The 57,671-nt window shown below is 39.2% G+C and carries 52 protein-coding genes, 1 pseudogene and 1 riboswitch (2 of these 54 only partly in view); of the genes and pseudogenes, 11 read left to right on the top strand and 42 right to left on the bottom strand.

Annotation, left to right across the window (positions count from 1 at the left end; genetic code table 11):
* From CPRO_RS05810 to aroF, 15 genes are all read right to left on the bottom strand, one after another.
* Positions 1-584 carry the beginning of a UDP-N-acetylmuramoyl-tripeptide--D-alanyl-D-alanine ligase gene (locus tag CPRO_RS05810; protein ID WP_066048975.1) on the bottom strand. It extends 802 nt beyond the left edge of the window, so only the first 584 of its 1,386 coding nucleotides appear in the window; it begins with the start codon at positions 582-584; the stop codon falls past the left edge of the window.
* Positions 581-2,035, bottom strand: a complete 1,455-nt coding sequence (locus CPRO_RS05805) for a UDP-N-acetylmuramoyl-L-alanyl-D-glutamate--2,6-diaminopimelate ligase (RefSeq protein WP_066048972.1) — start codon at positions 2,033-2,035, stop codon at positions 581-583. Before CPRO_RS05805 ends, CPRO_RS05810 begins: the two co-directional genes overlap by 4 nt.
* 476 nt (positions 2,036-2,511) lie before the next feature.
* Entirely contained in the window at positions 2,512-4,455 is a 1,944-nt protein-coding gene (locus CPRO_RS05800) for a penicillin-binding transpeptidase domain-containing protein (RefSeq protein ID WP_066048970.1), read from the bottom strand.
* A gap of 159 nt (positions 4,456-4,614) precedes the next feature.
* The gene (locus CPRO_RS05795) at positions 4,615-6,855 is read right to left on the bottom strand and encodes a penicillin-binding transpeptidase domain-containing protein (RefSeq protein ID WP_066048968.1); all 2,241 of its coding nucleotides are present in this window, start codon (positions 6,853-6,855) and stop codon (positions 4,615-4,617) included.
* 6 nt (positions 6,856-6,861) lie between these two features.
* Positions 6,862-7,419 (bottom strand): FtsB family cell division protein, encoded by a 558-nt coding sequence (locus CPRO_RS05790; RefSeq protein WP_066048965.1) that lies wholly within the window; start codon positions 7,417-7,419, stop codon positions 6,862-6,864.
* On the bottom strand, positions 7,420-8,358 hold the full coding sequence (gene rsmH / locus CPRO_RS05785) for a 16S rRNA (cytosine(1402)-N(4))-methyltransferase RsmH (RefSeq protein WP_066053744.1): 939 nt from the start codon (positions 8,356-8,358) through the stop codon (positions 7,420-7,422).
* A 174-nt stretch (positions 8,359-8,532) separates the two neighbouring features.
* Positions 8,533-8,964, bottom strand: coding sequence for a division/cell wall cluster transcriptional repressor MraZ (gene mraZ / locus CPRO_RS05780; RefSeq protein ID WP_066048962.1), 432 nt, complete (start codon positions 8,962-8,964; stop codon positions 8,533-8,535).
* Positions 8,965-9,318: 354 nt separating this feature from the next.
* Complete coding sequence (locus tag CPRO_RS05775; RefSeq protein WP_066048959.1) at positions 9,319-10,506, bottom strand: pyridoxal phosphate-dependent aminotransferase; 1,188 nt, start codon at positions 10,504-10,506, stop codon at positions 9,319-9,321.
* Positions 10,503-10,955 (bottom strand): type II 3-dehydroquinate dehydratase, encoded by a 453-nt coding sequence (gene aroQ, locus CPRO_RS05770; protein ID WP_066048956.1) that lies wholly within the window; start codon positions 10,953-10,955, stop codon positions 10,503-10,505. The genes CPRO_RS05775 and aroQ overlap by 4 nt, the downstream gene beginning before the upstream one ends.
* 11 nt (positions 10,956-10,966) lie before the next feature.
* Positions 10,967-12,106: a bifunctional chorismate mutase/prephenate dehydratase gene (locus tag CPRO_RS05765; RefSeq protein WP_066048953.1), complete on the bottom strand. Its 1,140-nt coding sequence runs from the start codon at positions 12,104-12,106 to the stop codon at positions 10,967-10,969.
* A 154-nt stretch (positions 12,107-12,260) separates the two neighbouring features.
* The gene (gene aroC / locus CPRO_RS05760) at positions 12,261-13,352 is read right to left on the bottom strand and encodes a chorismate synthase (protein ID WP_066048950.1); all 1,092 of its coding nucleotides are present in this window, start codon (positions 13,350-13,352) and stop codon (positions 12,261-12,263) included.
* Positions 13,342-14,607, bottom strand: a complete 1,266-nt coding sequence (gene aroA / locus CPRO_RS05755) for a 3-phosphoshikimate 1-carboxyvinyltransferase (RefSeq protein ID WP_066048949.1) — start codon at positions 14,605-14,607, stop codon at positions 13,342-13,344. Before aroA ends, aroC begins: the two co-directional genes overlap by 11 nt.
* 5 nt (positions 14,608-14,612) lie before the next feature.
* Positions 14,613-15,674 carry a 3-dehydroquinate synthase gene (gene aroB, locus CPRO_RS05750; RefSeq protein ID WP_066048946.1) on the bottom strand — a complete coding sequence of 354 codons (1,062 nt, stop codon included), beginning with the start codon at positions 15,672-15,674 and terminating at the stop codon, positions 14,613-14,615.
* Positions 15,675-15,686: 12 nt separating this feature from the next.
* On the bottom strand, positions 15,687-16,535 hold the full coding sequence (locus CPRO_RS05745; RefSeq protein ID WP_066048942.1) for a prephenate dehydrogenase: 849 nt from the start codon (positions 16,533-16,535) through the stop codon (positions 15,687-15,689).
* Between the two features lie 85 nt (positions 16,536-16,620).
* A complete protein-coding gene (gene aroF / locus CPRO_RS05740) occupies positions 16,621-17,634 on the bottom strand; it encodes a 3-deoxy-7-phosphoheptulonate synthase (protein ID WP_066048940.1) in 1,014 nt (337 codons plus the stop codon).
* Positions 17,635-18,463: 829 nt separating this feature from the next.
* Between aroF and CPRO_RS05735 the strand changes: the two genes are divergently transcribed.
* Positions 18,464-18,787 (top strand): DUF3892 domain-containing protein, encoded by a 324-nt coding sequence (locus CPRO_RS05735; protein ID WP_066048937.1) that lies wholly within the window; start codon positions 18,464-18,466, stop codon positions 18,785-18,787.
* A 170-nt stretch (positions 18,788-18,957) separates the two neighbouring features.
* Here CPRO_RS05735 and CPRO_RS05730 read toward each other — a convergent pair whose 3' ends face one another.
* Entirely contained in the window at positions 18,958-19,743 is a 786-nt protein-coding gene (locus CPRO_RS05730; protein ID WP_066048934.1) for a TrmH family RNA methyltransferase, read from the bottom strand.
* 195 nt (positions 19,744-19,938) lie between these two features.
* Between CPRO_RS05730 and CPRO_RS05725 the strand changes: the two genes are divergently transcribed.
* Both CPRO_RS05725 and CPRO_RS05720 read left to right on the top strand, forming a co-directional pair.
* Positions 19,939-20,577, top strand: a complete 639-nt coding sequence (locus CPRO_RS05725; RefSeq protein WP_082754241.1) for a lactate utilization protein — start codon at positions 19,939-19,941, stop codon at positions 20,575-20,577.
* Positions 20,578-20,685: 108 nt separating this feature from the next.
* Positions 20,686-21,129, top strand: coding sequence for a YaiI/YqxD family protein (locus CPRO_RS05720; protein WP_066048930.1), 444 nt, complete (start codon positions 20,686-20,688; stop codon positions 21,127-21,129).
* Positions 21,130-21,318: 189 nt separating this feature from the next.
* Here CPRO_RS05720 and CPRO_RS05715 read toward each other — a convergent pair whose 3' ends face one another.
* The 3 genes from CPRO_RS05715 to fumC form a co-directional block, all read right to left on the bottom strand.
* The gene (locus CPRO_RS05715; RefSeq protein WP_066048927.1) at positions 21,319-22,494 is read right to left on the bottom strand and encodes an NAD(P)-dependent malic enzyme; all 1,176 of its coding nucleotides are present in this window, start codon (positions 22,492-22,494) and stop codon (positions 21,319-21,321) included.
* A 227-nt stretch (positions 22,495-22,721) separates the two neighbouring features.
* Positions 22,722-25,172 carry an S-layer homology domain-containing protein gene (locus CPRO_RS05710; RefSeq protein ID WP_066048923.1) on the bottom strand — a complete coding sequence of 817 codons (2,451 nt, stop codon included), beginning with the start codon at positions 25,170-25,172 and terminating at the stop codon, positions 22,722-22,724.
* Between the two features lie 588 nt (positions 25,173-25,760).
* Complete coding sequence (gene fumC / locus CPRO_RS05705) at positions 25,761-27,125, bottom strand: class II fumarate hydratase (RefSeq protein ID WP_066048920.1); 1,365 nt, start codon at positions 27,123-27,125, stop codon at positions 25,761-25,763.
* Between the two features lie 160 nt (positions 27,126-27,285).
* Here fumC and CPRO_RS05700 point away from each other — a divergent pair, with 160 nt between their 5' ends.
* The 5 genes from CPRO_RS05700 to CPRO_RS05680 all read left to right on the top strand — a co-directional run bounded on the left by CPRO_RS05700 (position 27,286) and on the right by CPRO_RS05680 (position 29,382).
* Positions 27,286-27,579, top strand: a complete 294-nt coding sequence (locus tag CPRO_RS05700; protein ID WP_066048917.1) for a thiamine-binding protein — start codon at positions 27,286-27,288, stop codon at positions 27,577-27,579.
* Between the two features lie 13 nt (positions 27,580-27,592).
* Positions 27,593-28,225, top strand: coding sequence for an HAD family hydrolase (locus tag CPRO_RS05695; RefSeq protein WP_066048914.1), 633 nt, complete (start codon positions 27,593-27,595; stop codon positions 28,223-28,225).
* A 237-nt stretch (positions 28,226-28,462) separates the two neighbouring features.
* Positions 28,463-28,678, top strand: a complete 216-nt coding sequence (locus CPRO_RS05690) for a helix-turn-helix domain-containing protein (RefSeq protein WP_066048911.1) — start codon at positions 28,463-28,465, stop codon at positions 28,676-28,678.
* Positions 28,679-28,738: 60 nt separating this feature from the next.
* Positions 28,739-29,080, top strand: a complete 342-nt coding sequence (locus tag CPRO_RS05685; RefSeq protein ID WP_066048909.1) for a GIY-YIG nuclease family protein — start codon at positions 28,739-28,741, stop codon at positions 29,078-29,080.
* 2 nt (positions 29,081-29,082) lie between these two features.
* A complete protein-coding gene (locus CPRO_RS05680; protein WP_066048906.1) occupies positions 29,083-29,382 on the top strand; it encodes a DUF2087 domain-containing protein in 300 nt (99 codons plus the stop codon).
* Between the two features lie 331 nt (positions 29,383-29,713).
* On the opposite strand, the gene lpdA is transcribed toward CPRO_RS05680, so the two are convergent.
* From lpdA to CPRO_RS05595, 17 genes and pseudogenes are all read right to left on the bottom strand, one after another.
* Positions 29,714-31,120 carry a dihydrolipoyl dehydrogenase gene (lpdA, locus tag CPRO_RS05675; protein WP_066048904.1) on the bottom strand — a complete coding sequence of 469 codons (1,407 nt, stop codon included), beginning with the start codon at positions 31,118-31,120 and terminating at the stop codon, positions 29,714-29,716.
* A gap of 111 nt (positions 31,121-31,231) precedes the next feature.
* The gene (gene gcvPB / locus CPRO_RS05670; protein WP_066048901.1) at positions 31,232-32,680 is read right to left on the bottom strand and encodes an aminomethyl-transferring glycine dehydrogenase subunit GcvPB; all 1,449 of its coding nucleotides are present in this window, start codon (positions 32,678-32,680) and stop codon (positions 31,232-31,234) included.
* A 3-nt stretch (positions 32,681-32,683) separates the two neighbouring features.
* Positions 32,684-34,002: pseudogene (gcvPA, locus tag CPRO_RS16125) on the bottom strand (aminomethyl-transferring glycine dehydrogenase subunit GcvPA).
* Positions 34,003-34,016: 14 nt separating this feature from the next.
* Positions 34,017-34,403 (bottom strand): glycine cleavage system protein GcvH, encoded by a 387-nt coding sequence (gene gcvH, locus CPRO_RS05660; RefSeq protein WP_066048898.1) that lies wholly within the window; start codon positions 34,401-34,403, stop codon positions 34,017-34,019.
* A gap of 15 nt (positions 34,404-34,418) precedes the next feature.
* A complete protein-coding gene (gcvT, locus tag CPRO_RS05655; RefSeq protein ID WP_066048896.1) occupies positions 34,419-35,507 on the bottom strand; it encodes a glycine cleavage system aminomethyltransferase GcvT in 1,089 nt (362 codons plus the stop codon).
* Positions 35,508-35,716: 209 nt separating this feature from the next.
* A riboswitch (glycine riboswitch) is annotated at positions 35,717-35,791 on the bottom strand.
* Between the two features lie 120 nt (positions 35,792-35,911).
* Positions 35,912-36,649 carry an SAM-dependent methyltransferase gene (locus CPRO_RS05650; RefSeq protein ID WP_066048893.1) on the bottom strand — a complete coding sequence of 246 codons (738 nt, stop codon included), beginning with the start codon at positions 36,647-36,649 and terminating at the stop codon, positions 35,912-35,914.
* A gap of 137 nt (positions 36,650-36,786) precedes the next feature.
* Entirely contained in the window at positions 36,787-37,062 is a 276-nt protein-coding gene (locus tag CPRO_RS05645) for a CD3324 family protein (RefSeq protein WP_066048890.1), read from the bottom strand.
* 429 nt (positions 37,063-37,491) lie between these two features.
* The gene (locus CPRO_RS05640; protein ID WP_066048887.1) at positions 37,492-38,214 is read right to left on the bottom strand and encodes a M15 family metallopeptidase; all 723 of its coding nucleotides are present in this window, start codon (positions 38,212-38,214) and stop codon (positions 37,492-37,494) included.
* A 138-nt stretch (positions 38,215-38,352) separates the two neighbouring features.
* Positions 38,353-39,462: a sensor histidine kinase gene (locus CPRO_RS05635; RefSeq protein WP_082754404.1), complete on the bottom strand. Its 1,110-nt coding sequence runs from the start codon at positions 39,460-39,462 to the stop codon at positions 38,353-38,355.
* Entirely contained in the window at positions 39,449-40,153 is a 705-nt protein-coding gene (gene vanR / locus CPRO_RS05630; RefSeq protein WP_066048883.1) for a VanR-ABDEGLN family response regulator transcription factor, read from the bottom strand. The genes CPRO_RS05635 and vanR overlap by 14 nt, the downstream gene beginning before the upstream one ends.
* Positions 40,154-40,501: 348 nt before the next feature.
* Positions 40,502-42,478, bottom strand: a complete 1,977-nt coding sequence (locus CPRO_RS05625) for an FtsX-like permease family protein (RefSeq protein ID WP_066048880.1) — start codon at positions 42,476-42,478, stop codon at positions 40,502-40,504.
* The gene (locus CPRO_RS05620; RefSeq protein WP_066053742.1) at positions 42,471-43,241 is read right to left on the bottom strand and encodes an ABC transporter ATP-binding protein; all 771 of its coding nucleotides are present in this window, start codon (positions 43,239-43,241) and stop codon (positions 42,471-42,473) included. The genes CPRO_RS05625 and CPRO_RS05620 overlap by 8 nt, the downstream gene beginning before the upstream one ends.
* 137 nt (positions 43,242-43,378) lie before the next feature.
* Positions 43,379-44,464, bottom strand: coding sequence for a sensor histidine kinase (locus CPRO_RS05615; RefSeq protein WP_066048878.1), 1,086 nt, complete (start codon positions 44,462-44,464; stop codon positions 43,379-43,381).
* A 5-nt stretch (positions 44,465-44,469) separates the two neighbouring features.
* Positions 44,470-45,147, bottom strand: a complete 678-nt coding sequence (locus CPRO_RS05610) for a response regulator transcription factor (RefSeq protein WP_066048876.1) — start codon at positions 45,145-45,147, stop codon at positions 44,470-44,472.
* 373 nt (positions 45,148-45,520) lie between these two features.
* Positions 45,521-47,215, bottom strand: a complete 1,695-nt coding sequence (locus tag CPRO_RS05605; RefSeq protein WP_066048872.1) for a DUF2207 family protein — start codon at positions 47,213-47,215, stop codon at positions 45,521-45,523.
* Between the two features lie 8 nt (positions 47,216-47,223).
* On the bottom strand, positions 47,224-47,778 hold the full coding sequence (locus CPRO_RS05600) for a LemA family protein (protein ID WP_066048870.1): 555 nt from the start codon (positions 47,776-47,778) through the stop codon (positions 47,224-47,226).
* Positions 47,779-47,858: 80 nt separating this feature from the next.
* Positions 47,859-48,242, bottom strand: coding sequence for a hypothetical protein (locus CPRO_RS05595; RefSeq protein ID WP_159430709.1), 384 nt, complete (start codon positions 48,240-48,242; stop codon positions 47,859-47,861).
* Positions 48,243-48,451: 209 nt separating this feature from the next.
* On the opposite strand from CPRO_RS05595, the gene CPRO_RS05590 reads away from it, so the two are divergent.
* The 3 genes from CPRO_RS05590 (at position 48,452) to CPRO_RS05580 (ending at position 50,810) form a co-directional block, all read left to right on the top strand.
* The gene (locus CPRO_RS05590; protein WP_066048865.1) at positions 48,452-49,177 is read left to right on the top strand and encodes a LytR/AlgR family response regulator transcription factor; all 726 of its coding nucleotides are present in this window, start codon (positions 48,452-48,454) and stop codon (positions 49,175-49,177) included.
* Positions 49,178-49,201: 24 nt separating this feature from the next.
* Positions 49,202-50,473, top strand: coding sequence for a sensor histidine kinase (locus CPRO_RS05585; RefSeq protein ID WP_066048862.1), 1,272 nt, complete (start codon positions 49,202-49,204; stop codon positions 50,471-50,473).
* A gap of 145 nt (positions 50,474-50,618) precedes the next feature.
* Entirely contained in the window at positions 50,619-50,810 is a 192-nt protein-coding gene (locus CPRO_RS05580) for a hypothetical protein (protein WP_066048860.1), read from the top strand.
* A gap of 326 nt (positions 50,811-51,136) precedes the next feature.
* On the opposite strand, the gene CPRO_RS05575 is transcribed toward CPRO_RS05580, so the two are convergent.
* From CPRO_RS05575 to CPRO_RS05550, 6 genes are all read right to left on the bottom strand, one after another.
* Positions 51,137-52,972: an ABC transporter ATP-binding protein gene (locus CPRO_RS05575; protein ID WP_236782392.1), complete on the bottom strand. Its 1,836-nt coding sequence runs from the start codon at positions 52,970-52,972 to the stop codon at positions 51,137-51,139.
* The gene (locus CPRO_RS05570) at positions 52,965-54,698 is read right to left on the bottom strand and encodes an ABC transporter ATP-binding protein (protein WP_066048857.1); all 1,734 of its coding nucleotides are present in this window, start codon (positions 54,696-54,698) and stop codon (positions 52,965-52,967) included. The genes CPRO_RS05575 and CPRO_RS05570 overlap by 8 nt, the downstream gene beginning before the upstream one ends.
* Before the next feature lie 2 nt (positions 54,699-54,700).
* The gene (locus tag CPRO_RS05565) at positions 54,701-55,381 is read right to left on the bottom strand and encodes a MarR family winged helix-turn-helix transcriptional regulator (protein WP_096348688.1); all 681 of its coding nucleotides are present in this window, start codon (positions 55,379-55,381) and stop codon (positions 54,701-54,703) included.
* Between the two features lie 331 nt (positions 55,382-55,712).
* Positions 55,713-56,078 (bottom strand): hypothetical protein, encoded by a 366-nt coding sequence (locus CPRO_RS05560; RefSeq protein WP_066048856.1) that lies wholly within the window; start codon positions 56,076-56,078, stop codon positions 55,713-55,715.
* 55 nt (positions 56,079-56,133) lie between these two features.
* A complete protein-coding gene (locus tag CPRO_RS05555) occupies positions 56,134-56,661 on the bottom strand; it encodes a putative immunity protein (RefSeq protein ID WP_066048853.1) in 528 nt (175 codons plus the stop codon).
* A gap of 408 nt (positions 56,662-57,069) precedes the next feature.
* A protein-coding gene (locus tag CPRO_RS05550; protein WP_066048851.1) for an AraC family transcriptional regulator crosses the window boundary here: on the bottom strand, positions 57,070-57,671 show its 3' portion. The gene runs 283 nt beyond the window's last position; only the last 602 of its 885 coding nucleotides appear in the window; its start codon lies beyond the right edge, outside the window; the stop codon is at positions 57,070-57,072.

The following is a 57,671-nucleotide window of genomic DNA, read 5'->3' as shown; positions in this document are numbered from 1 at the left end:
ACACCAACATTTGAAATCAATCCTAACTGTGGTCGCACAACTTCCGCCAATGCATGAATTTCTCCGAAATGGTTCATACCCATTTCAATCACTGCTATTTCATGATGATCCTCCAAGCGGAATAATGTTAAAGGAACACCAATATCATTGTTATAATTCCCTTGTGTCCAGAGAACATCGTGTTTTTGACTTAAAACAGAAGCCACCATATCCTTTGTTGTGGTTTTTCCTACGCTTCCTGTAATTCCAATAAAAGGAATATTAAATTTATTTCTATAATGTGCCGCCAATTTCAGCAAAGCCTTTTTTACGTCGGGAACCAAAAGCAAAACGCCGCCTTTTTTGGGCGCAATTACCTTACAGGACAAACAAGCGGCAATCCCCTTTTCAAAGCATTCCTCAATAAACTGATGTCCATCCACACGCTCTCCCTGTACTGCAAAGAATAAGCTGTCCTTTGTTACTTCCTTAGAATTCTGTGTAATATGAGAAATGGTTTTATTTAAAACTTCATCCAGACCGTCCACTGCAATTACCTGTGCGTTCGTTGCCTCAATGATTTCTCCAATGGTCATTTTTTTCATAAGCAATCTTCACCAAAAGCCTTTCGTATCTCTTCCATATCGTCAAAATGAATGGTACAGTCTTTAAAAATCTGATAGGTTTCATGTCCCTTCCCAGCAATGATAATCACATCGCCGGCCTTTGCCATTTTTGCACCTTTTAAAATCGCCTCTCCTCTGTCAGCAACTTTTTCATAGGGACAAGGTGTTTTTTTCATCCCTACTTCCACCTCATTTAAGATGGTTAGAGGGTCTTCCGTTCTGGGATTATCTGAGGTAATAATACAAAAGTCAGAGCCATTGCCTGCAATTTCACCCATGATTGGCCGTTTTGTTTTATCTCTGTCACCACCACAGCCAAAAATGGTAATAATACGTCCTTTGGCAAATTCACGAGCAGTTTTCAAAATATTATCCAGCCCATCCGGCGTATGGGCATAATCCACAACGGCTTGGTATCCTTTTTTGCTGCGAACAGCCTGAAAACGACCAGTTACCCCATGATTTTCTTGAAGCCCTGTAATAATATCTTCCATGGGAATTTCCAAAAGCAAGCATGCTCCAATGGCACCCAAGGCATTATAAACACTGAATCTGCCAGGTGTACTCAAATGGACATGATATTCTTTTTCATCCCAAAACAAAGAAAAATCCGTACCCTCAGCAGTAATTTCAATATCTTTTGCCTGTAAATCAGCGGCGTTATCAACAGCAAAGCTCAATACCTGACCAGTCGCTTTATCCTTCATAAAACTACCAGCGGCATCGTCCATATTGATTACACTTTTTTTTGCACGTTGAAATAGCTTTGATTTTGCCTCTTTATAATTCTCCATGGTTTTATGGTAATCCAAATGGTCTTGAGTTAAATTTGTAAAAATTCCAATTTCATATGAAATACCATCTACTCTATGCAAATCTAAGGAATGGGAGGATACCTCCATAACCACATGGCTGACATCCTCTTTCACCATAGTGTCCAATAATTCCTGAAGTTCTTTGGATTCAGGGGTAGTACGCTCTGTATGGAGTATTTTATCCCCAATACGATTCTCAATGGTTCCTATAACACCAACTTTTTTTCCGATATGGTCTAAAACGGACTTGATTAAATATGTGGTAGTGGTTTTTCCGTTTGTTCCGGTAACACCAACTACATGCATTTTTTCAGAAGGCCTATTATAATAATTCACCGCCATAAAGGCCAAGGCCTCACGGGCATTCTCCACCTGTACAACTGGAACTTTCCCGTCGATACCCTCAGGCATATGCTCACAAATCAAGGCAACTACACCGTTTTCCACTGCTTTCGCCCCAAACTTATGTCCATCCACCTGAAAACCGGTAACACACACAAAAACATCTCCCGCAAGAACCTTTCGGGAGTCATACTCAATTTTTTCCACTTCAATGGATAGATTTCCTTGTAATACTTTATAGGAAACCCCTTCTAACAGCTTTTGCAATTCCATGGCTGTTTCCTCCTTTGGTTAAACGATTGCCAGCCTTCGGCATATGTGAGGAAAGCTTTTGTCGTCAGTAAAAACATTTATGTAAAATCACTTCATCATTTTAATTACAATGAGCGGTAATTACAATACTTTTTCGTGTTTCATCGAATATTTTTTTCATAAATACAGCTTAGCCTATTTAATAAGATGCAAGAAGTAGTTTCTTGCTTCTTCACCTCTAAAACGATACTTTTTCAAACGAGCAAAAGATAATTCGTAAATGCGGTACCTTTTCTTAAAAATATGAAAATGAATTTTGCTTTTCATAAACAATTTAGATACAAAATTTGAAAATTGTCTATGAGAAGAAAGCACATTGGGAAAAGTATACCACATTTACGCTATTCTACCAATTATTTTTGCCATTTCTGAACTTTTCTTTCATCTGCAAAAAAAGATTTCTTTTTATTAGAATACGTCTTCTAAGTTCTTTCTAATCACTCTAAATAAACAATTACTTGCGTTCCTTTATTTATCGTTTCTCCAGAAGGGGGCAGTTGCCTTTGAACAGTTTCTCCCTCTCCACGCACACTAACGGATAACCCTTCTTTTTGTAACGAATTTTTTGCTTCCTGATAAGTCATTCCGATCACATCAGGCATAGTAGCTTGCTCCTTCGCCGCCTCCTTGGCCTCCTTTTCGCTATAAACCGGTTCAATCCCTATGTATGGTAAGGTATTTTTCATTAATTCCTGCATAACAGGACCTGCTACGGTACCTCCGTAGTAAACACCCTTGGGCTCATCAATTAAAACCAATGCCATTATTTGAGGATTCTCTGCCGGTGCAAAGGCCATAAACGACGCAATATATTTACCGCTTCTACGAGGCAGCTTTTCGGACGTAGCTGTTTTTCCACCAATACGATATCCCGGTATATAGGTCTTGCTACCGGTTCCTTGTGAAACAACACTTTCCAATATCATTTTCATCGTTTCCGAAGTTTCCTTTGAAATGACCTGTTCCCCTTTTTCATATTGAAATTCCTCAATCATATTACCGTCTTCATCGGCAATCCCCTTAGCAAAATGGGGGGTCACAAGGTTGCCGCCATTCACAATAGATGACGCTGCTCTTAGAAGCTGTAACGGTGTAATTTGAAAAGACTGGCCAAAGCTCATGGTCGCAAGCTCTACAGGACCAATGTTCTCAAGCTTGTGAATAATGCCTACCGCCTCACCGGCAAGGTCAACGCCTGTTTTTTGGTCAAAACCAAATTTTTTCATATAATTCAAAAACTTCTCTGCCCCTACCCGTTCAGCAACCTGCATAAAAACGGGGTTACAGGAGTTTTGTACACCCTGAATAAAAGTCTCCGAACCATGGGTACGAGGAAAACGCCAGCATTTAATACGTCTATCGCCAACTACATAAAATCCGTTGCAATGAAAGGTACTCTCCGGAGTTACTACACCCTCTTCTAACCCCGCCGCCGAGGTTACAATTTTAAAGGTACTACCGGGCTCATAGGTATCATTAATGGCAGTATTTCGCCACATTGCATTCAAATAATCATTTTTCTCCTTTTCCGATAGGGTGCTCCAAACTTGTGCCAGAGCATCGTCATTAATGGTAAAAGGATCATTCAAGTCAAAAAATGGATAGTTTGCCATTGCATAAATCTCACCGTTTTGCGGATTTAAGACAATGATTAGGCCATGATCTGCCCCTTTCGTCTCCACCGCTTTTGCAATCGTTTGCTCTGCATATTGTTGCAGCACCACGTCAATGGTAGTCACAAGATTTTTTCCATCCTCAGGAGGAATTCGTTCCTGTTGACTGTCAACTTCATTTCCTCTGGAATCAGTAAGGGTTAAAATCTTCCCTTGCTTTCCCTCTAAAATATCATCATATTTAGCCTCAAGGCCTAAAATACCCTGATTGTCCTTACCTACAAATCCAATTACTTGGGCGCCCATTTCGGAAAAGGGATATACCCGCTTTACATCCTCGTCCACCATGACACCGGGGATTTCTGCCTTTCGGATCTCCGCCGCCAGCTCACTGTCAACCTTGGTTTTTATCCTAACCAAAGCCACTTTCTCCTGAACCTTTTTTAAAACAGTCTCATAATCCAAACCTAACTTTTCTGCCAGATAAGAGGCGGTTTTTTCTTTATCTTTTACTTGCACTGGAATAACACTAACAGCATTTACCGTTTCAGTCAACGCAATTCCCACACCATTCCTATCCAAAATACTGCCTCTTTTCGGCATAATCAGCCTATCTCTTGTTTGCTGTTCATAAGCCAGTTCCTGCCACTGCTGGGAACGGAACAGCTCAATATAAATAATTCTGCCGAGCAATAAAGTAAAACCAAACATTGCTCCAAACAAAAATACCAGCAGCTTTTTTTTAACCCCTATAGGTGGTCTTTCCATGAAAAACACCCCTGCCTTCTCCATTTATAAAAAATATATGGAAAAAACAGGGCGTGTATGCGTTTAATTCAGAAAGACATGTCTTAGGTTGTGAAAATACAGCGCAAACCGTATTCCCATGATTTAAAAATATTTCTGTTTTTGTAATGTGTACCCATATTATCCACCTTGAGACGGATTCTTTTTGTCCTCAGTCTTTTTTGTGAGCTGTATTTTGATTTCTGTGCCCTTCGCGGCTGATACACCATATTTAGGGTTTTGGGAAGAAACAACTCCGTCAGTTTCCCCCTCAAAAACCACTTCAAATCCGGCCTTTGTCAGAGCTGCCGTTGCATCTTCATAGGTTTTACCAACGACATTTGGCACAGACGCTGCCCCTGTATCCTTTTCAGATCTTTCCACATAGAGAATGATTTCACTACCCTTTTCCACTTGTGTACCACCCTTAGGTACCTGATTTGTAATGGTATTGCCTGTACCCACTACTTTGTAGGTTAATTCTTTTCCATCCAAATCAGACACAACATCATAAGCTGAACTGCCAACATAATCAGGGAGCTTCACGGTTGCCTTTGTTGTCAATGCTGAGGCATTTTGCGCTTTTTCCGTTGGTTCCAAATTTTTGTATTTAATAATTTTCTCCATCAAAGACTTTGTCATAGGGGCAGTGCTTTGCACTCCATCAACATATGCCTCAGGAAGGTGAATTACCGATAGGATAATATACTTTGGATTTTCAGCGGGGAAATACGCCATATGGGTCAATGTCCAAAGGTCATCTCTATCTCTGGAGCCCTGTTCCGCAGTACCAGTTTTACATCCAATGGAATACCCGGGAATCTGAATTTTTTTACCTGTCCCTTCTTCTACAGTTGCCTTGAGTGCAATGCGCAAATAGTCAGATGTTTCTTTGGAAATAACCTGACGAACAACCTCCGGTTTATTTTCATATGCAACATCACCATTGGGATCAATCACCTGAGAAACAACGTAGGGTTTCATAATGTTACCCCCGTTTATTAAAGCAGAAAATGCCGAAATAATTTGAATCGTGGTACAGTTAAATGTCTGGCCAAAGGAAATGGTAGCCAATTCTGTGGGGCCAATGCCTGATAAAGAGTGAAGCACTTTTGAAGCATCTTCTTCACCGGGCAAATCTATACCGGTTTTTTTACCAAAACCAAACTCCATTTGATAGCGATATACTTTCTCAGCCCCAAGCTTCTGGGCAATCTGAATGATACCTACGTTACAAGACTGTGCCAAAATATCTTTCACATTTACAGTGCCATGGCCGGTTCTTAAATGGCAGTGAATTGGCGTACCACTTACATCCATAGAGCCACCGCAATAAAAGGTTGTTTGTGGGGTAATCACCCCTTCCTCCAGAGCCGCCGCCGCCACCAAAGGCTTATAAATGGAACCTGGTTCATACGTACTGCTGATGCTAAAATTTTTCCACATGTTATTTAAATATTCCATCTGCTCCTTGCTACTCTTTGCTTCCCATGCAGTCTTAAATGCAGGGTCGGTTTCAGTCTGCAAAGGAGTTCCTGGCTGATTCAAATCGAATGGGTTGGATTCGGCCAAAGCAATGATTTCCCCTGTATTAGGATCCATCACAATAGAAGCAATATGATCAGCAGGCCATTTGGCAGCAGTCTCTGCCACAGCATCTTCGGCATACTGCTGAATGGTGTAGTCAATGGTGGTGATTACAGTATCACCATCTTTGGCAGGATAGTCCTGATAAGAAACCCCATCAGCACCATCGTAAAGAATAAAAGAGCGTCCCGGTGTGCCAACCATATAATCACCGTATTTTCCTTCAATGCCCCATTGGGCATCTCCTCGGATGAAACCCAACAAGTGACACCCTAACGTTTTCAGAGGATAAGAGCGTTTTGTTGTCTTCTCGTAATAAACACCCTTTAATTTTAAACCCTCCAGCTCCTCTTTTATGGAACGATCAACCTCTTTCACTAAGTATTTCCAGTGGTTTGGCAAGTTTATTTTTCCTGTCGTAGGATTTACGGTAATGTACCCTTTTAAAGTTGCATAGTCCAGTTCAGGAAATTTCTGGCATAATGTCGTTAACGTCTTTTCTTGCTCGGCTTCTTTATTTTCTGCTAAAACCAAAGGGTCAAGAACCACATTATAAACCGCCGTTGAAATTGCCAGCACTTGCTCGTTTCGGTCGAGGATGCTCCCTCTGTTGGCAGCAATGACTGAATCATAACGGTTAATCTGCTGATTTTTTGCAGCTGCCTCATACTCTTCTCCATGAACTGCCTTCAGATAAACAATTCTGCCAAAAACAGTTGTAAATACTGCCATAAACACAAAAAGAATAAAAGCAAATTTACCGTTTGCCTTTATTCCTGATGTTGTTTTTTTCATCATGCATCAATCCTTTTTCAATCGACTTTTAAATTTTAAAAAACCAGAATTATTATCTTCATTTGTTGTGTCCGCCGCATATTGCACAGTATAACTCTGCTTGGGTACATCTATGTATATGATTTGGTAAGGCTGTGGTTCAGCCATACCTAGGCGTGTTGTAGCCTGCTCCTTAATATAGCCCAAGTCAATCTGCTCCGTTAGCTCAGCCTCTAAAATGGCGTTACTTGCTTTCAATTCAGCTAGTTGATTTTTTTCCTTCCGAAGCTCTACTCTCTCATTGGCAACTCTAACGTTCATCCCCATGAAAACAATGCTACCAGCAAAAAGAAGAATCATAATTATAATAAGCTTAAACGCAGTAATCCTACTTTCTCTGTTTTCTGCCTTTTGGGCTTTTTCCTCTGCAATACGATTTTTTTCATCTTCTTCGTCTGTATAATAAGGGGTATATTCCGGCTGCACGTCGTATGCGACGTTGCCGTAGGCATAGTAGGAAGAACCTTTAAAATTATTTCTATTTTTGTCATATTTCTTCGCTGCCATGCCCAATACCCCTTTCATTTAATTTTCTACTCCCTCCAATACGCGAAGCTTCGCGCTTCTGGCACGGGGATTCATCTCCAACTCTTCCTCACCAGATACAATGGGTTTTCTTGTGATTACCTTACCCATTCGCTTTTTTCCACACATACAAATAGGAAATTGAGGGGGGCAAATACAAGGATTTTCTTGCTTTCGAAATGCCTCTTTTACAATTCTGTCTTCCAGAGAATGAAAGGTAATAATACAAAGCCTTCCACCGGGATTCAGTCTATTTGCCACAGCATCAATGGCTTGCTGCAAGACATCCAACTCACCATTTACCTCAATGCGAATTGCCTGAAAGGTTCTCTTGGCAGGATGAGGGCCATCCTTTCTGGCACCCTTTGGCACTGCCTTTTTAATCACCTCAACCAATTCACCTGTTGTTTCGATGGGCTTATTTTGCCTTTCCTGTATGATGAACTGAGCAATTCTTCTTGCCCAACGTTCTTCACCATAGTTGAAAATTACACGATTTAGCTCGTCCTCATTATATTCATTAATGAGGGTATACGCCGAAAATGAATTGGTGGTATCCATTCTCATATCCAATGGTGCATCCTGCTGATAAGAAAAGCCTCTCTCCGCTTCATCCAACTGATGAGAAGAAACCCCTATGTCCAAAAGCATTCCATCAATTTTTTCAATACCCAATCCATCCAAAATACTGCCAATATTACCAAAATTATTGTGCACAAAGTTAATTTTATCTAAATGATCCTTTAATCTTTCCTTTGCCGCCTTATGGGCATTCAAATCCTGATCAATACAAATCAGTCTACCTGTTGTCAGTTTTTTTGCAATTTCTAAGGAATGACCGCCACCACCCATTGTTCCATCTACATAAACCCCATCAGGCTTAATCTTTAAATTTTCGATGCACTCCCATAGAAGTACGGAAACATGATGAAATTCCAAAATGGTCACCGTGGACAGCGCAATCTCGCCATCCCTATCCTTTCTGATTTACGTTAATTTTGAGTAATTCTCTTCCGTTATATATTTTTATCAAAGCAGTCAAATCTTCAATTTCAGTGAGAATTCGAAAACCACAATAAGCATTTTCATTGAAGGCCTGTCCCGCCGCCATAATTAAATTCCCAAATTCTCCATTTCAAAAGCCAATTCATTGCTGATGAAATTTTCTTCGTTGTTATATTCAGCCCAATCATCCTTATTCCAGATTTCCACACGATTGTTTACGCCAATAGAAACAACGTCCTTTTTTAATCCTGCGTATTCTCTGAGATTTGCAGGCAAATTTATTCTTCCCTGATTATCTAAATCACATTCGATAGCGCCTGAAAAGAAAAAACGGACAAATTTTCTTGCGCCACTGCTGGTTAAGGGTAGCTGTTTTAATTTTTCTTCAAAAATTGCCCATTCACTTTTTGGATAAGCAAACAAACAATTATCCAAACCTTTGGTTACCACAAAATGTTCGCCTAAGCCATCTCGAAATTTCGACGGCACAATTAAGCGCCCTTTAGAATCAATTGAATGCTGAAATTCGCCAAGAAACATTTTGTAGTCACCACCCTTCACCCTCTAAGGGAAATATAGGGCATTTCAAACCATTTTCGCCCACTTTCCACCACTATTAACCACATTGTAATATATTTAACGGAAATAGGCAAGCCCCATAGTACAAAAAAATTCTGCGTTTTTCAGAAAAAAACCTTGATAATTCAATGTTTATACTCATATAAGAGAATATTTCAACGAGATACGACAATTTATTCCCCAACCACTATCCCTCCACCGTTAGTTTTTAAAGAATTCGGTTTTCTTCCAATTCAAAATTCCTCTCCACTTTCCTCCCATAAATGAAAAACAGGTATTGCATATGCAATACCTGTTTTTCGTTTATTTATATTCTTATTTTTTATACGCCTTTGCCAGCTTTTCAAAGGAAGGAAGGGCTCTCTCGATGACAGCTCTTGCCACACAATAGGCAATTCTGACATAACCTTTACAACCAAAACCTCTACCTGGTGTCATCAGAATACCGTATTCCTTGGCTTTATTTACAAAAGCAACATCATCTTCTTCCAGCGCCTTTACAAAGAGGTAAAATGCGCCTTGTGGTTTTGCACATTCAAAACCGTAGCTGATTAAGGCATTGTATAGAATTTCCCTGTTTTTATCATAAAAAGCAATGTCCGACTTTTCATCACAGCATCTTGCCACCACCAATTGCTGTAATGCAGGGGCATTGACAAACCCCAGCACACGGTTAGCTACCCCTGTGCCGTAAACCACATCCTCAAAATCTTCCACAGTAGAAGGGATGGTTAAATAACCAATTCTATCGCCCGGCAAGGAAAGGGATTTTGAGAAGGAGTAGGCAACAATTGTATTACCATAAATCTTTGGTATGTAAGGCACTGTCACACCATCAAAAACCAATTCCCTGTATGGCTCATCAGAAATCAAATAAATCGTAGTTCCAAATTCTTTCCCCTTCTTGTTTAAAACCTCTGCAACCTTTTTCAGGGTTTCTTCATCATAAACCACACCTGTGGGGTTATTGGGGTTGTTAATGATAATTGCCTTTGTTTTGGAGCTAATCGCTTCCTCCAATTTGTTGGCATCAGGTAAGAAAGAAGGAATATTGGGGGCAATGGAAATCAATCGTCCACCTGCATTGGCAACATATACATCGTATTCTGAAAAATAAGGGGCAAAGGTCAAAACTTCGTCCCCTTGATCCAAGAGAACTTTTAAAATAACATTCAAGCCTCCAGCCGCACCTGTGGTCATAACAATATTTTTTCCTGTATATTCTTCACCAAAACGACGATTTAGGCTTTCCGCAATGGCCTGACGTACCGAAGGTATGCCTGCACCGTCAGTATAGCTATGTAGCGTCAAAGAATCCATATTCTCTAGCAATTCAATTGCTGTTTCATTGACCGAAATGGGAGCCTTCACGTTGGGGTTGCCAATGCCAAAATCAAAAACATTTTCATCCCCCAATAGTTTACGCAATCGTGGGCCTTCCGTAAATAGTGCACTAATTGCGGCGCTCTTATCTACCAATTCCTTCATATTTTTTGAAATCATCGCTTCTTCCCCTCCCCATTACTTCTTTCCAGTAAAAACAGCATGGCTTCTTTATATCCCAAAAAGCCTTTGCCCATAATCGTTTTGACACAAGCCTTTCCCGCATAGGAAATCTGACGAAAATCTTCTCTCTGGCTCACATCAGAAATATGCACCTCTACTGCAGGCAGATTCACCGCCTTCAACGCATCCAAAATGGCAACGCTGGTATGGGTATAGGCAGCGGGATTTATCACAATCCCCTCTGTTTTATCGAAGTAAGCCTGCTGTATGCGGTCAACCAAAGCACCCTCATGATTGGATTGTACTATTTCCACCTCAATACCTTCTTCATTGGCTGTTTCTTCAATGAAACGCACCAAGTCCTCATAGGTTTCATTTCCATAAATTCCTTTTTCACGAATCCCGAGCATATTCAAGTTTGGTCCGTTCAGTACGAGAATCTTCATACCATCGCCCCTTACATTTCTGAATAGCATCCTAAGAAGGATAATTGTTCTGCGGATAATTCCATATCCTTCAGTAGTGTCAATACATAAGGAGAGAATACGGAACCCTCGATGTCAAAATAGAAGCGAAATTCAAAATCTTTCCCTGGGATAGGACGGCTTTCCAGCTTGGAAAGATTCAAACCTTGGCATGCAACCTTCCCAATCATTTCATGAAGAGAGCCCGGTCTATGTTCTACAGAAAGCATTAAGCTTATTTTGTTTGCTCCGGCATAAATCTCCATATTCTTTGCGATACAAATAAAGCGAGTATAGTTATTGGCATTATTCTGAACATCCTCTTTCAGAATATCTAAGCCATAGAGCTTTGCGCATTCAGGTGAAGAAAGTGCCGCTATATCTGTACGGTCACATTCCGCAACATATTTTGCCGCTGTAGCTGTATTTTCGAACACAGTAACTTTTACATTAGGTAAGGATTTCAAAAATTCACTGCATTGCTGCAAAGCTTGCTCATGAGAGATGATTTCTTTGATGTCGGAAAGCTTAATGCCTTTTTTCGTTACAAGGGCATGATTGATATGCAGTTTTAAACTTTTTACCACATAAAATTTATGACGAACCATCAAATCATACACTTCTGTTACTGAACCGGCAGAGCTGTTTTCAATTGGCAAAACGCCATATTGGCAAAGCCCCATTTCTACAGCATTGAACACACTTTCAAAACTATTGAAAAACATGGTATTGGGCATAGAAAAAAGCTTTCCGCATGCTCGCTCTGCATAAGAACCCTCCACTCCCTGGCAGGCAACAATTGCTTTTCTGGGGAATTCCAGCTTGGGTTCTTGAAAGTTTGCAATAATTTCTTGAGACAGAGGTGTTTCTTTTGTTAAGAGGCCTGCCTGATAGCTTCTGCTGACTTCAAACATGGTATGATACAGGGTTTTAATATATAATTCAAATTCTTCTCCCGCTTGATCCATCACCCGTTGCAGCACCTGGTTTTCTCTTTTTTGATCTAAAACTGGTAAATTTTTTTCTGCCTTTGCCTCTGCAATTTTCGCTGATGTCTGCATTCGTTCTACAAACAGCTTGGCAATTTCATCATCAATTTCATTTACTCTCAATCTTAAAGCCTCTAAATCCATCTTTCGTTCCTCCTTAAATATAGCATTTCCTCAATGGTCGCTATTCCTAATTTAAATGTGCTGCGGAAGTTTCTCTGACATATACCAAAACGTATTTTGTTCTAATAATATAATAATTCAGATGATTCAAAAGAACATATAATGTTGTAAAATTCTATTTTCTATTTTCCTCATATAAATCCAGTAAAGCAATAGCCATGGCCGCCTCCACGCAAGGTACCGCTCTGGGAACAATACAAGGATCATGCCTCCCTACAACCTTTAATGAGGCATCTTTTCCTTCCTTGAGACTAATCGTTGACTGCTCTTTGCTGATAGATGGGGTAGGCTTAAATGCGGTTCGAACGACCAATGGCATTCCACTGGAGATTCCTCCCAAACTACCACCATGATGATTGGTTTTCGTCTTAATTTCACCAGTTTCATCTATATAATAGAAGCTATCATTGTTTTCCGAGCCAAGAAGCTCTGCCGCACCAAAGCCTTCACCAAACTCTACACCCTTTACTGCCGGAATGGCAAATAGGATAGAAGATAGCTTACTTTCCAAACCATCAAACATAGGCTCGCCAATACCCACCGGTAGTCCAATGGCAGCACTCTCAATCACACCGCCAACAGAGTCCCCTTGCTCTCTAGCCTTTTGAATGATTTCCTGCATTTTTTCTGCCACACCATCATCTATTGTGGGAAAAGCTTTTTCATTAATTTGTACCAACTCATCTTTTGTAATATCAACAGGATTGAAGCTTTCATCTTTCCCTTCATGAATGGAAAGGATATGTGCTCCAATGGCAATACCTCTACGCTCTAATATTTGTAAGCATACCGCCCCGGCAAAGCAAAGAGGTGCTGTCAATCTCCCTGAAAAATGACCGCCACCACGGTGGTCTTGAAAACCTTGATATTTCATTTCTGCGGTAAAATCCGCATGACCGGGTCTTGGCAAGTCTTTCAGTTGGTCATAATCTTTAGATTTTGTATTTGTATTCTCAATCATTGCACAAATTGGTGCGCCGCAAGTTCTGCCTTGAAACAAACCCGAAACCACCTGAACCTGATCCCCCTCTTTTCTGGGGGTAGAATAAGCATTTTTACCGGGGGCTCTGCGGTCTAAAAACCGCTGTGCCTTCTCTAAGTCTATTTCTTCTCCGGCAGGCAACCCATCGATCACCACACCGATGGCATCAGAATGGGACTGTCCAAAAATGCTGATTTTCACCTTATGTCCATAGTTAGAAGACATCCGCCGCACCCCCTAGTCGTGTAAACTCTGCAAAGAACGTGGGATAAGATTTGGAAACAGCTTCCGCCCTTTCTATCACCGCCTCCACGCCCATTGCTGCCGCCGCAATTGCAAGAGACATAACAATGCGATGATCATCGTAGGAATCTAAAACCACTTCCCCCTCAGGATGCACGCTGCCCCCCTCAATCTTAATAGACTCCGGCTGTTGCGATACACGCACTCCAAGCTTTTGCAAGCCTTCTGCCATCGCCTTCAGACGGTCACTTTCCTTCATTCGCAGTCTACCCGCATTATAAATAATCGTTGTTCCCTCTGCTAATGCTGCTGCTACACAAAGGGCAGGAACTAAATCGGGAATCTGGGCGGCATCAATGGTAATTCCCTTTAAATTGCCTCCACAAACCATAACTTCATTTTCGCCCCAAGTAACCTTTGCACCAAACTGCTCCATTAGATCAACAATCTCTTTGTCTCCCTGACAGGAATTCTTCCGTAAGCCAGTACAAGTGATCTCTCCACCGATGCCCCCCGCAACAACCCAAAATGCAGCACCTGACCAATCACCCTCTGCGGAAACTTCAAGGGGTGAGCGATAAGTTTGTCCCCCTTTTATTTTGAAACCCCAATCTTTCTCTTCTATTTCAATTTGAAAGAGTCTCAAGGTATCTAAGGTCATATCAACATAACCTCTGGATTCCATTTTTGTGGTTAGTCGTATTTCGCTGTCTTCCTCTAAAAGAGGTAGTGCAAACAAAAGGCCTGTTATGAACTGAGAGCTAATATTCCCCGGTAGTGTGTAAACGCCTCCGCTAATTTGCCCCGCCATCACCAGCGGTAAATTATTTTCCTTTACCAAAGAGCCATGAGCTCTAAGCTCCTCCAATAATACATCAATGGGTCTTTCAGGCAGCCTTCCTTGTCCCTCTAGAATTGCATGCTTCCCCAATGCAGCCACAATGGGTAGCAAAAAACGAAGGGTGGAGCCACTTTCCACACAGTCCAACACAATATCATCTGCTTGCCCATCCCAAAGGGGGGTAATCTGGATGCCGTCATTGTCCCGTATCACCTCGCATCCCAATGTCTCAAGACAACTTTTTGTAGCCTCTATATCATTCGACCAGCCCTCTAAGAAAATTTTAGTGGGTTTATCTGCCAAAGCCCCACCTATCAGCAAACGATGGGCGTCGGATTTGGAAGAAATCACTTTTATATTTCCCTTTAGAATGCTTTTTCCGATTTTAATATTCAATCACTTCACCTACTTTTCATGGCCTCCGCCACTAATTGCTCTACTTCCTCAACAGGAATTTTTTCAATACGGCATTGTCCGATTTTTTCGGGGAATACAAAGCTGATCGCTCCACCCCTTCTTTTTTTGTCCATCAACGTTCCCTGTGCAATCTGCTGGGCAGAAAATTCGGTTTTCACAGGCAACCCATTTTTCGTTAATGCCTTGCGAATGCGTTCTGCCAAACCACTTTCTGCCAAACCTCTTACTTCTGCGGCATTGGCAATTAGGTATAGCCCTATGGCAACCCCATGCCCATGGGAAATGGAAAAGTCGCTTAGTTTTTCTATGGAATGTCCTAAGGTATGCCCCAAGTTCAACAACTGACGTTCTCCATTGTCAAACTCGTCCCGCATTACAATATCTCTTTTCATAGACACACAAATTTCAATGATTTCTTCCAAGTCATGGGTAAAATCTAATGACGCAACCCTATTAAATAAATCTTCATTTCCTATAATTCCATACTTCAAGGTCTCAGCAATGCCATCAGCAAAAACTTCCTCGGGCAGAGTTTGCAGAACATTTGTATCACAAAGAACCAACTTCGGCTGATAAAATGCGCCTGCCATATTTTTGCCCGCCTTTAAATCAATGGCAGTTTTCCCTCCTACAGAGGAATCTACTGCCGCCAAAAAAGTTGTGGGGATTTGCACAAAATCAATTCCTCTTTGGTAAACAGCGGCGGCAAAGCCTGCCATATCCCCTACCACACCGCCGCCCAAAGCAACGACAATATCTTGTCTAGTCATTTCATTCTCTGCCAGAAACTCTAAGATATCACTTAAGGTGCCGATATGTTTTGAACCTTCTCCCCTTGGGAACACAAATTTGCAAAAATCAAACCCTGCATTTGTTAATGAATGTGCAACGGTGGCAGAAAATAAGCAATCCACTTTATCATCTGTTATCATTGCCACCTTGCAAGGAGAAATGCGGCTTGCAATTTCTTTGCCAACTTGTGTTAAGAGACCTTTTCCAATTAATATATCGTACTGGGTAGATGTATTTACCTCGACTTTTTTCATATGGGCAACCCCTCATTCAAATTCCTTTATATCGTCTACTGCTAGGCGTTTTTCCTTACCCTCTTTTAGAATTGCCTTTAATTTGTCCCCGTCTTTTTCTCGTATTGCCTTGCTGTAAACCTGCAAACGTTTAATCAAACCATCAATTTCATCTGCGAGGAAATCGCTGTTGTCTAAAAACAATTCCGTCCACATGGTTTCATTGAGCTTTGCCACACGGGTCATATCATGAAAGCTTCCTGCTGAAAACCCTTTAAACTTAGGGGACAATTCGCTTTTGATGTATGCGCTGGAAACAACGTGAGCCAATTGAGAGGTATATGCAATCATTTGGTCATGTTCTGCATCGGTGGCAACTTGCATTTTTGCAAAACCAAGGCTTTTAAAAAAGAAACTTAACTCATTCATAGGTGCAATATCCGTTCCTGTATAAGGTGTTAAAATCATTGTTGCACCTTCAAATAAGTCAGGGGTTGAATAAGTAAAGCCACTACGCTCAATCCCTGCCATGGGGTGGGCACCGCAGAAAATAAATCCATTTTGTGCTGCAACCTCCTGCAATGGTTGGCAAACACTGCGCTTAATGCCTGCACAATCAACAACCATTGCCCCCTTTTTAAACTGGGAGGCGAATTTCTTCACATAATCCACCGTTGCTCCCGGATATAAAGCGATTAGAACCAAATCACAGTTGGAAGGGTTTCCTTCCTCCAAAATATCATGTACCGCTTCTGCCAGCTTTGCGCTGAAACGGACGTTTTCCGAGCCATCCCAGCCAAACACAGTATGATCCGTTTTTTGTTTGATTGCCTTTGCCATAGAACCCCCAATGAGCCCCATACCAATTACTCCTATATTCATAAACTCACCTTAATCTCCTTTCTTTCAGAACAGCCACTCCCAACTTTTCAGTAAATATGCTTACCTACTATTCACTTGCATCAAATTAATCATCAAATCTGCAAGCGAAGGGTCTAATCTGAAATACAGCCTTTGCCACATCATCAAATGCTTCCGGTGTCAATGATTGTGCTCCATCGCATAAAGCATGAGGAGGGTCGTTATGCACCTCAATCATCAATCCATCGGCTCCCGCAGCGGTTGCCGCCAAAGCCATGGGCTTCACCATGTAGGAGTATCCTAACGCATGGCTGGGATCAATCACTACAGGCAGATGGGTTAATTTTTTCAACACTGGAATAATGGATAAATCCAATGTATTCCTGGTTCTTGTTTCAAAGGTACGGATACCTCTTTCGCAAAGAATTACATTTTCATTGCCGCCAGCCATAATATATTCAGCGCTCATCAACAGCTCGTCAATGGTATTTGCTAAGCCTCTTTTTAATAAGATTACCTTTTTTGTCTTGCCAAGCTCTTTCAAAAGCTCAAAGTTCTGCATATTTCTTGCCCCAACCTGCACAACATCAACGGGATCAAATAAGGGAAGGTGGGTAATATTCATAATTTCAGAAACGATAGGAAGCCCTGTCATTTTTTTTGCCTCAAGCAAAAGGTCAATGCCCTCACCCAACAAGCCTTGGAAAGCATAAGGGGAAGTACGGGGTTTGAAGGCACCCCCACGCAAGAAGCCAGCGCCGGATTTCTTTACACACTCCGCAACAAAGCAAACCTGTTCTCTTGATTCTACCGAGCAGGGACCAGCAATAATCTGAAATTCTCCACCACCAATTTTTACACCATTTACATCTACTACAAGTCTTCCGTTATGGAATTTTTTATTTGCATTTTTAAAAGGTTCTTGAATTCTCTGAACATTTTCAACAATATCCAAAGAACGCACCAAATCCATATCCACACCGGAAGTATCTCCAACCAAACCAACAATGGTATGATTTACTCCAACAGACATATGGGTATCAATGCCCATGCTTTTTAACCATGCCTTTAAGTTATCAATTTGTTCCGGCTTTGTTCCGTTTTTCAACACTACGATCATATCTTTATCCTCCTTTATTTTGTCCCTTAGTTTTCTAATTTTGAAAGATGTTCACTAGAAACAGAATCTATACTTACATATTTTGGGTTTTCCAGTATAAAAAGAAAGACTCCGCAGCGAATTTCACTGCGAAGTCTATTTAGCCTTCATTCTAGAAAAAACCATCAAAACCAACCGTCTTTTCTCACAGTAAAATTCACTTTGAATCTCTGAAAACACGGTAAAAGTAAAAGTATGTAGTTGCAGCAAAATTGATCTGATTCATATTCGCAACCTCTTTCACAATTAATTTTATTTGGTTATTTTTAAACATACTACCACAAAGACATTTGTATGTAAACCCTATTTTTTAGAAAATTGTGAATATTGCCCTGAAATATTCAAATTCTTTTTAAAAAACCTGATTCAAACTATATAACCTGACTATTTAAAATAGATGTCACATTTTATCCATAAAAAAAGTAGCCTAATACGCTTCTGCCTTTTTTAGATCATTACATTCGCAAGCTCCTCCAACCCTATAGTCGGAGGAATTTACGAATGCTCATTCTAAGTTTTTAATAAAGTATAGAATTATCCCCATTTCTTATCTCTATTCAAGTCTAAAATATCACAAATCGTGATTTTTAATTATTTGTAATTATTTGTAACTTAATCTTAGATTATAGGTACATTTTCTTTTTTATTCATTCTAAATTCTACTGAATCATCGCAATATGATTAAAAAAACATATAAACTCAAAAATAAAATTAAAAGAATTTACACCTACACATCTTTTCTATATTTTTTAGATTTATGGATAAGATAATAAAAAAAGGAGGTGTGGTTATGAATCAGACCCTTGAGAAAAATGAGTTATCAGAAGCATTGGCAAAAAACACACTAGATGATATTCCTACTCCAAAACCAAATGCCAAAAAAATTACAGGCCTAATAAAGCAAAGTGGAAAAATTAAAGGCTATCGTCTATCTGATGACACAATGATTGATAAGAATGAAGCAATAGAAATGGCCAGACAAGGAGAAATAGCCGGAGTTGGCATTGCTCATCGAAAGGATACGGAATACTTAAAATCTATCCCCGATGGAACTGAAGACAATAACTTGTCTAATCTGCCAACAGTATCCGCAGAAGAAATGAGTAATGAGTAACAGATAAATTTCTAAACTAAGTGAAGTATTTTTACAAAAAAGAAGATCACAGTCCACCCTTTCCTTACGCAATCTACGAAAGGGTACGCTCAAATTATCTGGGTGCCGCTTTGCCGACACCCTTTCAAATTATTTACTTTTACCCCAGAATTTTAATGGCTGATGCATTCCTATCTCAACCGCTGACGCACTACTTCATACAGCAAAATCCCTGCAGCAATTGAAGCATTTAAGGACTCTGCCTGCCCCGGCATGGGTATTTTTACCCATTGATCACAAAGATTTGCTGCATCTTGGGAAAGACCTCTTGCTTCATTTCCAATTAAAAATGCACAACTTTTTTGCAACGATAAATGATAGGGGAGGCATTCGCCCTTTAAATGAGCAGCATATAGTGAAATCCCTCTATTTTTCAATTCTGACGAAATATCATCTAATGCAATATTTTGGAACACAGGTACATGAAATATGGAACCCATTGTTGCCCGTAAAACCTTTGGATTGTATACATCCACACTACCTTTTGAAAGAAAAATGCCGTCTACACCGCTTGCGTCTGCTGTGCGTATTACAGTACCAAGGTTGCCCGGATCATTGAGTTCTTCCGCCAAAAGAAAAAAGGAGTCTTCTTTTAACCAGATTTTTTCCCTGTCTTCTTTCTGTTTTTTGCAGACAGCCAATACCCCTTGGGGATTTTCTGTATCTGATAATAGGGAAAACAGTTCCTCAGAAAGGATATAGGTTGCTGCTCTATTTTCAAAAAGCTCTACCCCGTTTTCTTCTGCAAATGCCTCTGTCATCAGGAACAGTTCCACTGGCCAATCCAGAGGAATTTCAGAAATAAAACGAAGCCCTTCGGCAACGAATACCCCTTCTTTATCACGATTCTTTCTTAGATTCAGACCTTTTACCCGCTTGAATATTTTATTTTGATGGCTCTCTATTTTTATCGCCATATTTATCCCTCGTTTCTCAAATTCTCTCCCTATCATAATACAAAACATATTCTTATTGCAACATAAAGAATCTCCACGGAAAACTTAATACCTTTTTCTCAACAAGGAAAAATAAAACTTGATTTCTATATTGGTTTTAGCAAAATTATGTTAGAATGAAGTTATAAAATTTTTACTATGAAAGGAGATTTATCCATGAGTACACCGATTGAAATGAGAACTGAAATATTAGGCAAAACTGTAGTTTCAAAATTAGAAGGCAGACATTTTGAGGCTTACTACTGTCCTACTGCAAAAGAAGCTTTGGAAAAAGCAGTATCATTGGTACCTGAAAAAAGCTCTGTTTCTTGGGGAGGCTCCATGACCATCCGTAACATGGGTCTTACAAAGGCTTTCCATAATGGAGATTTTGAAGTTATCGATAGAGATTTGGCAAAATCCCCTGAGGAAACTGCAAATTTACATCGTCAAGGACTTTTGGCTGATTATTTTATTACCAGCACCAACGCACTATCCCAAGATGGTATTTTGGTAAACATCGATGGTACAGGAAACCGCATTGCTGCCATGTCTTTTGGTCCAAAAAATGTTATCATCATTTGCGGTATCAATAAAGTGGCTCCTAATCTTGATGCGGCAGTTTCCCGAGCAAGAAACGTTGCGGCACCAACCAATGCCTTTCGTTTTATGGGAAAAACCCCTTGCGTTACCACAGGAAGCTGCCATAATTGCACCTCCACAGATTCTATCTGCAGCCAAGTTCTGATTACAAGATTATGCAGACCCGCAAAAAGAATTAAGGTTATTGTGGTTGGAGAAGAAATGGGATATTGATTTTTCCCCTGTATGGCAAAGAAAACGCAGGCCTTCTGTCCATAATAAATAAACGCCCACGAAATACATTGAAACATGCATTTCAGCCTGTGGCAAAAGGAGAATAAAATGAAAGTTCTTGTCGATGCAGATGCCTGCCCAGTGAAAGAAATTATCGTTGAAATAGCAACGAAAAATAATGTAGAGGTTTATATGGTTACCGATGCCTCTCATATTTTATTTTACCCTGAAACCAACGTACATGTTGTTACTGTTGACCAAGGGGCGGATAGTGCTGATTTAGCCATTGCCAACCGTACAGAAAAAGGCGATATTTGTGTCACTGCCGATTATGGCCTTGCTACTTTGATTTTAGGAAAAAAAGCTACTGCAATCCATCCAAATGGCTTTTTTTATACCGCTGAAAATATTGAGCGTATGCTTTTTGAGCGTCACCTTTCCCGAGAAATGCGGCGGCAAAAAAAGGGGAAAAGTGGGCACATTCATAAACGGACAAAAGAAGATGATATGACCTTTCTTTCGGTTTTTGAGAAAGCATTCACGTCAAAATAGGCAATACATCTATAAATCAAAAAGGTCTGGCTTCTTAAATAAAAAGCCCGACCTTTTTTTCATTACAAGAACAACCCGTCTCATGCTATTTGTCTGAGAAAAAGGATATTGCAGTAAAAATTCTGTAAAGCCGGAAAATATGCTGGCTCAGAATTTTGCAAATCCATTGTTCTGCGTTTATTAATGAATTTATGGCTTCACACGAGCAATGCCCTCTTCGATTGCCACATCGGCTACAGCTTTTGCCACTGCATCCGCTACAGACTTATCTAAAGCAGATGGAATAATATTTTCTTCATGCAACTCATGATCAGGAATCATAGCAGCAATGGCATATGCCGCTCTTTGCTTCATCCCCTCTGTAATCTCCTTAGCACGAACCGCTAAAGCTCCCTTGAAAATCCCAGGGAAAATCAACACGTTATTAATCTGATTCGGAAAATCAGAACGGCCTGTACCAACCACAGCCGCACCTGCCGCCAATGCCTCATCAGGCATAATCTCGGGGATAGGATTTGCCATGGCGAAAACAATACCCTTGTTCATGGACGCCACCATTTCCCCGGTTACCATTTTGGGACGGGAAACACCAACAAAAGCATCTGCACCTCTCATAGCATCGGCTAAATCCCCCTTTTCCTTGTGGATGTTGCTAATATGAGAGATTTCCTCCTGCCCAGCATTTAAGCCTTCATCACCCTCACAAATGATGCCGTTAATATCACACATCACAATATTGCCAAAACCCATGGCAATGAGAAGCTTCCCGATGGCAATGCCAGCCGCCCCCGCACCATTGATGACAATTTTCATTTCACCCATTTTTTTGCCAACCACTTTCATGGCGTTTATCATAGCCGCCGCAACCACAATGGCCGTTCCATGCTGGTCATCATGAAATATGGGGATATCGCAAATTTCTTTGAGCTTCCGTTCGATTTCAAAGCAACGAGGCGCAGAAATATCTTCTAAATTAATGCCACCAAAGCTTTTGGAAATCAAATAAATGGTGTTCACGATGGTATCCACATCTTTGGAATCAATGCAAAGAGGAAAGGCATCCACACCGCCAAACTCCTTAAATAGCACGCATTTCCCTTCCATAACGGGCATTCCCGCCGCAGGGCCAATGTCCCCTAATCCAAGAACTGCCGTGCCGTCTGTCACCACAGCAACCAAATTGGAACGGCGTGTCAGCCGAAAGGACTCCTCATAGTTTTTCTCAATCACCCGACAAGGCTCCGCAACGCCGGGGGTATAAAGCAAGGATAAATCCTCCCTGGTTGTAATTTCTTTTCTGGAAACCACTTCTATTTTACCTTGCATTTCATAATGCAGTTTTAATGCTTGTTCTTCGATGCTCATGGATAAGATCTCCTTTATATTTCATGCTAGTTTTATAAGTATAACTCTGGGATTTACTTCATCTTTTTGAATTATACAGTGATTTTAGTGCATGGTCAATAAGCCATGGCGAAACAAGCTTGAATGATAATCATTTTTCTGGGACAAGAGAAAAGCCCTCGTACCGGAGAGGTATGAGGGCTTTTGGGTTACTTATAATTGACGTTATTACAAAATAATCTGATTACTTATGCTGCAATTACTACTGTGATATTTCTATTGGCTGCATCTGTCTTTGTATTTGCTGGTGTTGTTTTGTTTGTTACTACAAATTTACCAGTCCATGCTTTTGTTCCTGCATCGTAAGCTGAGCCTGATGCAATGGTTACCGTGTAGTTTGCGGAATCAACTGCTGCATTTGCTAATACCAACATTGCTGCTTCAATACTTGCTTTATCATTCGTTGTTCCGTTTGGTACTGTTGTTACTACTGCATCGGTTACCTTAGCAAGCTCTGATGTTGCCCCTGCTGCTGGGTCTGCTGCAATTACTACTGTGATATTTCTATTGGCTGCATCTGTCTTTGTATTTGCTGGTGTTGTTTTGTTTGTTACTACAAATTTACCAGTCCATGCTTTTGTTCCTGCATCGTAAGCTGAGCCTGATGCAATGGTTACCGTGTAGTTTGCGGAATCAACTGCTGCATTTGCTAATACCAACATTGCTGCTTCAATACTAGCTTTATCATTCGTTGTTCCGTTTGGTACTGTTGTTACTACTGCATCGGTTACCTTAGCAAGCTCTGATGTTGCCCCTGCTGCTGGGTCTGCCACCACATCGGTTACAGCAACACTTGCATAGTTAGCTGACACTGCTTCGCCTGTTATATTCTTTGCTACAACAATAATATGCGCTGCATATGTTGTATTTGCAGGTATCACTAATTGATTTGTTCCTACTCCTACTTCGCCTAATTTAGCTCCCTTAGTTATTCCATCTGTTGATGCATAAACTACATAACCTGTTACATTGGAAACATTTGTTGGTGCTGTCCATGTTACTGTTCCGCCCATTTGAGCAGCATCGGTGTCTGTATCTGTAAATGCCAATGCTGTTACTTTTACACTCGGCACTACCGCTGTACCGATTGCTGCTGTCGCTACACTGGTTTGAGTACCCTTATAGTTGCCTGAAGCTGAAAAAACAACTCTTAAATACTTACCTGCATCGCCAGTAGCAATTGTATATGTGCTTGCTGTCGCACCAGTAATATTTGTGTATGTTCCGTTTACTGTATCGCATCTTTGCCACTGATATGTGCCGGTAGCTGCTGCTGGTGTTGGTGTTGCAGTTAGTTTTGCGCCAACTACAGCAGTACCAGTGATCCCAATCGCACTTACACTCGTTTTGCTAGAAGAGGAAGAACTACTGCTGGATTCATTTGTTCTACTAGGTTTGTCTACACCCTTGGCTGTTTCAGTTTTATTAATTGTCATAGCAGAGGTATATGTAATCCCATCAACATTTGCCTCTAATGTGGAAATTTTACCACTACCACTTAGCGCTACTTTTCCATCTGCAGTAAGAGTCGAAACTTTTCCGTTACTGCTTATCTCTAATTCTGTTCCAGCTGCATCTTTCTCGACAATTACTTGAGCAATGTCCCTGGTAATATAAAGATTTGCTTTACCTTCCACATATAGCTTATCTGCTGAAACACCAATTGTTGTTTTATCAGAAATTGCCGACGTAATACTAATTTTCTTCACTTCTCCAGAGAAATTGCTGGTAGTCATGCTGCATGCTTTTTTAATTTCTACATTTGGAAGCTTTGTTTTTCCGGAAACTTCGAGGTGAACATTCTTCTTGTCCATAACTGTCTTACCTTCAACAACTGTGTTGTCTAAATAAACGGAGTTTTCCCCACCACCTTGAATAATCAAATCACCTTTGATTTCAACATTACTTAAAGTAACCTTACCTTTACCAACTTTGTCGGAAATGGTTAAATTTCCTTCAATTGTTTGATCTTTCAGCTTTGTTCCGCTTTCATCAATCACAACATCTTTTTCTGTTTTCTTGGTTTCTTCCTCTACAGGTTTTACACCCATAATTCTATTTAAGGTAGAAACAGCTTCTGCTCTGGTTAAAACAGCATTTGGTCTGAATGTTCCATCAGGATAGCCGCTCATATAACCTTTTTCAACAATTCCGCCTACTGCACCCTGTGCCCAAGCAGGAATACTGGATGCGTCTTTAAAGGATGCCAGTGAACCTCCAGATGCACCAAGGGCTTTTGCGATAAAAACTGCTGCTTGTGCTCTGGTTATGATTTCATTGGGTTTAAAAGTACCATCGGGATAACCCGCAGTATACTGTTCTCCCATTGCAATTGCTACGTCATTATAAAACCAATCTCTGCTGGAAACATCGGAAAAAGATACATTTCCTTTATGATTCAAGCCCAATGCTTGGTTCATAATGCGAGCAAATTCAGCTCTTGTTGCTGGCTTATCGGGCTTAAAGGTACCATCTTGGTAGCCACCAATCAAACCTTTATCCTGCCATTGTGTAATTGTTCTCTCAGCCCAATGACCACGAATGTCATTTGAAGCAGCGAAGGCGCTTACTGGCGCAATCGCCAAAGCCGCAGCTAACGCCATAGATAAAGCCTTTTTGTTTTGTACTAAACGTTTCACGTTATGTATTCCCCCTTTTCACTACGTTACTCTAAAATGTATGAATCAAACGCTTCAGATTTTCTAATCACACCCCCGATTCCTTTCATTTCACAGGGCATTTCAGCTCTTAATAACTTACCCATGATATCATTATAGCATTATTGGGTAAATATTACATGGTTTGAATTGGAAAATATTGTATAGAGAATAATAGTAATAATATGCACTTTCCACTATATTTTTATTTCTGTATACACTATTTTTAATCAAATTTGTTACAATTTCACAATTAACTCAGATTCAGAAATAACAATATTTGTAAACTAGAATCAATAGTTACATTTTAATTTCGCAAAATAAACTATTTTAATTTAGATTAAAAGGCAATTTAATTGAAATTTTTGAGGAAAAATTAGATTTTTCGCTGTGTAATTTAAATTTTAAATTTCATCAAAAAAAACCCTTCAGACCCTGTAAAATAATTTTACATCAGTTTGAAGGATTATATTTTAAAAATTACTTAAATTAAAGGAACTTTTTCTTAAATTTTTATTCTCAACCAGTAAAAAGAGCATTTTTGGCTATTGCAGTTCCGTTATCCAATGATTAAACCATGCTTTCAGGACGGAAAACCTCATCGAATTTTTCTTTTGTTAAAAATCCTAGTTCAACACAAGCCTCTCTTAAAGAGATATTTTCGATATAAGCTTTCTTCGCTGTCTTTGCTGCATTTTCATATCCTATATAAGGGTTTAAACAAGTAACCAACATCAGGGAGCGGTGCAGATTTTCATGCATCTTTTCTTTATTCGCCTGAATGCCTGAAACACAATGGACACGGAAGGATTCCAAGCCATCTGCCAAAAGGCGAACAGACTGCAAAAAATTATAAATACATACAGGCATATAAACATTCAGCTCAAAATTTCCTTGGGATGCACAAATACCAACGGCTGTATCATTGGCCATTACCTGAACTGCTACCATAGTAAGAGCCTCACATTGAGTTGGATTTACCTTACCAGGCATAATAGAACTTCCCGGCTCGTTTTCAGGAATAAGGATTTCTCCCAAACCGCAACGAGGGCCGCTAGAAAGCCAGCGCACATCATTGGCAATTTTCATTAAATTTGCAGCCAAAGCCTTTAGTGCCCCATGGGCAAAAACCAACTCATCCTTTGCAGTTAAAGCATGAAATTTATTTTCTGCAGTAACAAAATGTGTATCTGTCAAATTGGATACTTCTTCTGCTGCAACCTCCGCAAAACCTTTTGGCGCATTCAATCCTGTACCTACCGCTGTGCCGCCTAATGCAAGCTCCTGCACCCCTGAAAGGCTAGTTTCAATCATCGCCTTTGTTTTTTCCAGCATATTCCGCCAACCGCTGATTTCTTGAGAAAAGCTAATGGGTGTGGCATCCTGCAAATGGGTTCTCCCTGTTTTTACAATTCCCATATTTTCTTTTTCCAAGCGTTTCAGCTCAAAAATCATCCGCTCTAAGGCAGGAAGAAGCTGTTTTTTCGTTTCCAAAGCTGCCGCAATATGCATGGCTGTGGGAAATGTATCATTTGAACTTTGAGACATATTCACATGGTCATTGGGATGCAAAAGTTTTTCTCCGACAATCTCATTCCCACGATTGGCAATCACTTCATTGACATTCATATTAGACTGTGTACCACTACCTGTTTGCCACACAGCCAAAGGAAATTGATCATCATGCTTCCCTGCCAGAATTTCATCACAAACCTGACCAATCAAAACACATTTTTTATCATCCAGCTTACCTAAACGGTTGTTGGCTTGGGCAACTGCTTTTTTCAGAATTGCAAAGGCATAGATAATTTCCATCGGGATTTTTTCGGTGCTGATTTTAAAATTTTCAAAGCTCCTTTGGGTTTGAGCACCCCAGTACACCCCCACCGGAACCTTTACTTCACCCATAGAGTCTTTTTCAATACGGTATTCCATGACAAATCTCCTTATATGTTTAATTTTTCATCTAGATTGTTCTAGAATAGATTATAGCAAAAACTTACTTAAAAATATATTGGTTCATGAGAAAAAGTCTGGAACAATTCTTGAGTTTTTATATAAAAAATGGTACACTGCTCAAAAAGGAGGAATGAAAATGTATACAACCAGCATTGCCATTCAGGTATTGCCCGATATTACAGAAATGGATAAAATCTGCGCTATTGTGGATCATGTTATTGAATACATCGATTCCACAGGCTGCAATTATATGGTTGGCCCATTTGAAACCACTATAGAAGGTGACTTTGAGACTTTGATGTCTATTATAAAGCGCTGTCAGGAAATACCTGTGGAACTTGGTGCCCCATCCACCAAGTCATATGTGAAAATTTTTCATAACCCAAACGGCGTTTTGACCATTGCTGAAAAAACGGATAAATTCAAATAACAAAGGAGAAATTATGAAAAGTATTATTTTTGACCTTGACGGCACTTTAATTGATTCTATGCCAGTTTGGAAAGACACAGGGCGTAACTTCTTATTAAAGCATGGTTTTTCTGTGCCTGAAAATTTACATAGTGTTGTGAAAGCTCAAACAATCGGCCAAACGGCGGATTATTTTCGCTCTAATTTAGGAGTAACCCACAGCCAAGAAGAAATCATTCATGAAATTATTCATTATGTAGAAGATGCCTATAAGAATACAATTCCACTAAAACCTTACGCCAGAGACTTTCTAGATAGAGAATTGGAAAATGGCACTAAAATGTGCGTCTTAACTGCATCAGAAGCAAGTTATATTCATCCTGCTTTAGAGCGCCTGGATCTTTTAAAATATTTTCAGTTTATTTTAACATGCAGTGAAACCGGGCACTTTAAAAGCGAGCCTGATGTCTTTCGTATTGCCATGGAAAAGCTGGGTGGCTCTTTGGAAAACACCATTGTTTTTGAAGATGCCCTTTATGCAGTGCAGGGTGCAAAAAAAGGGGGATTTACCGTTTATGCCATCGCTGATCATGTCACAGAGGCAGATAGCAGAGAAATACGTTCTCATGCTGATAAATACATAAAAAGTTATAAAGAATTATTATAATATATTGATTGACTTAAAATAGAAACCTATCACGATTTATGTGGTAGGTTTTTATATTGAATACCCATTTTATTTCTGCCATTACTCACCTATTCCATTTTCTTGACGAATGTTTCTCATTCTTTCTAAAATTACTCCTTTTAAACTCAATTTTTTATTTATTGTTCCAGGACTCTACGGAGCGTTTATTTAAAAATAAGTTATAAAGGATTACAATGGCTTTATGGAGGGGAAATCATGCAAAACAAACAAATTGGCTCTATCATTCGTAAGGCACGCTTGGAACAGAAAATGACGCAAAAACAACTTGCCGACAAAATAGAAATCAGCGATAAAGCAATCTCAAAATGGGAGTGCGGATTCGGTAAGCCAGATATCTGCTTCATTCTAAAGCTTTCAAATATTTTAGACATTGATGTTCGTGAGTTATTAAAGTTATATGAAAAGTCATGATATCTCTTTTCTATGTAATATTGACAGATTAATTATAAGGTTATAAGGATGGTGAAACAAATGGATAAGCTTTCAAAAAAAGCTTTGAAGGAGCAATATAAGAACAGAGTACTCGTCGGAGGAGTATACCGCATTCAGTGTAATGCAAATGATGCATTTTGGGTTCGAGCAGCAATAGATTTACAAGGCTCGAAGAACCGCTTTCAATTTTCTTTATCAATGGATTCAAGTCCCGAACCTTGTATGGCAGAAGCATGGAATCAATTTGGGAAATCCTCTTTCTCCTATGAAATCTTAGAGGAGCTGCAAAAAAAAGAACTTCAAACAGAAGGTGAATTTGCGGAGGATATCAATATTTTGTTAGAAATATGGACTGATAAATTATCGGAAGGAGGACTATAAATTTGGAACAAAAAAATATAATCAACAGGTTTCTTGATGAATCCGGAAAAATCAAACAATTGCCAGAGAAGAAAACCTATAGAATTGAAGTTCTAAGCTATTTGGCAGAAAAATTTGAAGCCAATCGCAATTATACCGAAAAAGAGGTAAACTGCATTTGCGATGAATGGCACACTTTTTCCGATTATTTCATTCTAAGACGAGAGCTTGTTGATAACGGGTTATTATGCCGGGAACCAAGTGGTTCTCGTTATTGGAAACCATTGCATGCAGATTTAACAGACTGTAAAAAAACTTTATGAAAAAAAGAAATGAATATAGAGAGTGACAAGTTTGTATAAACTGAACAACTGATATTAAATATATAAGGGGAGTTGCTAAAGGACAGAGCCGAATTTTGGTTCTGTCCTTACCTATATTGCATGTCCTTACATACTCACCAATATTTTTTTCGTCATCCTTTGTTATCTTCCAATAAAAAATAACTACTTCAATCATTCCTATTTCTACATAATAAAAGAAGAGTGGCAAGAAATTGTGAATCAGTTCCTCGACACTCTTTTTATTTCATTTGAAAATATTATTTTGAAAAACCTCCTATGAAGTTCATACAACCTGCCGTTTCAAACCACCTTAAATTTTTCTTTTTGGCATAACATGAATTCCTTGACCTTCTATCTCCTCCAATGCTTCCGTTATGGCCTCATTATAAGTTGGATGTGGTCTAACTGTCTTAAGCATATCATCTACTGTCAGCCTATTGGTAATTGCCATTGCAAACTCGCCAACCATATCCGTTGCTCTTGCACACATAAGTTGTGCACCCAAAATGATTCCACTTTTGCTATGGCTAATCACTTTTATAAACCCTCTCTCATCTTTAGATATAAGGGTTTTTCCATTTCCACTCATAATAAATTTTCCCACTTTTACTGGGATTTCCTTTTTCTTTGCCTCCTCCTCCGTAATGCCTACCGAGGCTATTTCGGGGTTGGTATAAATACAACTGGGAATAACTCTTAACTCTTCCGTTGAATTGCCACCACCCAGCCTATGGGCAATCTGAATCCCCTGAGCAATTGCATTGTGTGCCAGTTGTATATCGCTAGATAAATCACCAATTGCATATACACCTTTTATGCTTGTTTCAAAGCCATCATTAACAGCGACCTTTTTACCTGCCATTTCAATTGTTATACCTTCACCGAATAGCCCATGGGTATTTGGCTCACGTCCTACAGCAAAGAGCACATACTGAGCTGAGACTTTCTTTTTTTCTCCATCCTCATCAAAGGAGCATAATAAGCCCTCCTTGTTTTTTTCAATATTTTTTATAAGAGAGGATGTAAATATTTCAACACCCTGTTTTTTCAGCATCATTTTTAAACTCTGGGCAATTTCCTTATCAAAATTGGAAATCAGTCTTGGCGCCGCCTCAATCAAAGTTATCTTTGTATGCAAAGAACTAAATACTTTAGCCATTTCTACGCCAATAACACCACCACCCACAATAACTAAGCTTTGGGGAACTTCCTCAAGAAGAAACAAATCCTCGCTGTTTAATACTCCATCAAGTTGACTTCCTTCTACCGGAATTTTTGATGGAACAGCGCCGGTGGCCAATATAATGCTTTTGGCTCTGTAGGTATCAACTGTTTCGTCATGAGTTACAGTGACTGTTTTATCCTTCTCAAGTCTAGCTTTTCCCGTTATCAGCGCCACACCGTTGGCTTTCAGAAGGCTTAAAATTCCTTCTCGAAGTTTTAAACAGGTATCCTCTTTGTATTCCATAATTTTTGAATACTCAAAAGATACATTCTCTGCAAAAACCCCAAATCGTTCAGCCTCTTTGATTTCTTTGTATAAGCTGGCAGCATGAAGCATGGCTTTAGTGGGGATACATCCTCGATTCAAGCAAGTTCCGCCCACTTCCCTATATTCAATAATGGCAGTACTAAGACCAAGCTTTGCAGCTTTGATTGCGGCAACATAGCCACCGGGGCCTGCTCCAATCACGATTAAATCAAAAGTTTTATCCATATACATTCAACCCCTTTTTATCCTTAATCCATCTCGATTAGCCCTTTCTTACTTTTATGTGAGCTAAAAATTCAAGGTCCGTTTGAAAGCCCACTTTGTTATAAGGTGTGCTTAAATAGCACCTTCCTCATTAGGCCATTGATACTTAAGTATAGGATTTCTTGCGGCCTCAACCTCATTCAACCTTGCAATGGGAGTTGAAAACGGTGCCGTATGAAATATTTCTGGAGTTGTATGGGCTTCCTCATATAAATCTCTCAGAATTTGAATCAAATTATCCATGGTTTCCTTTGATTCCGTTTCTGTGGGTTCAAACATCAATGCTTCATGAACAATCAGAGGGAAATACATGGTGGGCGGGTGAATTCCTTTGTCAATCATCCCCTTTGCAATATCCAACGCAGACACCCCTGTTTCTTTTTTTAGCTTTTCTAAGCTTAAAACAAATTCATGCATACAGGCTTTATCATAGGCAGGGGTGAACAAATCCTTTAATTTATAAAGCATATAATTAGCGTTCAGCACTGCATTTTCACTGGCTTGTAAAATACCTTCTTTTCCCAGTGTCATAAGATAAGCAAGGGCTCTCACCACCACCAAAAAATTGCCAAAAAAGCTTTTCATTTCCCCTATAGAGCTTTCTGCTTTTACAAAACAGAATTTACCGTCTTTTTCTTCACTCCGCACTGACGGCAGAAATTCTGAAAGAAATTCCTTGCAACCAACAGGGCCACTTCCGGGGCCACCGCCACCATGAGGTGTAGAAAAAGTCTTATGTAAATTTACATGAATCACATCAAACCCCATATCACCGGGTCTTGCAATCCCCATAATCGCATTTAGGTTTGCCCCGTCATAATAATTGATTCCTCCGCAGCTATGTATGATATTGGTAATCTCCAAGATATTCTTATCAAACAAACCCAGTGTATTGGGATTTGTCAGCATAAGCCCTGCGGTATCACTTCCCACAGCTTCTTTCAGTTTTTCAATATCTACACCCCCATCTTGATTAGATGGAACCGTTATCGTCTCAAAGCCTGCCATTGTTGCACTCGCCGGATTTGTTCCATGGGCAGAATCGGGAACAATAATCTTGGTTCTTTTTGTATCCCCAAGTTTTTGGTGATACGCCTTTATCATCAAAAGTCCCGTTAACTCTCCATGGGCACCTGCCCCTGGCTGCATGGTAAAGTGAGTCATCCCAGTTATTTCGCAGAGATATTTCTCCAGCAAATTCATCACTTCAAGACAGCCTTGTACCGTATCCTCCGTCTGCAATGGATGAATTTCAGTAAATCCACTGAGACCTGCCATTGCCTCATTTATTTTAGGGTTATACTTCATGGTACATGAGCCCAATGGATAAGCACCATGATTTACGCCATATGCTTTCTCCCCAAGCTCACTATAATGCCTGTTTAAATCAGTCTCTGCTATTTCAGGCAGCTTCAAAGGTATCTTTCTTTGAAATTGTGAGGAGGGTAATACTTCCGGCACATCACATAAGGGCAAAAAACTTGTTCCTCGACCTTCTCTACTTTTTTCAAAAACCAACATTTCTCACACCTCCTGCAATATAGCAATTAATTCGTCAATATCTTTCTTGCTGTTCATTTCCGTACAGCACCATAAAATTTTCCCTTTATTTTCTTCCCTCAATGGATATCCTCCTAAGATTCCTTTGGACTCCAGAAGGCGCATCACCTCACTGACAGGTTTTGGGGATTCCGTCACAAACTCATTAAAAATTTCCTCTTTATTGACTAGCTTAAATCCCAACTCACTGAGTCTTTCTGCCAGATAATCTGCCTTTGACATACTCTGAACCGCCACTTCTCGTAGGCCTTTCTTTCCCATTGCAGAAAGATATACGCCTGCCGCAAGGGCACATAGAGCCTCATTGGAGCATATATTGCTGGATGACTTCTCCCTTCTAATGTGCTGTTCTCTTGCCTGCAATGTAAGCACATATCCTATTTTTCCATTGGAATCCTTCGTCTGTCCAACAATCCTACCGGGAAGCTTTCTCTTCATGGCGTCCACCGTTGCCATAAACCCAAGATACGGACCTCCGAAGCTAAGGGGTATCCCCAACGGCTGACCTTCTCCCACTGCAATATCTGCACTGTATTCTCTGGGTGTTTTTGCAATTCCAAGGGAAATGGGGTTTACACCCATAATAAATTTTGCTCCTGCACTATGAGTCACTTCCCCTATCTTTTCCCCATCTTCAAAGCTGCCATAGAAATTTGGCTGTTGAATATACACACATGCCGTAGATGAGTCAATTTTCTTTTCAATAAATGAAATATCCGTTACGCCGTTTTTTCAGGAACGATGATGAGTTCTATATTTTTACCAAAACAATAGGTATAAACGGTATCCAAAACGAATGGATTCACGGTCTTTGAAATAAAGACCTTTGATCGTTTTCTTTCCTGGCACATCATAATGCTCTCGGCGGCCGCTGTAGCTCCATCATACACCGATGCATTGGAGGCATCCATTCCCGTTAAATCGCAGATCATTGTTTGATATTCAAAGATTGACTGCAAGATTCCCTGACTGATTTCAGGCTGATAGGGTGTATATGCCGTCAAAAGACTTTCTTTAGATATAACACTTTTCACAATTGCAGGAATAAAATGTCTATATGCCCCTGCCCCTCTAAAAATAGAGGTGAAAACCTTATTTTTATTTGCCAGACCCATCATATTCCTGTGTACTTCCAGTTCTGACATACCCTCGGGTAAACAAAGTTCCTTTTTCAGCCTTACCTGCTGGGGTATATCTTCAAAAAGTTCTTTTTCAGAATGCAAGCCGAACGTAGAAAGCATTTCTTGCCTTTCCAAATCTGTTGAAGGAACATAGCTTCCCATTGTTTCACCCCCATTTATGCATCTTCTTGTATGCTTTCAATAAATGCCTTATATTCATCCGCACGCAAAAGCTCCCCTTTTTCGGTAATGTTATCAAACTTTACCAGCCATGCTTCATAGGCATCTTGGTTTATTTTTTCTGGTGCATCCAAAAGTTCCTCATTGATTGCACTTACTGTGCCACCCACAGGGGTATAAATGTCAGAGACTGCCTTTACAGACTCTACATCTGCAAATGAACCGTCAACACCGACTTCATCACCCACCTCCGGCAGATTAACAAATACAATATCACCTAACGCTGATTGGGCATAATCTGTCAGTCCCACTATTGCACTTTCTCCATCAAATTTAATCCACTCATGAAATTTTGAATAAAATAAATCGTTTAATATCTTCATATTTTCTCCTCCTTATTATACTTCATTTGTTCTCTTGTAAAATGGCAGGGCAACAATCTCTGCTTTTATTTTTCCGTTTCTTGCCATAACCTCCACAACCGTTCCAACGGCACATTTTTGATTCAATAGTGCAATGGCACCGGAATAACCCAAAAATGGAAAATGAGTCCCTGATGTTGTCTGCCCAATGATCGTGTCTTCCAAATAAACAGAAGCATTTTCTCGCATAATACCCCTACTAATAGCCTTAAGACCTACCCGAACCCTCTTGTTTTCTTCATTATGTAGCATAGCAGTTTTTCCGATAAAATCCTCTTTCGCCATCTTAACAGCAAAACGGAGACCACATTCTAATGGCGAAGTTTCGTTGTTCAGCTCATGCCCATACAGGGGCATTGCCGCCTCCAGTCGCAGTGTATCTCTAGCACCTAGTCCGCAAGGAATCAACCCATCCTCCTTCCCCACTTCCAATAACAAATTCCACAGTTTTTCCGCATCCTCCCAATCAAGATAAATTTCAACGCCATCCTCCCCTGTATATCCCGTTCTTGAGATAATACAATTAATACCAGAGATATTTCCATCAAACAAAACAGTATAATATTTCTCTGGAATACTTTTGCCGTCTGCCAGCTTCTTTAAAATATCAATGGATTTGGGGCCTTGAAGGGCTATCTGCGCCACTTTATCTGAAATGTCAGTAAACGCCACATCTCCAAATTGGTGCGCAAGCATCCATTCATAATCCTTATCCTTATTTGCGGCATTCACTACGATAAAATAATCACTTTCTCCTCTTTTATAGACAATTAAATCATCCACCGTACCGCCATTTTCGTTGCACATCAGGCTGTATCTCGCCTGACCATCAGTCATATTAGAAAAATCATTTGTAAGCATATACTGAAGATTGGCAAGAGCATCCTTGCCTGTACACAGTATTTCTCCCATGTGGGAGACGTCGAAAAGACCTGCCTTTGTACGAACTGCCATGTGTTCCGCAATGACGCCGCAATACTGAACAGGCAGGGTAAAGTCCGCAAAATCAACCATTTTGCCCTTTGCATTCATGTGTGTATGATATAGAGGTGTTTTTTTTCCCATTTTGCGATTCTCCTTTACAAATTATTTTTTACTTCTGCATTTTTCTTTTTTTCTTTTTGTAAAAAAAAAAGAGACTATTGCAAATATTCCTTTTGAATATTTACATTAGTCTCTGTCCTTTTTAACCTGAAAGATTAGTACCGAAAATGTCTGCACATTCTTCGGTAATTACTTCTTCGGTACAACTCAATTGTTGTTCTCCAGAGTATCGTCAGAATTCAATCCTTTTACCTGAGAGTTTTTCCCCTTCGGTGCTGCATAACAGTCTCTCTTGAATCCATCATCCATTTTTTATTAAATTTTCTATATAATACCATTTATTTCTATATAATGCAATACTTTTTCAAGAAAGTATATGACTTTTTATTAATACATTAAAGTCATTTGAATTTCCATATCTTTAACTAAAAAAAATCAGTTACATCATTTTTTTGCAGCACAAAAGCAATAAAATTTAGGTATTTACCTCCGCCTGCCTCCATCGTCTTTCGGTCATTCACTGCAATCGCATTTTCTTGATTCAACCAATCTGACCAAAGTTCATTATTGTCACCCTTCATTTCATAAATGGAAATAATATCAGCATTCTTACTATGGCTCAATATGTCCTTCCAATAAGTAATATCATGCAGATATGCAAGCTGCTCCGGTGTCCACGAGAGAAGCAATTCCTCTGGTAGATTATCATGGCAATCCTTTTTCATACCCGGAACACAAACATAAAGATAACCGCCGCTTTTTACAAAGGGTAACAGCTTAGCATCTAAATATTCTCCATCACGCCCCCAAAAATTGTAGGAATCCGTACTTACCACTGCATCAAAAAATTCCTTTTCGAAGGGCAAAGCAGTTGCATCAGCTTTAACAGGGGTGATTTGTTCAGGGGTTAACCCCATTTCGTAAAAAAACTTACAGTTTTCATGGGGCTCACTCCACAAATCAGCGGCGTAAACCCTAAACCCATAATCCTTTGCTAACATAACGCTTGTAAGTCCTTGCCCGCTTCCCAAGTCGCAAACGACGCTGCCAGCAGGAATTTTGTGGTCTTCCAGCATTTCTTCTTGCAGCTTAAATGGGTTAGGCCCCATGATTTTAGCCAGTAATTTTGAGGTGTTATATTTTTGACTCATTGGATATTCCATTGTAATCTCTCCTTCTCTTCATTTCTTATTTTATAATATACTTCATTATATATCCCCAATTTTATAAAAGCTCCCTACAAAACAGTTCAGAAATAAAAAAGCGACATGGCGTTTTTAATCCATGTCGCTTTTGCAGCCTAATTATTATTTTTCATAGTAGACAATATCTTATAGATCGTTTTGGGGGATAAAAAATATTTATTGGCTAGATTCTCAACAGTCATTCCACATTTATATTCTGCAAAAATATCAGCGTTTCGCTGAATATATGGTTGTCTACTATCTTTTCGCTCTCCCCATGCCCTTTTATTCTCATCTTTTCGTGGAATATAAAGGTATTCGCCATCTATATGTTGCTGTATTGCCACAATTAAATTTTCCGGTAATACACAATTTGCATTTTTATAGCCCATTTGTGCGCCCTCCTAAATCGTTTAAATAGGATTTCGCAAGGACTATCTACATATTTGAATTATGCGACAGCCCTCGCTACGCACAATACCGACTCCAATGCTCCTTTGATAAGACAATGCCCCTTTCATAATATCTATTGTTATTATCTTACATAAGTATATCAATAGCCCCATTTCCTGTCAAGATTGTCGCATCATAAAGATCTACCCGCATTTACAATTTATTCCAACTGAATTGATTTATTTCCCATCCAGCGAAAAAACGCCGTTCTCAAGAATATTTCCCAAAAAATAATTTTGTTATGAAAGAATTCATATTCTTCCTAATTCTTTTTTGGAATAACAGTGCACATCAGCACAAGATTGATTATCATTTCTTACCCATTTTTTTCTTTTCCATCGTGCAATTTCTTATTCAGTCATTATTTTTTATTTATTCATATAACTAATGTATTCTTCAAGACAGATGTTTTGATTATAAATTTCAGTTGCCACCTTTTCACCAACATAGCGATAATGCCATGGTTCGTGGGATACTCCTGTTATATCAGTCTTATTGGAGGGATAACGCTGAATAAATCCGTAACGATGGGCATTGTTGGCAAGCCATTCATACACTTCACTTCCCTTTGAATAAATTCCGTCTGCGTTAATGTCAACTGCAATTCCCAATTCATGCTCACTGGTACCCGGAATGGCCACCCAAAGCTCCGCTTCTTTTCTGGCTTCTTTGGAGGATAGCCCCTGCGCTTTAAAAGCTGAAATTTTTTCGTCATAAATACTTTGCTGTATCTCTTGTGTTCGATATCCTGATGCAACAATGGGATATATCCCTTTTTTTCTTGCATCATCAAACATTGCTTGCAAGTATGGATATATACGCTCATCTACGAATTGTCCCTTGCCTACTTCGGTAAGCTTCATCTCCGATGGCGTAAGAATAGGATTCCATTTGTTAACCAAAACCAAGCTCCAATCATCCTCATTTTTGTTTACCGAATCAACATGAAATAGTCTGTGGTAGGTATTCTCCACGTTTCGTCTGTTGATTTCCATGTGACCAAGTATGAATATATAACTAACAAGTATGAGAATAAAAAAGAGCCTCAGCCTTTTCTTTCTCTTCTGATTCCGTCTTGATTTTCTTGCCACAGAAATTCCTCCTTGATTTATGACAAATTAAAAGCACTCCTGCTTTGACACAAAGATTGTATCTTAGACAAGGGTGCCGTTTTTTTGTTTATTCAAAAGAATTTCTGATTTTTATATACGTAAATCCTTACAAATTACCTACGAACGTGGTAGTGTAACAATAAATTCCACTATCTCATCTTTACTATCTGCCGTAATTGTTCCTCGGTGTAGTGAAATAATTTCTTTAGCAATAGCTAGTCCCAACCCTGCACCTCCATTATTGGTGCCTCTGGCTGTATCAAGTCGATAAAATTGTTCAAAAATCCTATCAAGCTTTTCTTTTTCAATGGTATTTCCATGATTGAAAAACGTAATCATTGTTTCAGAACTGTTCTGAGTCACAGTAATTTCAATGGTAGTATTGGCAAAACTATAAAACACAGCGTTTCTAAGCAAATTATCAAATACACGTTGTAATTTGTTTGCATCACATTTTGTATGAACATTAGTAGAAACATTCAGTTTGCATTCTAATTTTTTATCCGATAGCATTGGGTTAAATTCAAATACAAGTTGCTCTAGCAATCGTGTTAAATTCACATTGCTGTATTGTAGTTCAATATTTGAAAGGTTAAATCTTGTGATTTCAAAAAATTCATTAATTAACTCCTCCAAGCGCTCTGCTTTATTCAAAGAAATGGACAGATATTTTTCCCTAAGCTCTTCTGAAATTTGATTTTCATCAAGGAGCAAAGTAAGGTAACCGATGACTGAAGTAAGGGGTGTTTTTAAATCATGGGCTAAATAAACAATTAGGTCATTTTTTCTTTGTTCTGCCTCTTTTGCAAGCTGTGCATTACGTAGCGCCATTTCTCTCGCTTGATTTAGTTCATCTTGAACACTTTTTAAGTCATTGGGAAGAATAATTTGCTGGTCGGTTGGTATAGCAAGTTTTTCGGATGCTGCTATCATATGATCAAGATAGTAAAGTGGTTTTTTCACAAAGTGGTAAGTGATAAAAACCCAGCTTGCAATAATCGGGATCCCCAAAAAGATATATAAGTTATTTTTAATAAATTTCAAAAATATATAAAGTGGGTCATCTTCAACCCAAATAAAGCCTTTGAGCAGATCATATGCAATAAATGCAACAAAAAGAAAGCCGATTACAATTGCGGCAAATGACGCAAAACATTGGAACGCAATTTTTCTACTAAGTTGACTTTTATAATTTGATTGCGAACTTGGCGAATTATTCAATGGTATAGCCAACCCCCCATACAGTTTTAATGAATTTCGGATTTTTAGCAGGTTCTTTTAATTTTTCTCTTAGCCTTCCGATATGAGCCATGACAGTGTTGTTATTATCCAAATATTTTTCTCCCCAAACTGCTTCAAAAAGTTCTTCAGAAGATATTACCTTGCCTCGCTTTTCACATAGGTACCAAAGAATAGAAAACTCTATGGGGGTTAAAGTAACTTCTTTATTAAAAAGCTTACATCTATGGGTACTTTTATTAATCATCAATCCGTTAAAATCAAATTCATCTTTCACGATATCGAAATTACCCTTGGTGCTGTTGCTATTATATTTGACGTAGCGTCGTAACTGGGTTTTTACCCTTGCAACAACCTCCAAGGGATTAAATGGCTTTGTAATATAATCGTCCGCCCCTATGGTAAGCCCCATTATTTTATCAGTATCTTCAACTTTTGCAGTCAGCATAATAATTGGGTAAAAATATTTCTGTCTTATCTTCTGGCATATACGAAATCCATCTATATCAGGAAGCATAACATCTAGAACAGCCAAATCAAGTTTTGTAGCCTCGATACACTGAAGGGCTTCTATCCCATTATAATATTTATATACGGTATAGCCATCATTTTTAAGATAAACCTCAAGCAAGTCAGCTATTTCCTTTTCATCATCTACAATTAAAATTGTTTCCTTCATATAAATTTTCACCCTCCATAATGGCTAGACACTGCCTGAATGATATCTTAAAAGCACAATCATCTTTCATCAGTTTATGCTTTCTACAAAATTCGGGTTACCCACCCCTTGCTTATTATCAATCTGAAACTTTTTCCATATTTATTATCTTATACTCCAAAATTTTAATATGCAAGGGCTTTGCTTCCAACAAAAACATAGGCAACCCCTTGGCAGTCTCCTTTAGACGAAAGCAGTCTGTACCCATAATCACTTATCACACGAAATTTAAAGGCACGAACTGCCTATACTGAGATGCTTTCTTAAGGAAGTGAAGCACATTGAGTTAATCCCCAATATGCCCTCATACTAACTCTTTCTCTTAACAATTTTATAGTACGTGCTTGCTGTTACAAAATAACTTAGGATATAAAAAACCGTAAAGACAGCAATGATTCCAAGGGCACATAATAAAATTAAATTTGTATTATAAAGGTTTAACGCATAAAGCAATCGAATGGTAATTTTAAGCCCCATCATTGTATGAAGTATTGCAACAACCAATGGTAAACCGAATACTAACATAATTTGCCTATGAATCGTTGATTTTACATCGTCATCACTCAACCCAACTTGCTGCATTATGATAAAATTTTGCTTATCCTCTAGCCCTTCTGAGATTTGTTTATAATACATAATCAATAATAGACAAATGGTAAAAATCAGTCCAAAAAACACGCCAATAAATAATAAGCCACCATCCATTGATTTTACGTCATAACCCCAGTCGATGATATTCTTACTGGTATAAAATCCCGGCATTTGTGCGCAAGCTTTATCTAAATCAGCCAAAAGTGCTTCTTTGTTACTTGTTTCCCCATCCATATTAAACCATACGGAATAATAAGGAGAAGCAGTGTCCCCCTGAAAGGTTTTTGCCATTTCCTCCATGCTCATGTAATCCTTTAAGATAAAATACACCTTACCCGAAGAATAATTATTTTTCTCTTTTGTATCAAAGCGGAGGGAGTCTAACTCTTTTTTTACTTGATATTCCTTACCATTCACAACCACTGAATCATACTTAAAATCGTCCGTATTTGAATAGACAAGTATTTCATTATCCTCTAATGTCATGTTCTGAGATTCTATTCTATTATAATCAGATAACGACAATAATCGAATGGAGCTTTCATTCTCTCCTGTGTCTTCACTTAAAATCGAGAAAATATTTTCTTTTTCATCTAGTGTGACAATAAAATAGGGAAACTCAATTTTATCCGAAATTTTTATATGATTCTCCTCAGCAAGCATTGACAATTCTGAATCAAAACCATTTTTATCCGTCATTTTATCATAATCAAAAATATAATTGACATCAAGAGGGTAATTAAATCGAATGGCTGATTCTTCTCCCAGCGTCAAAGATACAGTACACAATAAAGTAATAATGACCATTGTACTAAAAATACAAATATTCACCAGACTTGCGGCACTTTTTTTCATACGGTAAATCATGCCAGACACAGTGATATAATTACTTTTTTTATAATAAAATTTTTTATTCTTTCTGAGGCCTTTCAACAGCACAATGCTTCCTGATGTAAATAAGAAATATGTTCCAATCACTACCAACAAAACTGCTAGGAAAAAGTTGACAAAAATCATGCTGTTGATCTCAGAAACAACCGCAATATAATATCCCCCGCCTAAGAATAAAATCCCAAATAACGCAAGAATCCAAATATGCTTCGGTTCTTTTTCACCTTTTTGTGGTTCTCTCAACAAATCACTGGGATTTGCCCGTGTCACTTGAAATAAATTCGTTACCAAATTAAGAAATGATACCAGTCCAAAAAAAGCAAAAGTTAATAGAAAACTATTCACTGGCATTGTAAATGTAATATCAATAGGCAATCCACTGGCATTAAGCAATATCAAAAACGATAACTTTGCGAACACCACTGCCGTTATCAACCCAATCATCATAGAAATCATATAGATAAAAAAAGTTTCTAAAAACATCATAATCGCAATATGCTTTTTTTCCAACCCTAAAATACTGTATAGGCCAATTTCCTTTTTACGCCTCTTAATTAAAAAACTGTTTGTATAGAATAAGAATGGAACCAAAATGATGGCCAACAATACGTTCCCAATTTGTAAAAGCAACCAAACATATTCAGCGTGAGGTACATTTTTAAGAAACTCATTATTTATAATACAGTTAAATATAAAGAAAACACAAACGGAAAAAGCTGATGTTAAAATATAAGGAAAGTATACAATACCATTTTTTCTGATTCCTGTAAAAGCCATCTTAGGCAAGATAATCCCTTTATTCATGCTCTTCAACTCCTTCAGTCTGAAGTACTGTTAAAGTATCAGAAATCTTATGATACATTTCATCATCCGAGGAATTGCCTCGATAAACTTGATGGAACAAATTTCCGTCTTTTATGAATAACACTCTTCCGGCACATTTGGCCGCTTGCATGCTATGGGTAACCATTACAATTGTCTGGCCAAGCTTATTAATATTTGAAAACATATTTAAAAGGCTGTTTGCTGATTTGGAATCCAATGCTCCCGTAGGTTCATCGGCAAGTATTAGCTTTGGCTGTGTGATTAATGCCCTGGCTACCGCCGCTCTTTGCTTCTGACCGCCTGATACTTCATAAGGATATTTTTGTAATAACGCTGTAATTTCTAATTGTTTTGCCAAGGGAGTCAATCTCTCCTCCATTTCACTAAATGATTTCCCTTGTAGTACCAAAGGTAAAAATATATTATCCTGCAAAGAAAAAGTGTCTAATAGGTTAAAATCCTGAAATACAAAACCAAGGTTATCTCTTCGAAATGCACATAGCTCTTTGTTTTTAATGTTAGAGAAAGATTTTTTATCTAATAATATCTCACCCTCTGTAGGTTTATCCAGAGATGCCAATAAATTAAGCAAAGTTGTCTTGCCGGAACCGGATTCCCCCATGATTGCAACGTACTCTCCTTTTTCCACTGAAAAACTAACGTTTTCCAATGCTTTCACCTGATTGCCACCAAATCTTGTGGTATATACTTTTTTAAGATTTTTAACTTCTAAAAATGCCATGAAATGAATCATCTCTTCTCTTTTAAATTTTTATTACTTAACTTTACATATACATTTTAACAAAAAAAGAAATGATCTGCCTTTATTCTGGCTTACATTTCTTGTTCGTATCTTTCAATATTGTAAGATTGACTGCCTTAATCCAATTCTTGCACCTTTGTTTTGCTATCTTGTTTTCCAAAATATATCTGAAACATAGTACCCTTTCCCACCTCTGAAGTTACGCTGATGTCAAAACCTAGTTTATTTAAGACTTGCTTGCATAAATACAAACCAATTCCCGTTGATTTTTTATCCATTCTGCCGTTGTATCCTGTAAAACCTTTTTCAAAAATACGGGGTAAATCTTCTTCCTTTATACCAATTCCGGTATCTGAGATACATAATACTGAATCTGCTGAAGTTACTCCATATGCATGTTTCAACTTATCATTGAACTGAGTCGTATGGGTTGAATCAATATATTCAATAGAAATGCTGCCTTTTGCTGTGTATTTAATGCAGTTAGATAGAATTTGCTCAATTACAAACCCCAGCCATTTTTCATCACTAATGACAACGCCATCAAAGGCTTCCAAGTGCAAAGAAATCTTTTTTCCAATAAAACTAATGGAGTATTTTTTCACTGACTGCTTCACAATTTCATAAAGATTACATTCTTTTAGTAAAATGTCATAGGACATGTGCTGTAATCGAAGATAATAAAGTGCCATCTCAGCATATTGCTCAACTTTAAACAATTCTTGTTTCATCAGCATACGATTCTTCTGACTATCTTCTACCTGTAGCAAAAGATATAAGGCAGCAATGGGTGTTTTAATTTGATGAATCCAAATGGTATAATAATCTTTGCTCTCCACTTCCTGTTTCTTCATTTTTAAGTATAAGTCACTACGGTTGTCAAATAAATCACGCAATAACTCACCATATAATTCTTCTATATTATTGGCGGGTTTTGGAATTGAACTTATCGTTGTTTCCAAATTCAGATAGGTTTCATATAAAGCATGATACTTATTTTTATACTGGATAAAGTTACTAACCAAGCAACAGCATCCTAAAAATGTGCAGATTAGCAGACTGTATAAAATGGGCTCTATGTCAATTCTATATTGCAAAGCTGTAATTATGAAAACAGCAGCAAAAACAAGATAAAGGCCAAAATAAATTACTCTGTCCATAAACCATTTCGCAAACAGTTTCCCAATTGATAAATGCTCCATGAATGTTAATCCTCCAACATGTACCCTATACCCTTTTTTGTAGTAATGAAATCATTGAGTGAAATTCCTTCTAGCTTTTTTCTAAGTCTTGTAAGATTAACTGCCAGTGTATTATCGTCAATAAAGCAATCCCCATCCCAAAGGTGCTTCATAATCGCTTCTCTGGATACCGTCTCTCCCTTATGTTCAAACAATATCTGTAGTATTCTAAGTTCATTTTTTGTAAGTTCTACTTTTTCTCCACTTACCTCCAGAGATGCATTTGATAAATTCAGTATGACCCCTTTATGCTCTAGGATATGGGAATTTCCTTGAAAGGAATATGCTCGGCGAATCATTGCCTGAACCTTGGCTGATAATACTGCTAAATCAAATGGTTTTGCAACAAAATCGTCACCTCCCATATTCATTGCCATAATAATATTCATATTATCACTGGTAGAGGATAGAAATATAATTGGGATTTTAGAAACTTTACGAATTTCAGTACACCAATAATATCCATTATAAAAAGGCAATGAAATATCCAATATCACCAAATGTGGTTCAAACATGGCAAATTGTGAAAAAACAGCTTCAAAATCACAGACAGTCTGAACTTCAAACCCCCATGCTATCAAATGTTTTTGTATCTCTGCGGAAATGATGGAATCGTCTTCAACGACTAATATCTTATATTTCATTATAATACCAACCTGTCCATTAGCACTTTTATACTAATACTATTTTTTACATATTCTTCATAAGCATTTTATATCAAATGAAAAATTATTTCAACATGAATACTTCATTTGGGTTACGATGCTAAGAAAGTTGAAAGAAATAAGCTCATCACTAAAGTACTATACATTTCAACTAAAACTGCAAAGAGCCTGCCCCAGAATGGAGAGCAGGCTCTTTGCAGTTTTTTTGCAGCCGGATGATTTTAAAATAGAGCCATAACTTATTCCTTATAACGAAGTATGCATCTGTTTCTCCATTGTTATAAGTGGAACATAACCAGTATCAGTAATAAATTTTGCGAAAAATGAATCCAATACGTCTTTCTCTGTTCTATTATCTTGTTCCGCCGCCAGATCCTCCGCCAATGAAGCCTCCGCCTCCGCCAAAAGAAGCAAATCCACCTCCGCCTCCACTGCGTTTCTCTTGTTCCCTCTGTTGTTCGGCATGTATCATATTTCTATAAAGCAAATAGTGATAGGCATACACTGTAGACATGCTTTGTGTGTAATCATTCAGCTGAGGAGAAAGCTCAGGATACAACTCTCTCATTTGCTCCGCTACCTGATCAGCAATACCAAACAGCATGGCATAGGTGAGAAGCTCTCGCCAAATGGGTATTTCCTTAACACCACGTTCTGCAATCAATGAAAAATCAGCTAGATACCGTTTCAGTCCCATCAATTCACCCAGCTCCTGTTCACCAGCTGGCGTCAAGTCAGTGAGCTTGGCAGGAATACTCCAGCGTTTCAAACAGTGCTTTTGACTCAAATACGTTCTGCCCGCACTATCGCATTTCTGCATGTAGGCACGGAGTAACTCGTCATTTTGACTTGCGAAGCGTTCCAGCTCTCTTTCCTGCAAAATAGCATCTGAACCAGCTGCACCTTCCAATATTGTATACAGGTACTCGTCATACTCGTTCATTTTATCGTGTTGGCTACCCATAAGCCGTAGGTTGACCGTTTCTTTAGTCTTACCCATAAAGCCTATATCCTGTGTTTCTACTGGAGACAGACACCCTAATTGCATCAACCTCAGCATGCCTGTGGCAAGAATCGAGCCATCTTCACACATGTCAAACAATTTTCCCAAGGCATAAGTGGCATTGAGATTACCATCATTGGGAATATCTCTAAAATAGCCAAACTCTTCCGAGAATTTTTTTAGTTTTCTTTCCGCTCTTTTCTTTTTTATCCTGTGAATCCAGACAATCAGCCCTATAGGAACTCCTAAAGAGAGCAGCATTGTGACCATTGCCGTGATGATTGATACCTCTTTTCCATTAGAGTCAATATTATCGTAATCACTGCCTTCAAAGGCGGTTTGCTTTACTTCTTCAAAGGTGCCCTCTTCCTGTCGAGAGGGTGTCAGAATACCTTTATTCAAAGCAAACATTACCGTCACATGGTTTTCTTTAGAGATAGGATTGTTTGTATAGGCAAGGATACTTCCATTCTCGAAACCTACCTGTCCTGGGAATCCAAACCCCCATACATCGGCAATTTCATCCGCGATAGGTGTGCCGTCGGCAAGGCGTATTTCCACCTTTACATCGGTAGGAGTGGTATTCATTCCATCGTTAACAAAACGGAAATTAACCCCGTCCATATCGGAATATCCACCCACAACATTATCCAGCTTGTATTCAATGGCATAGCGGTTTTGACCATATTGGCTGATGCCGAAGCAGATTTCATAACCGCTATCGGTAGGATGGATGCCACATTTTTTCGCCTTTTCTTCAAAGTTCCAATTGATGTTCCAATCATTCACAGTCTCATAGCTGCCGTTTTCATCTGAAACTACAAGATTATGAATGGTCAGATAATCAGGGGCATTCATGGGAATGTATATCTCCGTGCCCTCATTAAAGCGACCTTCCCAGTTCTGCGTAACATTCATAGAACCATCTTCTTGAATGATAGCCTGAATCTCTATGGTATTCACTTGATTTGCACCAAGTACGGGAAGCTGGGGTACAAATAGCAGGACAAGGAATATAATGAAACTATTTATTTTTTTTCTCATAAGGCACCTCATTTCATACTTGGCATATTCGCCTTATCAGCCTGCTCCACAAGATACTCTCTCTGTCGAAAGCCCAGCATTGTGGCAATCATAGAGACCGGAAACATTCGGATTTCACGGTTCAGCTTTGTCACACTATCGTTATAAATCAGACGGCTGGTACGCACCATGTTTTCAAAAGTTTGCACTGCATCCATGGTTTTGATATAGGTTTCGTTTGCCTTCAATTCAGGATACTGCTCTGTTACCATAGCAATCCTGCCTAATGCTTCTGAAATAATACCCTCTTGACGCTGCACATCATCGGGTGTGGATTTAGCTGTAATCACACTTCTTCTTGATTGAATCGTTTTAATCAGCGTTTCACTTTCGTGCTTGGCATAGCCCTTTGTCAAATCCAAAAGAGCTGTTAGCGCATCGAAGCGGCTTGACAACTGCACTCCAATCTGACTCATGGCATTGCTGATATTCTCATCAAGCATTACAAGTTTGCGCTGTGTAGAGATGATCCATAAAATAATCACCCCAATAATTGCGATTATTATAATGATAGTTGGTAACATAATACGTTTCCTCCTTGTTAATTTATAAACGGACGACAGACTCCTATTTTGCCCCTCTGCCCATTTTGTTGTTTAGGTTTTTACTCCAATGAAATGCTCTCGAGAATATCTACAAAATTCGCTTCACGGGAGGAATTCGATCCGGTGTTAAAAGTAAAAACAATATGTTGCTCGCAATTCTGACCGTCTACGGTGAAGTACAAAATAATTTGACAAACAGTTTTATTCTGCCCGTTTGTATTGCCGTCACCCGTGTATAAACAAGATACAGAATCCACTCCTGCAATATTCGCTGGGTTATCAAAGGCCAACACCTCGATGTTTGAATAGGTATTTCCCAAGGATTCAACCATAAAATCCTGAGTGACATCCCCAATGCTTGTATCCGATTCCGTTATGGGAGGTGCCGCCATCGCTATCATCGGCAGTAGAGCTAGTATCATGCAAGGGTAAGCAGAATGCACGTAAATCTCTTTTTCATTATTTTTCCTCCAATTCAATTTCTGTTTGAATGAAATAAAACCCCTTTTCTTATACTTAAATTATCAAAAAACTTCAATGTAAAAAGATTTCCTGCACGAAACATGTTTTTTTCGACATGAAACATAGTTTCAGAAATTCAATTCCTATGGTAAAATTATCATAAAAAGAATAACTAAAAGGAGGAATATACATGCTTCAAATCGCCGTCTGCGATGACAATATTGATGAGCTATCCAATATGGTTCAACTCATCAACCTATACCGAGCATCAAAAAATTTCAGTTGCGAGTATGCCGTCTTTTCAAATGGATTTGAGCTGGCTTCCGCCTTAGAAAAAGGAAAGCGGTTTGATATATATTGCTTGGATATTATTATGCCCGGCTTTACAGGTATTGATGTAGCAAAAGAGATTCGTACTTTTGATAAAACTGCACCCATTCTTTTCTTTACTTCCTCCCCTGAGTTTGCCTTGGAAAGCTATTCAGTGAAAGCTATAAACTACATACTTAAGCCAATCTCAAAAGAAAAACTGTTCTTCAGCTTTGACGAGGTGATGGAACAGATCAAAGCGAAAAAGGATGAGGATGCGATTATTGTTAAGAGTAACGAGGGCATTCAAAGGATAATGATTTCTAATTTAACTTTTGCCGAAGTCATTGGCAGAAATGTTTTATATCACCTACGTTCCGGCAAGGTAATCGAATGCACGGAACCGTTTTCATCAGTTTGCGATACGCTCCTGAAATATGGGTGTTTTATCAAACCGCATCGCTCTTATCTTGTAAACATGCAGTATGTGGATACCATTGAAAATCATCGGATAACCTTACAAACCCTATCCGCAGTCCCCATTGCACAGGGCAGAGCAAAGGAGATAAAGGTGCAGTATTTGAATTATCAAATGGATGGGGAATAAGCAAAAGAAGGGAGTTTGATTAAAATGATTGTTACGGTTGTAGGACTTTTGCGATTTGGATTTTCACTGCTCTTTGGTGTTGCTGTGACAATCCTCTTTGCAGGAATAGAACATACGGGAAAAAACCGGATTATTATTGGTTTACTCTGTGTTATTTTTCTATTCGTTCAAACGGTCAGTTGGTGGCTCTTGGGCTTGGATTTGACATCAAAGCTGTATCCATTGATTATTCACCTGCCATTGATAGTGATATTCTCCCTATACTATAAGCGTCCGTGGCTTGTATCCGCCGTCAGCATGCTTTCCGGCTACTTGTGCTGTCAGGCACCCCGTTGGATTGGTTTCCTTGCAGGAGCCGCCTTAAGAAGTAGCCTTGCAGACCACATTTCTTATATTGCGGCTGTGTTTTTATCCTATTATTTTCTGAAAAGATATGTGGCTGAGTCTGTTCGACAGCTTATGGAGATATCGACTAAATCCTGCTTATTTTTGGGCGGGGTACCCCTTTTTTACTATCTCTTCGACTATACTACCACCATCTATACCGATGTGCTTTACCGCGGAACAAAATGGGCAGTACAGTTCATGCCTTCCACAGTATCTGTGTTCTATTTTGTGTTTGTCATCCTTTATTGTGCCGAAACACAAAAACAGGCTACCCTCCAAAGAGAGCGGGATATGCTGGATACCCAGTTTCGACTGGCACAGTCAGAGTTTGCCTCCCTATGGCAGATGCAGCAAAATGCCGCAGCCTACCGACATGATATGCGCCACCATTTCTCTCTTTTGCAGGGACTGGCATCCGAGGCACGCATAGAGGAAATCAATGAGTATTTACGGATAGCCCAATCCGATATAGATGCCATTACACCCACACGCTTTTGCGAAAATGAGACCGTTAATTTAATTTTATCCGCTTTCGCAACAAAAGCAAAACAAGGGGAAATTCAGCTTTCAGTTGAGGCGAGGCTTCCTGACACCCTTGCATTTAGCGACACCGAGCTCTGTTCCCTCTTATCAAATGCCTTGGAAAATGCCATACATGCTACAAAACAACTTCCTGACAAAAGTAACCGCATCATCCGCCTTCGTGTGTACTCCAAAAATAACAAGCTGTGCATTGACATCCGCAACAACTATCAGACTGAACCCATTTTTCATCAGGGACTGCCTGTGTCAAAAAAGCAGGGGCATGGCTTTGGTACAAAGAGTATGGTTCATATCGTAGAAAAGCATGGCGGTGTATTTCAGTTTTCAATCAAGGATGGATGGTTTATCTTTCAAGCCACTGCATAAATGAAGTTGATGGCTCAATGTAGATAAATTTAATAGCCAACCGCCCAGAGGTATCTTTCAATCTTAAAGAGAATATATAATTGAAGTATTCAACGAAATGATATAGAAATGAAAAAACTCCGGAAAATAAAAAAGAGGGTCTTCTATGATAAAAACAAAAATCATAGGACACTTTTATAAACGATTTCGGATTTCAGTAAAGAAAAAGCTAACGGCGTTGCTAAAATATAGTTTACATTTGTCTCCATATTTTATTCTTTGTGAGAGGTTTGAAGTAAAAGCAATCCACCCAAATGGCTATATAGATGTATTATCAAGCAGGGAAGTTTTCTTATAAGTTCATTAAAAAATTGTCAGAATAATTTATGGATATAAACGAACAAGACCACTCCGTTAGGCGAGGTCTTGTTCGTTTGAAATATCTGATTTTTTATTCATTACATTACCTTGATACTCCTCCGGACTTATCTAACATACACAATACACTTTGAATGAACTTAAAAAATGGGTAAGAAAATATACTTTGTCTCTAACGGTGTATATAACGACATCTGAGCTTTTAAACATCGTTTCATTGTTTAGCAATAAAAGATTGAACTTAATTTGATAAGAAAACAAAAGTTTGCTTGCTCAAAGATTATAGACTGCTATTATTTATTATCATCAAGCAAACTGGCTGTTATAGAGCTCCGCATAGGCTCCGCCAGCCTTTAATAATGTGTTGTGACCGCCCTGCTCGACAATATTACCATTTTGCATAAGCAAAATTATATCGGCATCAACAACTGTGGAAAGACGGTGAGCAATTACAAAACTGGTGCGTTTTTTCATCAGCTTACCCATGGCTTTTCCAATCTCAATTTCCGTGTGAGTATCTACACTGGAGGTTGCTTCATCAAGAATCAGCACTGCTGGGTCACAGAGAAATACTCTGGCAATGGTTAAAAGCTGCCGCTGTCCGATGGATAAATTTTCCCCGTCGTTGCTGAGAACTGTATCATAACCATGGGGCATAGTGCGGACAAAGAAGTCTACCCGTGCCGCTTTTGCCGCCGCTACGATTTCCTCCCTTGTGGCATTTGGTTTGCCATAGGCTATATTCTCAGCGATGGTTCCCTCAAACAGCCAAGTATCCTGCAACACCATACCAAAATTATTCCGCAGATTTGCATAGGTCAGCGTGTGAATATCTTTTCCATCCAGCAGAATCTGCCCACCGTTTAATTCATAAAACCGCATAAGAAGATTAATGAGCGTTGTCTTACCTGCTCCAGTGCTTCCGACAATGGCAATTTTCTGTCCCGGTTTAGCCGAAAAGCTTACATCTTGCATCAATACTTTTTCCGGTGTATAACCAAAACGCACATGAGAAAAATCCACATATCCCTCAGCCCGTTTAATAATATCTGGCAAAGCAGGTTCAGAGGAAATCTCCTCCTCATCAAGCAGTGCATAAACGCGCTCCAAAGATGCCAGTGAGGACTGCATGGAGTTTACCATAAAAGCAAGTTCCGTTAGTGGCTCCGCCGATTGATTGACATATTGGAAAAATGCCTGAAACACGCCGATACTCATCGTGCCATTCAAAAGCATATTGCCACCAAGGACTGCAATTACAATTTGCCCCAAGCGGTTAATAAAACGAATTCCAGGATTAATGGCATTAATCATAAAATCCGCTTTTTGAGAAGCTTCTGCCAAATCCCGTGTTGCTTTATGCATACGCTGGGAACTGTTCTGCTCCTGATTGAATGCTTTAATAATCATACGTCCGCTGAAGTTTTCTTCCACCATTGCTGTTACCTCGCTGACACACTCCTGCCGTCTTAATGCGAATTTCAGGGTTTTCCCCGAAACAGCCTTTGTAGCTAGCAGAGAGATACCCATGAACAGCAGGAAAACCACTGTCAACAAAATATTGAATCGGAACATCATAACCAATGAACCAAAAATCATGCCTATCGAAGTAAAGAGCCTTAGGATACCAGTCTGGAAAGCTTCGGACATTTTATCCAAATCGTTTGTCATCCGGCTTAAAATCGCCCCGGGCTTATTCAGGTCGAAATAGGACAAGGGCAGCCTATTCAGCTTGCTACTGATTTCATTGCGCAACCTGAAACTCAGATTTTCCGCAAAGCTTGCCATAAGAAAGGACTGGAGGACGTAAAAAAATCCTGTCACCAGATAGATAAGCAGCAAAAAGAAAATGTCGCGGCCTCCATCTGCCCACGTAATAGAAAACACCAAACCGTTGGCAAAGGCATCCTTGATCTTGCTCCACATCAGATCTACGATATAAGCGCTGTACAAGGGAGCAACAACGGACAGAAAGGTATAAAACAAAACAGAAACCAGAACGACTCCCAGCCTCTTATGCTGATTGTTAACAGACATCCACAGCCGCTTCAAAGTCTTTTTGGGGTGATCTGGTGCAGCAACGCCAAAAAATGCATCATCCATACCGTTCTGCGTGCTCTCTTCCATTTCATAATCAGCCACGAGCTACCTCCCCTTTCATTTGAGACTTGGCAATGTCTTGATAAACAGGACATTCTTCCATCAGAGATTGATGTGTGCCGATACCGACGATTTTTCCGTTTTCCAATACAATGATTTGATCTGCATTCATAATTGTGCTAATACGCTGTGCAATAATTAAAACAGCAGAATGCTTTGTCTGATTTTTCAGTGCTTTTCGCAGCGCTGCATCCGTCTTAAAATCCAGTGCAGAAAAGCTGTCGTCAAAGATATACAAATCCGCTTTTTTCATCAGGGCACGGGCTATGGAAAGTCTTTGCTTTTGTCCGCCGGAAAAATTGATGCCTCCCTGGGCAACATGTGCCAGAAGCCCGCCCGACAGTTCAGTTACAAAATCCGCCTGCGCTACAGAAAGGATATGCTGCATCTCCTCCTCTGAGGCATCCTTATTTCCATACAGAAGATTATTTGCAATCGTACCTGAAAAAAGCCATGCTTTTTGCGGCACATAAGAAATATGCTCCCGCAAATGAGACTGCTCCATATCTCGAATATTCATTTCGTTCAGTTTAATCGCACCCTTTGACACATCGTGAAAGCGTAGAATCAGCTTAGCAATGGTTGATTTGCCACTGCCTGTACTGCCTATGATTGCAGTGGTCTGTCCCCGTTTGCAGATAAAATTCAGTTCGCTCAACGTATTTTCACCCGCATCAGAAAAACAGAAGCTGACATTCTCAAACCGAATAACATCCGTACCCTCCGTTTTTATTGGTTGCTCAGAATAGTTGCCATCTTTAATTTCAGGTTCCAAATCAAGGACATCTTGAATTCTCCCGATGCAGATAAGGGCCCTGGGAAGCATAACCATTACCATCTGCGCCATGATGAGATAAAACAAAATCAGAATGGCATATTCACTCAAAGCTATGATATCCCCAATTTTCATAAATCCCGCCCCTGTACGATTACCTCCTACATAAAGAATTCCCACAATTACAAGATTGATTACCAGCAGCGCTGTGCTTTCCAAACCGGCAAACAAACGATTTACTTTAACGGATACTTCTCTATAATCTCCAAATACCCTGCTCATCCGCTTTTCCTCGAAGAGCTCTTTGTTAAAAGCACGGATTACTCGAACACCCGTGATATTCTCTCGGATAACGATATTCATACGGTCAAGAAACCGCTGTAGACGCTGAAAAAGTGGTGCAGCCTTTTTTATTACACAAAATGCCATAAAGAGTATTGCAAGGGTCACTCCCGTCAGAATCCATCCCATCATCACATCAATACGAAAGGCCATTACAATCCCCAAGATACAGACAACGGGCACAGGCAAAATCATTTGTACCACCATGATTACTGACTGCTGAACAATATTCACATCACTTAATGTTCGGGTAATCATTGACCCCGTTCCAAACCGTTCCATATCAGAAGCGGAAAAGGATAGTGTTTTATCATAGAGGGCGTTTCGGATATCCCGCCCCAGTTTTGCGGAAAGGCTTGCGCCCAGATAGCTTCCCGCCAGAGCACCAAAGCTGGTTAAAAGAGAAACAGCTATCATGAACAACCCCTGCTGAAGTATATACGTCAGGCTGCCGCCGCCAATTCCGTGATTGATAATATCTGCCGTAATCGTTGGAATCAATAACCCACCAGCCACATCCAGCATCATCACAATCAAAACAAAGACCATTAGCCTGCGATATGGCTTCATAAATTCAAAAATAAGTTTCATCGTTATTTCTCCATCAAAGCCGCCTTTATCTCTTGCTCCAACAGTTCACACTGTTTCGCGGACAAGGCAAAAAATTGATTCCTTTCATCCTCAGACATCTTATTAAAAATACGATTTTCCATTTCATAAAATGGAAAAATAGCACTTTGGCAAAATTCTACACCCTGTTCTGTCAGACGCAGTGCCTTATTGTTTCGTGCAACTGTAAGTTTTTCTAAAAAAATATAACCTTCTTTTACCAATGAGCTGACAGCAGAGTTCACGCTCTGCCGAGGAAAATGCCATAAATCCGCAATCTGATTTTGCGTGTAGGTTTCATCTGCCCCACATAGGGTATAGAGAATCCAGAAAGCAATATCTGACAAACCATAATAAGAAGCATATTCATGGTATAAATCACCTTGCTTTCTGTATAGCCTGTCCAACGCTGTGCTAACTGCCTTCACATCATCCATAGAATAATCTCCTTTTTTGTAAATCCGCTTTCGGATTTTATTATATGTCTGATTTCGGATTTTGTCAATCCTTTGGTTGCCAAAATGAAGCGGATACATTTCCGGCTCAACAGATCCCCCTCCTGTTTTAATTCTAAATATTCTTATTTTTAGTAGCCCTTCCCTTCTTTGTACCGTTAAAGCATAATGAATTCCGTATTCATTGCATTTTTTCACAACCTCTTGCATTCGTTATTCCGCATTGTTCCAGTAGTTCTATATGAGATAATATTGAAATACCGATTAACGAGGTGTTCTGTTGAATTTAAAAATTCTGATTCTATTGTTAATAAGCATATAAAAAGACTAAGTTGAGGCAAATAATCACCTGCAACATAGTCTTTCTTTATCTTTTATGCTCCTTCAAGTGCGTTTTGAAGCCATATAGGATTATTTCCACCCTTTCTTGGTCTCCTCATTCACAGCAATGACTTTCAACCTCAGCAATTTCTCACTAAATGAGATTGAACTATTCTAAACCAAACAAAAGATTTCATGGGCAATATTTCAAAATTCTATTTTATCCTCTCTTACTAATTTCATCTGCAATCAATGATTTGGAAATACTCATCGCTTTTATCATTTTCCTGAAGCTTGCATGACGAGAGGTTCCCTCTTTAAATTTCAGCTGTGCTTTTTCACATTTGCTGATAATTGAAGATACCGGCTTTAGTGCATCTATCAAATCTTCTTTTGTATATTTGCTCAAATCGTCTTCATGCATTATGAATGATTTTGAGATATACAATGCTTTTATCCTGTTCTTAAGAAGTGTATGTTGGGATGTCCCCTCTTTAAATCTCGGATGTATTTTTTCACATCTGTTGATAGTTGAGGCAACCATTTGCAGTGCTTCTTCCAATTCTTCCCTTGCGTAATAGTCCATAACATCCTCCATAATCACTTTCAGCTGAAACACACCTTTTCCTTTTGGGGTATAGTCAGCATTTCCAATTTATTTTCGCAGGATTATGCTCGTCCTTAACGGCAACGTCACGCAAAGCGGCTTCCATACGCCCGCACTCCTGGGCGGCACATTGCTCAATTTGAATCCAAGGTGCATCCTTTCCAAGCTGTTCATAAGCAACTGCAACTGCTCCATAAAAGGCAAGTCCTATGCAATGCCGTGCAGAATGAATGGTGGATGCAGATTGACCTATCGCTCTTGCAGAAGCTTGCGCAACAGGATTTCCTTCTGCTTCACGGGCGGCAGCGTGGCACTCAAGTATTACCGGTTTTGCTTGAGGAAGTTTAATTTCCCCTGACAGCCATTCACGGGCAGCCTTCAGTGCATTTTGGGGACGCTGATCATGAGGATAGTACTTGCACCATAGGGGTAATATAACCTGTTGGGCATATTCAATCGCCCAGTAAGAAAGTGTTTCCTTACTCTGCGTCTCAATTAGTTTCATGAGTGACTGCATATACGGTGCTTTCCAATCACTTAGCATCTTTCTTGCTTTTGGCATACTAGCCCTCCTTATCAGTCATGTTCTTAGTTTCATAGTACCACCTAGCAACCTTTGCAATTAGCGGAAGGTGAGCAGACTTTTCTAATGTAGAACATCGCACTTACTTGTTTTGTGTTCAGTGAACTTCTTTATAGCATAACACAAATTTTTGCCCTCCTCGATAATTGTATTTATTCTGTACCATATTTATAAATAATATCAATAGGTATACCAACAGTCAACATTACATAATTTAAAAATCTTCTAAATCTTCTTTAATATCAAAGCATTTTGCATGAGAAGCATTTTGATTTCACTTTGTTTCCTGTTTCCCGAATGTCTCTTCGTTCAAGTCCAAAAACGAGAGGCTACGCATATACCAAAAAGGCACCTCCTTTCAGGAAGTGCCTTTCATCATAATGATTCCTATATTTTACTGTCTTTTTTCTTCACTGGTATCCATATTTCACTTTTATATTTGGGGTTTGATGTGTCAGGACTTTCATTCCACAAAATTTCCGGACCTCTAGCCACCTCATATCCTGAGGACGGAAACCATTCTGAGTATATTCTGCCCCACACATTTTGAAGTGTATCTGGAAACGGCCCAATTGATTCAAATACTGCCCAAGTACTGGCATCAATTTCTAATATATCGAACTCTGCAATTTCATTTTTTGATGTTGCTACCCCAATGTAATGATCCAGCACACCCGTTTCTTCCATTCTTTCTTCTGAAAAATTAGTTGATGCGCTAATAATACCTATTGGTTCTACATTTGAAACTGATTTCAATTGCTTTATAACATCTGGGGTTAAAAGTTCGGTCATTTTTGCAATCTCAGAGTTAACCCCCTCAAAAACAATTGGAACTCTCTTCTTAAAACCTACTAATTTGAATTGTTCTTTCTCAACAATGCGATAATTCATTTCACATCCTCCTTTGATTGATAATTGAAAGGTCATTCTAGGATAAGCTTTTAGTTGAATATTCTCATTTCTTGCCTCAGAAGGAAGAAAGCCATGCA

It is taken from the genome of Anaerotignum propionicum DSM 1682 (genome assembly GCF_001561955.1).
GTDB lineage: Bacteria > Bacillota > Clostridia > Lachnospirales > Anaerotignaceae > Chakrabartyella > Chakrabartyella propionicum.
The sequence above is the reverse complement of the archived record's forward strand: the minus strand, read 5'-3'. Positions and strand labels throughout refer to the sequence as shown.

Bases quoted from the DNA above. Each gene is read 5' to 3' on its own strand.
- fumC (WP_066048920.1), bottom strand. From the start codon at position 27,125: ATGGAATACCGTATTGAAAAAGACTCTATGGGTGAAGTAAAGGTTCCG.
- CPRO_RS05715 (WP_066048927.1), bottom strand. From the start codon at position 22,494: ATGAGCATCGAAGAACAAGCATTAAAACTGCATTATGAAATGCAAGGT.
- CPRO_RS05730 (WP_066048934.1), bottom strand. From the start codon at position 19,743: ATGGCGATAAAAATAGAGAGCCATCAAAATAAAATATTCAAGCGGGTA.
- gcvT (WP_066048896.1), bottom strand. From the start codon at position 35,507: ATGGGAAAAAAAACACCTCTATATCATACACACATGAATGCAAAGGGC.
- CPRO_RS05585 (WP_066048862.1), top strand. From the start codon at position 49,202: ATGATTGTTACGGTTGTAGGACTTTTGCGATTTGGATTTTCACTGCTC.
- CPRO_RS05720 (WP_066048930.1), top strand. From the start codon at position 20,686: ATGAAAGTTCTTGTCGATGCAGATGCCTGCCCAGTGAAAGAAATTATC.
- CPRO_RS05685 (WP_066048909.1), top strand. From the start codon at position 28,739: ATGGATAAGCTTTCAAAAAAAGCTTTGAAGGAGCAATATAAGAACAGA.
- CPRO_RS05700 (WP_066048917.1), top strand. From the start codon at position 27,286: ATGTATACAACCAGCATTGCCATTCAGGTATTGCCCGATATTACAGAA.
- mraZ (WP_066048962.1), bottom strand. From the start codon at position 8,964: ATGTTTCTTGGCGAATTTCAGCATTCAATTGATTCTAAAGGGCGCTTA.
- CPRO_RS05690 (WP_066048911.1), top strand. From the start codon at position 28,463: ATGCAAAACAAACAAATTGGCTCTATCATTCGTAAGGCACGCTTGGAA.
- CPRO_RS05565 (WP_096348688.1), bottom strand. From the start codon at position 55,381: ATGCAAGAGGTTGTGAAAAAATGCAATGAATACGGAATTCATTATGCT.
- CPRO_RS05570 (WP_066048857.1), bottom strand. From the start codon at position 54,698: ATGAAACTTATTTTTGAATTTATGAAGCCATATCGCAGGCTAATGGTC.
- CPRO_RS05555 (WP_066048853.1), bottom strand. From the start codon at position 56,661: ATGCCAAAAGCAAGAAAGATGCTAAGTGATTGGAAAGCACCGTATATG.
- vanR (WP_066048883.1), bottom strand. From the start codon at position 40,153: ATGAAGGAAACAATTTTAATTGTAGATGATGAAAAGGAAATAGCTGAC.
- CPRO_RS05795 (WP_066048968.1), bottom strand. From the start codon at position 6,855: ATGAAAAAAACAACATCAGGAATAAAGGCAAACGGTAAATTTGCTTTT.
- CPRO_RS05625 (WP_066048880.1), bottom strand. From the start codon at position 42,478: ATGAATAAAGGGATTATCTTGCCTAAGATGGCTTTTACAGGAATCAGA.
- gcvH (WP_066048898.1), bottom strand. From the start codon at position 34,403: ATGAAGATATTAAACGATTTATTTTATTCAAAATTTCATGAGTGGATT.
- CPRO_RS05800 (WP_066048970.1), bottom strand. From the start codon at position 4,455: ATGGAAAGACCACCTATAGGGGTTAAAAAAAAGCTGCTGGTATTTTTG.
- CPRO_RS05605 (WP_066048872.1), bottom strand. From the start codon at position 47,215: ATGAGAAAAAAAATAAATAGTTTCATTATATTCCTTGTCCTGCTATTT.
- CPRO_RS05560 (WP_066048856.1), bottom strand. From the start codon at position 56,078: ATGGACTATTACGCAAGGGAAGAATTGGAAGAAGCACTGCAAATGGTT.
- lpdA (WP_066048904.1), bottom strand. From the start codon at position 31,120: ATGGATAAAACTTTTGATTTAATCGTGATTGGAGCAGGCCCCGGTGGC.
- aroB (WP_066048946.1), bottom strand. From the start codon at position 15,674: ATGAAAAAAGTCGAGGTAAATACATCTACCCAGTACGATATATTAATT.
- CPRO_RS05620 (WP_066053742.1), bottom strand. From the start codon at position 43,241: ATGGCATTTTTAGAAGTTAAAAATCTTAAAAAAGTATATACCACAAGA.
- CPRO_RS05610 (WP_066048876.1), bottom strand. From the start codon at position 45,147: ATGAAATATAAGATATTAGTCGTTGAAGACGATTCCATCATTTCCGCA.
- CPRO_RS05650 (WP_066048893.1), bottom strand. From the start codon at position 36,649: ATGGAATATCCAATGAGTCAAAAATATAACACCTCAAAATTACTGGCT.
- CPRO_RS05580 (WP_066048860.1), top strand. From the start codon at position 50,619: ATGATAAAAACAAAAATCATAGGACACTTTTATAAACGATTTCGGATT.
- aroF (WP_066048940.1), bottom strand. From the start codon at position 17,634: ATGATCGTAGTGTTGAAAAACGGAACAAAGCCGGAACAAATTGATAAC.
- aroQ (WP_066048956.1), bottom strand. From the start codon at position 10,955: ATGAAGATTCTCGTACTGAACGGACCAAACTTGAATATGCTCGGGATT.
- CPRO_RS05790 (WP_066048965.1), bottom strand. From the start codon at position 7,419: ATGAAAGGGGTATTGGGCATGGCAGCGAAGAAATATGACAAAAATAGA.
- CPRO_RS05615 (WP_066048878.1), bottom strand. From the start codon at position 44,464: ATGGAGCATTTATCAATTGGGAAACTGTTTGCGAAATGGTTTATGGAC.
- CPRO_RS05775 (WP_066048959.1), bottom strand. From the start codon at position 10,506: ATGATTTCAAAAAATATGAAGGAATTGGTAGATAAGAGCGCCGCAATT.
- CPRO_RS05695 (WP_066048914.1), top strand. From the start codon at position 27,593: ATGAAAAGTATTATTTTTGACCTTGACGGCACTTTAATTGATTCTATG.
- CPRO_RS05805 (WP_066048972.1), bottom strand. From the start codon at position 2,035: ATGGAATTGCAAAAGCTGTTAGAAGGGGTTTCCTATAAAGTATTACAA.
- CPRO_RS05590 (WP_066048865.1), top strand. From the start codon at position 48,452: ATGCTTCAAATCGCCGTCTGCGATGACAATATTGATGAGCTATCCAAT.
- CPRO_RS05725 (WP_082754241.1), top strand. From the start codon at position 19,939: ATGAGTACACCGATTGAAATGAGAACTGAAATATTAGGCAAAACTGTA.
- CPRO_RS05745 (WP_066048942.1), bottom strand. From the start codon at position 16,535: ATGAATATAGGAGTAATTGGTATGGGGCTCATTGGGGGTTCTATGGCA.
- CPRO_RS05765 (WP_066048953.1), bottom strand. From the start codon at position 12,106: ATGGATTTAGAGGCTTTAAGATTGAGAGTAAATGAAATTGATGATGAA.
- gcvPB (WP_066048901.1), bottom strand. From the start codon at position 32,680: ATGTTGGTTTTTGAAAAAAGTAGAGAAGGTCGAGGAACAAGTTTTTTG.
- CPRO_RS05600 (WP_066048870.1), bottom strand. From the start codon at position 47,778: ATGTTACCAACTATCATTATAATAATCGCAATTATTGGGGTGATTATT.
- aroC (WP_066048950.1), bottom strand. From the start codon at position 13,352: ATGTCTTCTAACTATGGACATAAGGTGAAAATCAGCATTTTTGGACAG.
- CPRO_RS05645 (WP_066048890.1), bottom strand. From the start codon at position 37,062: ATGGGCTATAAAAATGCAAATTGTGTATTACCGGAAAATTTAATTGTG.
- CPRO_RS05735 (WP_066048937.1), top strand. From the start codon at position 18,464: ATGAATCAGACCCTTGAGAAAAATGAGTTATCAGAAGCATTGGCAAAA.